We start from the raw sequence: 57671 nt of genomic DNA, 5'->3' as shown, positions 1-57671 counted from the left end.
AGCCCGCACTCCGAGCACGTGCGTGACGGTGTTCGCGTCCCACCCTTCCGTCAGCATCGATACTGAAACAACGCAGCGCACCTGCTCGCCGAGCTTCCCCTTTTTGCCTACGGTGTTCATGACCTCGCGGAGAAGTTCGACATCGTCCATCTCCTCAGCTCGAACCTGTTCACCGCTGCGTTCGATCTTCTCCCGTCGGAACTGCTCAATCTCGACCGCCGCCGCCTTGCGGAAGCCTTCGTCGAGCGCCTCGCCGGACTCCAACTGCTCGCTGTCGATAAGTAGAGTGCGGGGTCGTGCCAGCGGTTGGTCGTACTCATCAAAGTTGCGGAAGAGAGGAAGATGCCCAGGCACCAACCTGGATTCAGTGTCGGAATCACGGAAGAACCCTGACACGAAATCGTAGACAAGCTTCGAAGTGGAGGTGTTGTTGCAAACGAAGATGAAGCAGGGCGGCACATCCATCTCTGCCCGCTCCCAGGCCTCGAATGTCTTCACGTAGTGGCCGTAGAGGGCATGGATGGCGCTAACCAGGGTAGCCGGGATGTTTTGTGGATCAAGTACGCCCGCCTTGCCGCGACCCTTCTTCGAGAGATCCTTCCCAACGTGCTGCCAGAGGTTCCGGAACTTCGGCATCTCGCCGCCCGGCACGTTGTCAGCCACGGGAACGCGGGGGAGCTTGACGATGCCGGATTCAATCGCGTCCATGAGGGAGAAGTCACTCATGGTCCAGGGAAAGAGCGTGCCCTCTCGATATCCAGAGCCGTGCAGAAAGAACGGCGTCGCGGACAGGTCGATGACTTTCGAGATGCCGAGCTGACGCTTCACCGCTTCAAGCCCGGAGATCCAGACGCGAGCGGCCTCAGCGTTCTTCTTGGCTTCCTCCTCCTCGTCTCTGCTGAGCTCTTCGTCGACCCGATTCTTGACCCTTTCTCTGTAGCAGTGGTGGGCCTCGTCGTTGATGACGAGGATATTCTTGATGCCCATTAGGCTTTGCGCCACCCGCTGGACCATCTGCCCCTCGGTCTCGGTAGTCTTCAATTCGGGTCCATATCGCCCCCGTAAGAGCGCCTTGCCCCCCTTCGAGACGTCGAGACGCTCTTGCAGTTTGAACTTGTGAAAGTTCTCCACCACGATCTCAGCCCGTTGGATGTCCAGCAGCATGTCGGTCGGCACCAACTCGCGGTTCGCGTAATAGTTGTCCGGATCGTTGGGTTGGAGTACCCGGAGGCGGTCTTTGATCGTAAGACCAGGTGCAACGACAAGGAATCCGCGCGTGAACTGACTGTTTGGGTGCCGGACGGCATTGACCGTCTGCCAGGCGATGATCATCGCCATGACCGTCGTCTTACCCGCGCCGGTCGCCAACTTCAGGGCTATACGTAGGAGTTCGGGGTTAGCTTCCTGGTTTACGAGCTTCAGGTGTTCCAGGTATTTCTTGCCACGCTTGGGGGCGACCTCGGTGAGCCAGATGATCGTCTCGGCAGCCTCGACCTGGCAAAAGAACGGGCGAACCCCGTTGAACTGATAGTGCCGCCAATGCTGGAGAAGCCGCCTCGTCTCCGGGTTGACCAGCCAGTCATCAGGGTTAGGTAATCCACGCCAAGCGTCGACGTCGGCCCTGAGTTCGTCAATAAACGGGATCGGGGCGTACCGCTGATCCGGTGTGGAGAGCCCCCCGCCTTCATCGAAGACGATGTCCTCCTGCGTCCCCTCACCCTTACGCTTCTTGGGCTTCGGAATGGGCGTAATGAACTCAGCGCGGCGACGGGTTTGAATGACCCGCTGACTCGGCTGTCCGGAAGCATCTAGCTCCCAGTGGCAGGCGGGCTGCGCATAGGGACTGTTCAGTATGGGGTGTTCGAAGAAGGGGTTCTCGACTTGCACGCTTCCTCTTTGGGTTGATTCAGGCTCCACACTATTGTGGCACACCGAGGAGACGATCCAGTGAGCGCAATCGTCCCCCCAGATTGCCTACACACACGGGAAGTAGTCGGAGACGCATTCGGAGATTCTATAGACGGATCCGGGCGATTCACACGACGTTGTATATCGGGGCTGGAGGAGGGGGTCGGCGAATGCGGAGGTGTTAAACGTTAAGCCCCCAGCGGGTGCTGTCGGGGGCTTCCGCTACTGATGATAACGATGATGACGGGGGCGACGCTGGTGGCGGTGGTGGAGGCGGTCAGCCGATGATGACGATGATGATGACGTCGACGACGGCGGCGGTCAGCCGAAGAACACCGCCGGGGAGACGTGGAACCGTTCGCTGAGCCGAGCGATGTGATCCTTATTGAGGTCCCTTTTGCCGGAGAGCACTTGTGAGACGTTGCCCTCACCGGCGAAGACATCGCTGAGGTCCTTCTGCCGGAGGTTGTGACTCTCCATGAGGTAGCGGAGGACGGTGACGGGGTCAGCGGGCGGTACAGGGTACTGTTCAGCCTCGTAGCTCTCGATGAGGAGGGTGAGCAGGTCAATGGCCTCGTCCTCCTCCGGGGTGGTGTCGGCCTTGGAGGTGAGCTCGAAGAGGGCTTCGGTGTAAGTGGCCAGCTCCTCATCGCTGTGAATGAGGTGGGGTGCACCGCGATGAATCATCTCTGCCGGGTTTGCAAGTACTGTGCTCATCTTCCGAACTCCTTATCCCAGTTAGCGGGGTTATCGTACTGCCTGTGTGTCAGAAACGACCGGATGTAAACGTGTCCCATGGTTGGTTTACCATTCCGCTCTCTGGCGTAATGAATGATCGTGACCAGACGGTAGCGGTTGTGGCGAATGTTGAAGATGACGTAACCGTCCACCGCATCCGCATCAGTGAACGTTTGTTTGACTTCCTCGAAGCTGGCCCAACGAGCTGCCCTGACGACTTGGTACCATGCGGCGATCTCCTTTGAGGCATCTGGATATTCGGTGGCCGCTTCGTTCAGGTGCTTCTGGGTCACCACATGCATGAGAACGATTATCTTTTCAAATTGAAAACTTGTCAAGTTGAAAAGTTTTGATGACCGCCGATTCTGTTTTCGGCTCCTCCTCCTCCTCCGGCACTTCGAGGAGGAGTCGGTCTTCATCTCCTAATCAAGGGAGCAGGAGTAGGTAGGCGGTGTTACGATTATCCTTATTGCTGTCAACAACTTAGCATAAGTGGGTGCAGGAGTAGGTAGGATTAGGTCGAGTAGGCCTACTTCTACTGCATCAGCTAAGTATATGATTATAATATACTTAGCTTCTTCAATGCTGCCTTACTCACTATAAGTAGGTAGAGATAGAGGGGGCTAAAGAAATATATATGCGGAACCTTAAAGCAATGTTCTCTCTGCCCCATAAGAGGAAATGGCCAACTCCTTGGCTAAACAATTCAAAATAAAGCAAATTGTGCAGAGCGCAACAACCTACTTCTGCACCTACTCCCGCAACTACTCAATATCCTGGTCATCGACTGTATACGGATCAGTAGATGGCAACGCTGAAACGGTTGGTCGCTGAGTTGAGCCTGGACAAGCTTGTGTTGAAGGACATCGCCTCGGGAATTACAGTAATCGCGCAGCGTATCGTGTTGTGCATGCGGCAGGCTCTCCCGCAAATGTTGATAAAGCCATCAAGTTGCGACCAGAACTGAATGAGGCGTCGAATAACATTATTGGCGGTTACAGATTCTTTCATTCACAACTGTCATCTTGGCTAAACGGCACTTTAGATGACGATCAAGATGCTAAATTGCTGTCGTCAAAGTCTGCCGGAGACCGCTTCGATTCACTGTGGCAGGTAGTCAAAGATTGTCTCCAAGTCGTCGTAATCGATCTAGACAAAGATGACGAAACTCAGGTAATTTTTGAGACCCTCAATGCTCGAGGGCAAGATTTGCTGCCCGCCGACCTTATAAAAAACTTCTTGTTTCGACGCGCGGCTGCCGAAGGAGTCGATGTTGAGAAACTTTATGTTGATCACTGGCAGAGATTTGAGACGGCTTGGTGGCGCAGCGAAGTAAAACAGGGACGGATAACCCGCCCCCGTATTGATGTCTTCATCAATCATTATCTCGCTATGATGATTCGTGACGAAGTTAAATCGTCGCATTTGTTTAATGAATTCAAAGCGTTCGTAGACCAGTCGGAATCGATCACTGGTTCACTCCTTACCATCCCGAAGAATCCTGCGGAACATATCGCTCAATTGTCCCGTTATGCAGATGTATTCAGGAGATTCTATGAGCCTGGAAAACACAAACGCTTGGCAACGTTCCTGATGAGGCTGGATGCCGTGGATACGACAACTGTATTCCCCTTCTTGCTTTATACCCACGCTGAGCTCGTACCAGAACAGACTACCGAATTCGATAAAGTCCTGGAACTCGTGGAGTCGTACTTAATAAGGCGCATGATCTGCAACTTGACCAGTAAGAACTACAATCGCTACTTCATTGACCTTATCCGAGTACTCGATAACAGTGGAACGATCACGGCTGCTTCAGTTGCGGAACAAATGGCCAGGAACTCCGGAGATAGCACTCGTTTCCCAGATGACAAGACCTTCCGAGCTGCCGTCACTGATCTTCCGTTGTACGGGCGGTTGTCCCAGGCCAAAGTTCGGGCCGTTCTTGAAGCCCTCGATTCGGTCGCTCTAACATCAAAGAGTGAAGCTCAGCCACTCCCGCCTGGACTAACAATCGAGCACATCATGCCACAGGCATGGACCACGCACTGGTCGCTTGTTGAAGAAGCCATTATTGATCCAGCAACGAAGAATCCTGATCCTCTCAGGAAGCAGAAAGCTGTTCAACGTCGCGATCGTTTGATCAACACCTTGGGCAATCTGACGCTAATCACAGGTAGCCTGAACCCTGCCCTGTCAAATTCATCCTGGGATATCAAGCGCCCTGAGCTTCTGAAATTCAGCAAGCTTAACTTGACTCAGTATTTTCATAGTAAAGACGCCGAAACGTGGGACGAGAGCGCGATAGAGAAACGAACGGAAAATCTCTTTGAACTACTTGGAATCGTATGGCCCGCACTTCCCGAAGTGACGGAGAATCCAGTAATCGAGGAACCAGCCGCCCTATCTGCCTGAGGTTTCGCGCTGAACTTTACGTTGGATATCTTCTGTTTTTACGGCTGTCTAGCGGACCAAGGCCATGGCGGAACAGAAGCGTATGACGGATCGGTTCGCATCAACCCTAGTGATTGCAGCCTCAATCATTGCGGCTGTGCGAGTCTTCACGCCTTCACGGTTCGGTGAGTCTCCGCGGTTCAGCGTGTCGGAGATTGCTTGTAGCGGCAGACCTTCTTTCCTCAACGTCTTGATTCGCTCAATAACAGTCTGCTCTCCTGCTCGGAATCCATATGCTTTGCGCCCTTCGCAACGGCCTTCCTTGGCTCTCATACGCTGCCGCGCACCTTTCAACTTCGCAACAATCATCGCCTTCTCATACTGGTTGATTGCGCCAAATATCTGCCGCATCCCCTGAGCTTCTCACACCCTTAATTGACGATGCCCTTGACGATCACAGCGACCAGCGGAACTCTCCAACACACCACGAGCGCAACACTTAACAGAAAAAGGCCCGGACTCGAAAGAGTCCGGGCCTTTTTCTGTTAAGGGGTGGTTAGAAGTGGTACTTGACGGAGAGCTGCATCTGACGCGGGTTGGACCGGATCGGATTGCTCTGATTGATGATGTTGCCGAATTGCTTGTCGAGGATGTTGTTCTGCGGATTGCCGAGAAACGCGCTGTTGAACAAGTTGTCGGCATCCGCGCGGAAGTTGATCTGGTGCTCGTGCCAGATGGTGAAGTCCTTGGTGACCGAAGCTCCATACGTCTGGAAGCTCGGCGCACGTTCGGAGTCGGGAGGAGCAGTGCCAAAGGTTCCAAGCGCGGGCTGACCGTAGGCGCAGATGCCGTTGTCAACGCCAGGCGTGGTGCAAGGAACTGCGGATGGGTCCGTACCGAACCAGTTGTTGATGGAGCGATTGACAACCTTCAGCGGACGATAATGATTCGCGCGCTGAGAGTTGCCGTTAACAGCCGCGTTATTATTTGAGGTGCTGATGTTGACGGGGAAGCCGGAGTAGGCGACGCCGGTCAAGCCGATCTTCCATCCGCCCACCACTTCGTCCAGAGCGAACGGCATGTTCGCACCGAACCTGCGGCCGCGGCCGAGGGGAAGATCGTAGACAAGGTTGAAGTTGATGGCGTTGCGGACGTCCTGTCCGGTGGGGCCGTATTCGTTGTGGAGGTTATAGACGTTCTCGGCGTAGGCGCTGGCTCCGCTGACGCTGGGGGCGCCGTAGAAGCCGATGCTGTTGGTCATGGCGCGGCTATAGGTGTAGTTTGCGGTGTACTGCAGACCGTGGGCCAGGCGCTGACGGAAGCTCGCCTGCAGAGCGTTGTAGTTCATCATGGCGTTGGAGTCGGTGTAGCGGATGACTCCGGTGTAGCCTACGCCGGGAGTGTCCTGGAAGGGGGACTTGGGGCACCCCGCGGGTTGTGGCTGTCCGGCGCTCGGGAACGCCTGAACGACCCCATTGAGGACGCACGGAACCTGGAGCTGGTTTCTCTGGTTGGCGGTGATGAGGTGCTGTCCGGACTCGCCCAGATAGCCGATCTGGAAGGAGGCGGTGTTGCTGATTTGGTACTCGAGGGTCAAGCTGTACTCGCCGATGAAGGCCGGCTTGATCTTCTTGTTCCAGACGTTATAGACGACACCGCTGGCTCCGCCGGTGGGGTTCGGGATTCCGAATCCACTCTGGACGTCGAAGAACTGACCGGGGGTTCCAGTCATGGCATTGGCCTGAACACCGGTGGCCTGATAGGAGCCCTGGAAGGGAAGGTTGGTGGTCATGCGGAGGTTGGCTCCGGTGCCTTCCATGAAGTTCTGGATGCCGTATCCGCCGCGGACGACCAGGCGAGGTTGTGCCTGCCAGGAGAAGCCGATACGGGGCATCACGCTGCCGTAGTAGGGATCGACGAGGGCGCGGTTGTAGCCCGCGGCCCGAGCCTGCTCCGAACCAGCGAGCAGAATGACCGAGGGGTTGTTGGGATCGATGGTCGACATCTTGTTGTTGACCTCGTAGATGGGCTGGATGTACTCGTAACGGACGCCGAGGTTGAGGGTGAGGGTTGGGGAGATCTTCCAGTCGTCCTGAGCGAAGTAAGCGTCCCGCCAGGAGCGCATTCCGACCGGTCCGGAGACGCCGCCCTTGCTGACGAAGCCGGCGCGGTTCAGGACGAAGTCGGCTCCGGTGTATCCGCCGCTAGCTCCATTCGATGTGCCGGCGCCAAGGAAGTAAAAGCCTCCGAGGGAGCCGTCGTTTCCGGGGTAGAAGTTGTTCTGTTGTTGACGCAGGAACTGGGCACCGAACTTGAAGGTGTGCCGGTTCTTGGACCACGTGAGGTTGTCTCCGTAGAGGAAGGTGTTGAGGGTGTAGTTGGTTCCAGCGTTGGAGTTGCCGATGGTGGTGAAGTCGCTCGATCCGTTGCCGGCGTTAAAGCCCTGGGGGCTGGCCGAGTTGGCCATGGTCAGGCCGGCGAATCCAGCGAACGGCTGTGCCTGAGGATTGTTGGTGCCGATGCCGAGGATGCTGTTGCCGTTCAGGCCGAACTGGCCGCTGGGATCGAGCAGGACCGCGCCGTTGTTCTGGATGCGGGTGTAGCCGGCCCGGAACTCATTGACGAGCGAGGAGCTGAACTGGTGGACTTCGTTGATGGCCACACCCCGGAAGGGAAAGGTGGGGGCGCTGTTAAAGCTGGTGATTAGAGCGCTTTGGGTTGTCTGGCCGCTGTCATCCTGCGAGTAGCGGACAAACATGTTGTCCTTCTCACTGATCTTCCAGTCGACCTTCGCATCGAACTGGTCGCCGTAGTTCCGCTGCTTCTGGAGACCGTGGTAGTTGTTCTGGGTCGGCGAACCGGGGTTTGGAGCGGCGTTGGGAAGCGGATAGAGCTCCGGGTGAGCGAAGAGGTACTGTGCTGAGGGGTTGGTGACTTGGATCTGGTTATTGGCGTAGGCGGGAAGGCCAGGCTGGGTCGCATTGTAGAGCTGAACGGTCTTGCCTGCGCCCATGATGGCCGGGTTCAGGAGCTCGGAGAAGTCGCCATTGCGCATCTTCTGGGTATAGACGCTGGCCAAGGACTCACCGCCAGAGTGGAAGCGGCCGCCCTGATAGTCGACGAAGAAGAAGAGCTTGTCCTTCAGGATGGGGCCGCCGAAGGTTCCGCCGAAGAGGTTGCGGGTGTAGGAGTTCTTCGCAACGCCGGTGAAGTTGTTTACCCAGCTATTGGCGTCGAGGTTGTAATTTCCGAGGAAGTAGAACATGCTTCCGTGCCAGTTGTTGGTTCCGCTCTTGGTCTGGTAGAGGATGTCGCCGCCGTTGACGTTGCCATACTCGGCGTTGGCGTTGGCGGAGATGACCTGGACCTGGCCGATGGCGTCGACGCTCGGGTTATAGCCGATCTGGTCGTCGAGGGTCTGGTTGATGTTCATACCGTCGAGCAGGTACTGGTTGGCCTGCTGGCGGTTGCCGTTGACGGAGACGGAGGCGTTGCTGCTGCCGCCGTTGGGGTTGTTTCCGCTAAGCGGACCGGAGACGGCCGCGTTGCTGACGAAGCTGTTGGGCTGGGTGCTGACCGAGCCGGGAAGAAACATCGTGATCGCGGTCAGGTTGCGGCTGACGAGGGGAACGTTCTCGATCGCCCGGTTATCGAGCGTGGTGGCGAGGGTAGGGTTCTCGGTGTTGAGCAGGGGAGCGATCTCGGCATCGACCGAGACCTTCTGCTCCTGGCCGGCGATGGTCAGGTGGCCGTCGATCTTGGCGTTCTGGCCGGTCTCGAGGGTGAACGGGCCATAGGTCGAGTCTCCGAAGCCGGGGGCGCTGACCGTGACCTTGTAACGGCCGATCTGCAGGAAGCGGATGTTGTAGATGCCGTCGCCGTTGGTCGTGGTGTCGGTGTTGACGCCGGTGTCCACATTGCTGGCGGTGACCTTGGCGTTGGGGACGATGGCGCCCGACGAATCGGTGACTGTACCGTTCACACTTCCGGTAATTGTTTGTGCCCAGGAGATAGCGGAACAGGCCACTAGGAGAAAGGCGGTCAGAATACTGAGAGTGATAGATCTTCGTTGCATCGGTGACTCCTCAAAATTGGTGCTTCGCAAGTATTTGCTCTACGGCTGCGCGGTTGGGCAAAGCAGCGTGCGGTGCATCTTTCCATGGCCTGTCTTCCCGGGGAGACAGGCCCAGATCCATTCGGGACTTCCGCGAAACGCTCATGAGAGCGGGCCGAAGGGAAAAGCACGAGCTCGGCAGAACCGAACTTCGCTGTATACCAACCTTTTGTTTTCTGTCTTTGACCGTAGAGGGGAATGAGTTACGCTGGGGCGGCTTTCGCTGACCCTTCCAGCGGTGCTGTTTTTACTGTGGGGGTTCCTCCTTGCAGGGGATGGCGCTGCTTTTAGCCGCGACGGCATCGGATGACGCCGACCGTGGATAAATTCGAGACCGGACTGTGAGCTTCGTTGCGATGGTCTGTCCATCGGGAACGCAAGGCCGGAGTGGATGGCATTGCGGCTGCTCCGTCGGTGGGGAAGGGATTTTAGAGAGGTACGTGCCCTTAGGCAGGACCGGCCGGGACGACGGCCTTGTACGCCTGTCAGGGGAGCCTGCCCGAACCCCATCAGGGAAGCTCGACCTGGCAGGCCGTGTAGTTGTCTGTACAACGGTACATCCAAACGTGGAACCAAAGACGTCTCCGGGCCGAACATCAGAGTCTTGAATCTAAGGCAAAACCAGGTTCTTCAAATCGAAACCGCTGTATCGACCGGCGCTGTCAGGCGCGGACCGACATGGAATGGTAGGTGGACTTGCACTTCCGCAGAGTATGAAAACGGGGGCCCTGCCGCAAAACGGCGGTCGACATGCTTCTCCTGGCTTGAGCTACCCGGGCGGGGTGAACTGGGCCAAAGCGAATCCGAACAACAAGCGGGCGAGTCGATCGCATAAGGAAATCAATTTTCATTAAAAAAACGATTGCTTCTTGAGTGATCGATTTCAAATCATCGGAAATGTTCTGTCAATGAGACGGTTGTCTCCTCTTTTGGTAGGTCAAATAACCTATATTTATCTCAATGTTTTCAATGAGATTCAATATTAATGAATGTTTGAAGGTTTATGGCGTGGAAGAGCGCCGATTTCCCACCATTTTTGCCACCAGATAGAGCGGGAAATCCCAGGGCAGCGATGAGTAGGGAGAAGGCTAGGGCTCGGCCGGGATCCCCGGCCCAGGCGACGGCCGCGATGGGGACGATGTAGGTAAGCATGGCTTTTGCCGCGCTTCTGCAGATGCTTGGGATCAATCGGTAGAAAGGCCTCGAATTTCGGTTCGAGGCTTTCGGCTTCTGACTTTATTTTAGCAACGTGCAGCAAACTGATCGGCAACTATATCTCCTTTGTATTTAGCCACTTAAGGCGTTAAGCGACTTGACAGCTTTCTTAGAAGGGCGGAGTGCCTGACGCACCTCTATTTTCTGGAGAAGGTGACGCGGAGGCCGCCGAAGATATTGAATGGAGCGCCGGGGGCGAGGAAGGTGGTGTTGCGGAGAGGGTAGTCGCCTCCCGATCCGGGAGCGGGAGGGAAGGGGCGAGCGATGAAGTGGCCGCTGTCGTCGTAGGGGGTGGTTCCGAGCTGAGCAGCGGTGGAGTAGTGGGAGTCGAACAGATTGTTCATCTGGAGGAAGGCTTCGAAGTGGGAGTTGAAGGTGTAGCGTGCTCCCAGGTTGGCTACACCGTACGCGGGGGAGCTTCCGGAGCCGAGATAGTAGACGCCGTCGGGCTGGTCCTGATTGTTCTCGTTGCCGCGGGCGAAGGAGCTGGAGACCGCGATGATGTTGAGGTCGATGAGCCATTTCGAAGTCGGCTTGTAGTCGGCGAAGACCTTGAGGACGTGCTGCGGCGTCTGGGGAATGCGGTCGCCGGGCGTTATGGTGATATCCCCATCGGTTCCGGGAAAGCCGTCAAGGCTGCTGTCGTTGGAGCTGTTGCTTCCACCATTCACGACCTGGGGAGATTGATAGGTTGCGTCGAGGAAGGTGTATCCGCCGCCGAGGGCGAGATGGGGGAGCTGTCCACTGAGGTTGAGCTCGACTCCCTGTCTGCGGGTCTTGCCGAAGTTGAGGAAGTAGCCGAAGCCGGTTTGCTCGGACGCGACGAAGAGGAGGTCGTTGGAGTTTTCGCCGCGGAAGTAGCCCGCGCTCCAGGAGAGATGACTTTGTGAGCTGCTGCGGATGCCAGCCTCTACGGTTCGGCTGACGACCTGGTGGAGCGGGGGATCGTCGACGAGCGCGTTGGGCAGGTTGCAGGGGAAGTCGGGATTGGCGCAGCCGAGCTCGATGGAGGTGGGAGCGCGACTGGCTTCGCTGTAGTTGGCGTAGAGGCTGATGAGAGAGGAGGCGCGCCAGGTAGCGCCGATGGCTGGGTTGAAACGCTGAAAGACGTAGCTGCCGTTGAGCGAGCCTCGGCCGGGCGTATCGGGAGGCAGGCGGTCGATGTTTTCGACGGCGGTGCGGTTGTAGCGGCCTGAGGCGGTGATGGACCAGCGGTCGAGGGTGAGGGTATCGGTGAGATAGAAGGCAGGAGTGTTTACGGTGCCGTGGAGCTGGACGCGGGTGTCGTAGGGCTCGTCGTCCTGCATGGTGGAGCCATCCGCGAAGGCGTCTACCGGGGTGATGGAGACGCCGTCGCTGCTGAGGTAGCCGAGCTGGGATGCCTGCTGGTAGCTGAGGCCGCTGTGATCCCAGGCGGCTCCGACGGAGAGAAGGTTGCGAGCGGTGCGCCAGGAGAGCAGGCCGGTGAGGCCGTAGTTGTTCTGCTGGGTGCGGGTGTTGGTGATGATGCCGGTGCAGCTTTCGGAGGGCTCATCTTTTTCCAGTGCCCGGGCGATGCACTTCCAGTAGGGATAGGGCTCGGTGGCGGGATTGCCGGTGGCGGGAAAGCCGCTGTATCCGGCGGCCTGGAGCGCGGTGATGTCGGAGGCGTTGAGATTGTAGAGGGACTGATCGAAGGACTCGTCGTTGATATCGCCGTTGGTGGTGTCGGAGCGGACGTGGCGGAAGTAGAGATTTCCGGAGAGCGACCAGTGGTCGCTGATCTGGCGATTGGCGTTGAGGGTGAGGGAAGGGGAGTGATCCCAGAGGGTGTCGGGGACGGAGTAGACGCTGGTGTAGTCCTTCTTGAGGAAACGGAAGTCCTGAAGGCCGTTGCCGGTGAGCCAGTTGATGGCGTAGGCCCCGGAGAGGGAGATGCTGGTCTTTTCGCGATTCCAGCGAAGTTTTGCGAAGGACTGCCTGACTTCGGAGGGCGAGAACTGCCGCCAGCCATCTTCACGAAAGTAGTTTCCCGCGGCAAACCAGTCGAGGTCTCTGCCGTTGGAGCCACCGTATTCGCCTTCGACGGAGCGACGGCCGAAGGCGCCACCGACGGCCTGTACGGTGAGGCCTCGATTGCTGGAGCCGTCCTTGGTTCTGACGGCGATGGCTCCGCCGAGCGTGTTGAGGCCAAAGACGGGGTTGGAGCCGGGGATCAGCTCCATGTCCTGAATGGCGACTTTCGGGATGAGATCCCACGAGACGACGTCTCCGAAGGGCTGATTTTGCCGGACGCCGTCGAGATAGACGGAGAGACCCTGGGGCGTACCGAGGAGCGGGGAGGCGGTGTAGCCGCGATAGTTGATGTCGGGCTCGAAGGGATTGCCGGCGTTCTCGTTGACGTAGACGCCGTTGAGGCGCTTGTTGATAGCGTCGGAGAGGTCGAGCGCGTTGGTGTTGCGCATATCTTCGGCGGTGAGGGACTGCACGGGGAGTGGCGTCTGTTCGCGAGAGAGGCTCTCATTGCCGATGGGAGTGGGAGTGATGACGGCGACGGCGGTGGTGACGCTCTGCAGCTTGAGCGCGACCTGGCGGGTAAGGGGGGCGGTGCTTTGGATGTCGAGCTCGATGCGTTCGGTGGCGAAGCCGTTGCGGGAGATCTCGAGACGATAGCTGCCGAAGGGGAGGTCGTGTGCGGTCCATAGGCCTTGCGCGTTGGTCTGGGTGGAGATGTTTACGGAGGTGGAGAGGCCGGAGAGGATGCAGCGGGCGCGAAGGGCGGCTCCGGAGGGATCGGTGATCTGAAGGCGGATCTCTCCGCGACCTGAAGCCGTGGGCGCTGGCTGGTTGAGTTGCGCGTGGGCAAAGATGTTGACGAACAAGAGCAGCGAAGCAAGGGTACGGAGAGCCATGTCACCTTCGGCAGTGGAATATTGAGCTTGTTGGTTGAAGCGAGAGGAACGTCTCTGATGGAATATTCCCCCTGCAGCAGTTTTGTTCAGGCTTTTTTTGAGGGGCATGTGTGTGACGGTGCCGCGGGACGGTTGACAGAGCAGGAGACAGATTCCTAGGATGAGGCGGTGAGACGGCTCAGAGAGATTCGATATGTCCGGTAGGCCCGGTAGTCCCGCAAGTCCCGCTCAGGATTTTGGCGTATTAGAGAGGGCGGACTGCGTAGCGGATGCGGCGGTTCTGGAGGAGGAGGTTCTTCATCTCCACGACCTGTTTCGGGTTCGTCTGTTTCGCTATGCGATCTCGCTTGGTCTGAAGGTGCATGATGCGGAGGACGTGATCCAGGAGGTCTTTCTGGCCTTGTATCGGCACCTGCAGGATGGGAGGTCGCGCAGCAATCTTCCGGGATGGGTGTTTCGCGTGACGCATCATCTTGCGCTGAAGCGAAGGACCCGATATCGAATGGAGGATCGCGCCGATGAGAGTGGGCGATACAGCCTGGAATCGGGATCGGCGCCGAATCCTGAAGAAGAGGTGATCTTCAATGAGCGGCAGGTGAGGCTGCGCCGGGCGTTCGAGGCGCTTCCGGAGACGGACCGGCTGTGCCTGCAACTGCGCGCGGAGGGCCTGAAGTACAGGGAGATCTCGGAGGTGCTGGGGATCTCGCTGGGGCACGTGGCGAATTGCCTGGGACGGTCGCTGACCCGGCTGCGAAGAAGTGAAGGAGGTGGCCCGTGCGAAGCGGCGTCGATCACCTGTCGGAGGTAGAGCTGATTCGCTATCTGGATGGCGAGATGAGCTCGAGCGAGAGAGAGCTTGCGAGTCATCACCTGGAAGGGTGCGAGGAGTGCCGCGCCGGTCTGGCGGAGACTCTGGAGATTGGCGAGGAGCTGAAGGCCAGCGACATGGGGAACTCGCGCGCGGCTGCGAATGGGGAGCAGGCTCACATGTTGTTGCGAGCGAAGCTGGCGGAGGCGAGGGGAGCAGAGGTGGGGTCGCTGGGGGATCGGGTTCGAAGTTTTGTAAGAACGAGGCTGTCGCTGAGCTACATCTACGGAGTCGCTGCTTTTGCGGGGGTGGTTGCTGTGATCTTCGGGCTGCCGGGGCTGCATCGCTCGGTCGCGGATATCGCGGTTTCGCTGCCGAATCGCGCTTTGACGCCGGGAATGACGCACACCGTGAGCTTGCAGGATATTTGTGCCGCGGGAGACGAGGATCTGGATCCCGCGGTTCCTTACTCGCGGCAGGAGGCGGTGTTTCGTGAGTACGGAATCTCGATCGATCATTCCGCGAAGGACTTCCAGGTGGACTATCTGATCAGCCCGCAGCTGGGCGGAACGGATGATGTTCGCAACCTGTGGCCGCAGTCCTACAGCGAGACGAGGTGGAACGCTCGCGCGAAGGACGCGCTGGAGCGCCACCTATCCCGGATGGTGTGCGAGAAGAAGATCGATCTGGCCGAGGCGCAGCGCGAGATTGCGACGAACTGGATCGCAGCGTACCAGAAATATCTTGGGACGAGCAGACCTGGCTGATGGTTATTTCAGCACGACGATTCCCCATGGACCTTGCCCGGCGTTGACCTTTTTTACGACGGCGTTGGTTGCGAGATCGACGGCACTGACGTCGTTGGATGGACCGTTGGCGGAGTAGAGAGTCTTGCCGTCGGGGGAGAGAGCGATTCCCCAGGGACGGCGGCCGACCTCGATCGATCCAAGGACCTTGTTGGTCGCGGTGTCGACGGTAAAGACCATGCGGCCACGGCCGGTGCTGACGTAGAGTTTGTCCCCGTCGGGCGAGAGCAGAACCGACATAGGCTTGACCAGGCCGGGTTTTCCAAGCTGGATGGTTTTGACGACTTTGTGCAGCTTCGTGTCGACCAGCACGACGGTGCCGTCGTTCTCGGCGTTGATGTAGGCGTGTTTGCCGTCGGGCATGAAGGCAATGGAGCGGGGGCGGTGCCCGACCTTGAAGGTGGCGACGATCTTTCCGGCTGCGGGATCGAGCACGGCGATCTCGCTGGTCTCTTCGGAGGTGACGTAGACCTGCTTACCGTCGGGGGTGGCCTTTACGCCTTCGGGCTGGGCGCCGATCGTGAGGGTTTTGACGATGGTGCCGGAGGCGATGTCGATGATGCTGACGGCCGAGATGTCTTCGTTGGAGATGTAGAGCTGCTTGCCGTCCTGGCTGACGTCGAAGTTCTCGGGATCAGAGCCGCCGGGGATGATCTTGACGAGCTTTCGCTGCGCGACGTCGAAGATTCCGATGCCGTCGGCGCTCTTGTCGGGCGGCGGCAGGGTGCTCTCGTCGACGTCGGGACCGGCGATGGGGGTTCCGCTCAAAGCGACATAGAGAGTCTTTTCGTCGGGGCTCGAGTGAATTCCGCGCGGACGTTTTCCGAGCGGCACGGTGGCGAGAAGGTTGAAGTTGCCGCTGTCGATGACGCTGAGATCGCCGGAGACCTCGTTGGTGACGTAGATCTTTGGGGCGCCGGATTCGGCGGGGGCTGCTGCTGCGGGAGCTTCGGCCTGCGGGGCCGGCTGCGTTTTGCAGGCGATCAGTGAAAACGTGGAGAGCGTGCAGCCCAGCATCAACGCGAAGCTCAGTGTGTTGCGCATTCGTTACTTCCCCTTGTAGTTGAAATCGACAACCGCGTGCTGCTGCGGGCTAATGGTGATCTGCTGTTGCTGCGTTCCCAGTTTCTCCTGCCATACGGTGAGGGTATAGGTTCCGGGAGGAAGATTGGGGATGGTGAAGACTCCGGCGTCGTTGGAGACCGAGAAGAAAGGATGGTCGAGGACTCCAATGTAAGCGTGCATCCAGCCATGGATGTTGCACTTTACCGGGATCATGATCTCGGGCTTGAGGAACTTGCGGTGAAGCGGAGGGTCTCCTGGACCCTGGCTGTGATTCCATGCGCGATTGAGTTCGGCCATGGGATGGATGTTGTGCGTGACGGGGTCGGAGTTGACGATGTCGACCGGTTGGTTGACCTGGACTCCAAGGATGCGAGGGTGAAACCAGCAACCCTTCTGATCGATGACGACGGCCTGGGAGGGGACGGGGAAGTTTTTCCCTTCGAGGCCCTGGCTGATGTAGACGAACGCATTGGCGAGCAGGCCGCCGCGAGCCCCCATCAGGGATTCGTCGTAGGCCTTGACGTGGTGAGCGGCGCCGCAGGCGGGATCTTCACTCATGTCGATCAGTTGGCGAGGCGGAAGCTTTCCGGTGAAGCGCACGGTTCCGGTGATGGCGCCCGCGGTGGCGGGATCGACCTTGAAGAGCGGAGCTGCGGGCTTTTGCTCGGCGGTTGTCGCAGGCGGCGACGTGGGCTTTTGCGAGCAGCCGGTCGCAAGGACGATGGATCCGAGAGAGAGAAGCGCGAGGGTTCGAAGGCTCGAGGTCATAGCGTGTCTATTCATTGGCGGCAGGGTCCTTGGCAGCAGTGTCCTTGGCGGGAGGGCCGACATTCGGAGGTATATCACCCGTAAGGGATTTGAGGAACTCGACAAGGTCTGCACGGTCCTGGCCGGAGAGATGAATGGTTTTGATCTCTTTATCGAGATAGGGGTTGGAGTTTCCGCCGCCGGCGTAGAAGTCGACTACCTCGCGCAGGGTGCGAAGACTTCCGTCGTGCATGTAGGGAGCGGTGTTCGCGATGTTTCGCAGCGTAGGGGTTTTGAAGGCGCCTCGGTCAGTATCAATTTGAGTTTGATGATAGCGGCCGGGATCGGCGAAGGTGCTGCCATCTTCGCCTACGCCCTGGCCGAGGTTGTGGAATTTGCCGTCGGTGAAGAGAGCGTATTGCGGGCTGACGGTGTGGCAGGCGGCGCAGTTGCCCTTGCCGGGATTGATAAAGATCGCGAAGCCTCTGACCTGTTGCGGAGTGAGAGCGGTCTTGTCGCCTCCGTACTGATAACGGTCGAACGCCGAGTTGCCGGACAGGATGGTTCGCTCAAAGCTGGCGAGCGCCTTCTCGATTCTTTTGAGGGTGATGTCTTCGGTGCCGAAGGCCTTGCGGAACATGGCGGGGTAGACGGGATCGCGGTTGAGCTTGGAGACCGAGACCTCGTGCGACTGGTTCATCTCGATGGGGTCGGCGATGGGGCTGGCTGCCTGTTCCTCGAGGGTCAATGCGCGTCCGTCCCAGAACTGAAACGTCTGATAGGCGACGTTGAGCAGGGTTGGGGCGTTGCGGATTCCAGTCTCTCCTCCGACGCCCCTGGAGAATTTGAGGCCATCGGTGAAATGGAACCTGGGGTTGTGACAGCTCGCGCAGGCAAGCGTGTCGTCTTTTGACAGGCTGGGGTCGTAGAACAGGCGCTGCCCGAGGGCGATGGTCTCCGCAGTGGGGGGATTGTCTGGCGGGATCGGGACGGGAGGCAGTCCAAGGGGAGCCTGGATGTGGACCGAAGCTCCGATGGGCCTGTCGGGGATGGATTTTTTGCAGCCCGCCGGCAGCAGTAGAGAAGCGAGAGCCGGAAGGAAGAGGAGGAGAGAGCTAGCCGGTATGGCGCGAAGAGAGAACAGGGAGGGGGCCTGTGTCTCGATTCTTCTCATAAGCGCCGCATACCGGGTCATAGACCTCTCCAGCTTAGCCGGTATGGCGCGAGTCTGCAGGAGACGGTGGTGGTGGGACATCGGTGCAGTAAGCCGAGGACGTTGGTGAGGACTTCCTGGAAGGAGGGGACTCGATTGGCGGCAGGAGTCTTGTCCTCGGGAAGATTGTCCGGAGCGGAATTAAAGTTGACAGCTTCGAAGCTGCGTCGGTAGGATGCTCTCGAAATGAGACGTCTCATAATTAGCCGGTCCAGCTCGGAACTCCGCCCGCTTTCTCGACATAGCTGCAGTGGTTCACTCGATTTAATACCAGATTCCATGAGGATCGCTTCCATGAAGGCAGGCAGGCACCCTGTATCTCCCGCCCTGTTGCGCAAGGCTGTTCTATCGTTTGCCGGTGTTCTGAGCTGCGGGCTGTTGGCGACGGGCTTTGCCGTTGGGCAGTCGACGCAATCGCCGGAGTGGACGACGAGCAGCTATAGCCCGTCGCGTGACGCCTGGCAGAGGGATGAGACGAAGATCACATCCCGGAATGCGGGCAAGATCCAGATGCTGTGGAAGCTGAAGACCGATAACAAGACGATGGGAATGCAGTCGTTCCGCGAGCCGCTGATCGTCTCTGGGGTGAAGACCGCGAAGGGGTCGGAGACGGTTGCGATCTTTGCGGGAAGCTCGAACGATGTGTATGGGATCGACGCGGATACCGGGACGCTGGTATGGCAGAAGAAATTGAAATGGGCATCGAGCCAGCCGCAGGAAGCCGGCGAAGGCCAGGGCTTCATCTGCACGAATGCGCTGAGTGCAACGCCTGTAATCAGTCCGCCTGACGCGAAGGAGCGGGTGCTCTACGTCATGACGACCGATGGTTATCTGCGATTGATGGACCCCGCCACCGGAGAGGAGAAGGAAGCCCCGGTGCAGATGCTGCCCAACGTCTATGGGAAGCCCTACGGTCTGAACCTGGTGAACGGCGTGGTTTATACGATTACCGGGCAGGGATGCGGCGGCGTACCGAACGTCCTTTATGCCTACAACACCGTCACGAAGAAGGTGACATTGTCTTCGCCTCCGCAGGGCGGGTTGTGGGGAACGGCGGGTCCGGCGATCGGAACAGACGGCACGATCTACTTCGAGTCCGGCGATCACCCGTACGATGCAAAGGCGGGGCTGCTCTCGACAAGCTTTCAGGCCTACACGTTTTCGAACGACACCCTGACGCTGAAGGATTACTTCACGCCATCGAATTACGAATGGCTGACCAAGCGCGATCTCGATATGAATACGACGCCGGTGGTCTTTCCTTACAAGGGACGCGATCTTCTGGTGGGCGGAGGAAAAGAAGGACGGTTTTATCTTCTCGACAGCAAATCGATCGGTGGAGCCGATCATCAGACACCGCTTTTCCGTTCGGAGTTGATCGCGAACGCGAATGTGAACTTCCAGACGGAGGGGACGTGGGGAAGTTTTGCGGCCTGGAAGGATGAAGGCGGCACTCAATGGGTGCTGGCCCCCAACGGCGGACCGACGACGGTGAAGTTCCCGATCAATTATGGGGAGACACCGAATGGCGGAATCATTGCGTTCAAGGTGGAAGAGAAAGATGGGAAGACCGTACTGGCGAATGCATGGCAGTCGCGCGACATGTTGACGGCTGAGCCTCCCGTAGTTGCGAATGGCCTGGTGTTTGTGCTGGCTGGAGGAGAGTTTACGGGCCAGACGAACGAGGTCGAGGGCGGTCTTTATTCGGCAGAGGACAGGATCAAGCGCTCCGTTCCTGCGAAGCTGTACGTGCTTGATGCAAAGACAGGCAAAGAGCTTTATTCAAGCGGGAACGAGATCGCCTCTTTTCTTCACCAGGCTGGCCTTTCTGTCGCAGGGGGACGCATTCTGTTTGGAACCTTCGACGGAACGGTCTACTGCTTCGGCACTAAATAACGCTGCATCGGGATCACTTTGAGGAAGTCTGCAGATGAAGAGATGGCTTGGCCTTTCAATCGGTTTTTCGTTTGCCGCGGCATTAGGCTGCGTCACGTCGGCAGGTGCACAGGCGCTGGGCAACTGGAGTTCGCCGCGGAATGATATGGCGCACAGCGGCTGGCAGAAGTCCGAGAACATTATGACCAAGGAGAATCTCTCGGGAAAGTTCAAGCTGCTTTGGAAGATCAAGCTTGGAACGACGCCGGGCAAGGATTCCATGTCGTACAGTGAGCCGCTTCTGGTTCCTCGCCTGATCAATGCACGGGGCTTCAAGGATTTCGCGCTCTGGGCAGGCCCGGAGGATCTCTTTGCGGTGGACTCGGAGCTGGGAACGCTGCTGTGGACGAAGCACTTCGACGTGAAGCCTTCGCCGTGCGGCGCGACGAACCTGACCGCGGTTGCGGAAGCTCCGGTGGTCATCAACTTCAGGGCGCGACGTGCGCCGGGTACGCCTCCGCCTGTTCCTCGGCCGCCGACGAAGGCTTCCGAGCGTCACATAGGCGTATCGCCGGGAGGCGGAGGGTTCGGGATAAAGGGTATTTATGTTCTTACGGGCGACGGCTATCTCCACGAGCAGGTGGTTGCGACGGGGGCGGATTTCGCGCCCGCGGTCAAATTTCTTCCGGGGCCGACGGGAGTTTCAGGCGGATTGAGTCTGGACGGAAAGACCATGTACACGGCAAGTCGCGCGGGTTGCGCTGGAGTCGAGAACGCTGTCTGGGCTTTGAATATGGGCGCAACCGATTATCCGGTGGCGAGCTACAAGACGGGCTCGGTCGCTCCTTTGATTGCGATGGGACCGACAGTATCTGACGGTGTAGCCTATGCTGTGACGGGCGCTGGCAAAGCAGATGCGGCAGGAGAGGTGCACGCCAACAGCATTGTGGCGCTCGATGCGACTGCGAAGGTGAAGGACTGGTACACGCCGGCCGGGGCCGGGAGCCTTGAGAACGTGACTCCGGTGGCGTTTACGTATAACCAGAAGAAGGTGCTTGTCGCTCCAGGAAAAGACGGCAGCTATGTTCTGCTGGATGCGGCATCGCTCGGCGGTGCGGATCATCAGACGGCGCTGGCTTGCACCCCGCCAGTATCGAAGGCAAAGGCGGGTTCGATTGCCGCTCTCGCGAGCTGGCAGGATGGGGAAGCGACATGGGTGCTGGCCTCGGTGCCTGGACCGCTGAAGGACGCGGCGAAGTTTGCCAACAGCAATCGAGCGGCGCCGCACGGAAGCATCGTTGCCTTCAAGGTGGAAGAGAGCGCAGGGAAGACGACGCTGGTTCCGGCGTGGGTTTCGCGGGACCTCGTCAATCCTGCTCCGCCGGTGGTTGCGAACGGGATGGTAATTGCGCTTTCGCAGGGAGATGCGTCCACGCATGCGACGTTGTACGTGCTGGATGCGACGAGCGGCAAGGAGCTGTATTCAAGCGGCGATGCGGTGAGCACGTATGCGCATGGGGCCGGAGTCGCAGTGGGCGATGGTCATGCGTTCTTTGTCACCCACGACAATACGATGTACTCCTTCGGAATAGGAATGGAGCACTAACAGAAAGAGTTGCGGCAGAAACGTTGTCCGGGTCCTACGACTGTGATGGTGGGATGGGTGCAGGCGTGGATTTCGGGAGAGCCACCGAAGTTTTTACAGATAAGGAAAGTGTCTGAGATGCTTAATCGATCGCGCGTAGAAGAGGTAGTCAACGCAACTGGTGGAGTTTTAAGGCTGGCGCCGTGCTGGGTTCCCCGCTCCTTTATGATTCCCGGCAGGCGTCTGAAGCTTCACCCCGACGATCTATATGCCTTTGGAGGCCATCGGGGGGGCATCAACGAGCGTTGGTTCTCGTCGACGACGAAGGCATCCAACGGAGCCGCGACCCTTCCCGACGAGGGACTGAGCTATATCAATCCGGGCAAGGGCGAGAAGTTTCTGCTGAAGGATGCGGTGGAGGCTGCCGGAGACGTGATCCTCGGCGGCAAGGTGATGGAGCGTGAAGGCGGATGGAACCTGTTGTGCAAGTTCTTCGACAACATGGGCCCGATTCCGCATCACATGCACCAGACCGATGAGTTTGCGAAGCTGGTTGGCCAGAAGGGTAAGCCGGAGGCGTATTACTTCCCGCCACAGTACAACCAGATTCAGAATAATTTTCCGCATACGTATATGGGGTTGGAGCCCGGAACGACGAAGGATGATATTCGTCGGTGTCTCAAGCGGTGGAATCAGGGTGACAACGGAATTCTTGCGTACGCGCGCGCATATCGATTGATTCCGGGCGAGGGGTGGCAGATCGATCCGGGCATTCTTCATGCTCCGGGATCGCTGGTGACCTATGAGCCGCAGGTGAACAGCGATGTGTTCGCGATGTTCCAGTCTGAGGTGGAAGGACGCATCGTTGATTGGGAGCTACTGGTTAAGGATGTGAAGCCGGAGTTCAGCAAGGACATCGATTACCTGATCAGCATGCTCGATTGGGATGCCAATATTAATCCCGAGTTTGCGAAGAGCAACAAGACCTTCCCGAAGGCGGTGCGGCCGGAGGAGGAGATGAAGGACCAGGGTTACCGCGAGGTGTGGGTAACCTATGGCACGCCGTTCTACTCCGCCAAAGAGCTGACCGTGCTGCCGAATCGGAGTGTGACGATTAAAGACGGCGAGGCTTATGGCGTGATTGTGACGCAGGGGCATGGACGTTTGGGCGGGCAGACGGTTTCCACGCCGTCGATGATTCGCTTTGGCGAGATGACGGAAGATGAGGTCTTCGTTACGGCTGCGACTGCGCAGGGAGGCATCGTGGTGGAGAACCTCAGCTCGACCGATCCTCTGGTTATGCTGAAGCACTTTGGCCCGGGGAATCCAGACGCCGCTCCTCTGGTGAAGAAGTAAGGAATTTTTATGACGGTGACAGCACAGCACAACAAGCCGGCGATTCACAATGCAATGTGGCCCGGACTCGTAGGCAAGGGTCCGGACTCGGAACCGCCGATCGATCTCGATACCATGCTGGACCTGACGGCGGGTGCCGAGGTGGACGGCGTAAAGTTCGACGGGGTGGATCTGTTTGCCTCGCTGCCGCATATCGACATCGACTCGACGAAAGACGATCTTACGCGTGTTGCAGAGGGAATCTCCGGGCGCAACCTGGTCGTTGGCTCGCTGGTCGCGCCGGTGTGGCCACCGACGGGTGGTGGCTCTGCGATGGGCTCCGAGGAAGAGCGGGCGAGATTTCTCACTCAGGTGAGAAAGACCTGCGCGATGGCAAAGACGTTTCGTGAACTTGGTATCCGGCGATATGGTGTCATCCGGATCGATTCGGCTACAGGCCCGGCGGAGTGGGCGAAAGACCCCGCCGGCAGTACGAAGAAGATCGCCGAGACGTTTCGCGAGGCGGCGACGATTGCCGAAGGATACGGCGAGCGACTCGCGGCAGAGGGAGAGATCTGCTGGGGAGGCATGCATGGCTGGAGACATATGCTTGAACTCCTGGAGCAGGTAGACCGTCCGCAGACCGTGGGCTTTCAGGCAGACATGGCGCACTCCCTGCTGTACACGCTGGGGTATAACGCTCCCGAAGATCGGTTGCTACCCGAAGGCTTCGACTGGATGGATCAGAATGTTTTGATGGCCGCTCTGACGAAGCTGACCGATGCGCTTCGGCCGTGGACCGTCGACTTCCATGTCGCGCAGAACGATGGAACGGTTCATGGAACGGGCTCACACGACAAGACGGGCCGGCATTGTCCAGCGAACGATCCGAACGGGAAGATGGATATCGTCAAGGTGGCCGGTCTGTGGATGAGAGAGAAAGACGGGACGCCGACGCGGGCTTTTGAGCATATCTGCTGGGACGGCTGCATGTTCCCGAACAAGACGATGACATCGCCGGATACGTGGCGCGATGTCCTGGGAACACTGATCTCGGTTCGCAACGCACATGGGTGGGATTAGGCCAATGGCAAAGAAGGCACTCAACGTAGGTTTAGTCGGATACGGCTTTATGGGCCGGACTCATTCGAACGCCTTTCTGCAGGCGCCGCGATTTTTCGATCTTCCGTATCAGCCTGTACTGAAGGCGGTGTGCGCGCGGAATGCGGATCGTGTAAAGGGCTTCGCTGAGAACTGGGGGTACCAATCGATTGAGACGGACTGGCGTGCGCTGGTTCAACGGAGCGATATCGACCTGATCGACATTGCCAGCCCGAACGATACCCACGCCGAGATTGCGGTGGCAGCGGCGAAGGCAGGGAAGATGGTTCTCTGCGAAAAGCCTCTGGGGCGGACGGCAGCGGAAGGAAAGACGATGGTGGACGCCGTCGAGTCGGCGAAGAGCCCCAACATGGTCTGGTACAACTACCGCCGTGTTCCGGCGCTGGCGTTGCTGAAGGATCTGCTGGAGGAAGGGCGCTTCGGTCGAATCTTCCACTATCGCTCGCAGTTTCTGCAGGACTGGACTATCTCAGAGGATCTTCCGCAGGGCGGCGAGGGCTTGTGGCGGCTTGATTCTTCGGTCGCGGGCAGCGGTGTCACCGGTGATCTGCTGGCACACAACATCGACATGGCGCTTTGGCTGAATGGCTCCCTTACGGAAGTCGCGGCGATGACGGAGACCTTCATCAAGGAGCGGAAGCATAGCCTGACCAACAAGGTTGAGCCTGTAGGCATCGATGATGCGAGCTCTTTTATCGGGCGCTTTCAAAATGGTTCGATGGCTTTGTTCGAAGCCACGCGGTATGCCCGCGGACACAAGGCGCTCTTCACGCTGGAGATCAATGGAGAGCGGGCCTCGGCGCGATGGGACCTGCACGATCTGCACCGGCTGGAGTTCTTCGATCATCGCGATGAGAGCAGGCTGCGGGGATGGAAGAGCATTCACATCACCGATGGAGACCACCCCTACATGAAGCAGTGGTGGGTTCCGGGGCTGCAGATCGGGTACGAGCATACGTTTATCCACCAGGTTGCTGATTTTCTCCAGGCCGTCGGAGAGAAGCGCGAAGCCGCGCCGACCTTCAAGGAAGGACTGGCGGTGGATTATGTTACGGATGCTGTTTTGAAGTCAGCGAAGACGAAGCAGTGGGAGACGATTCCACTCGTCTGATCCCAGGGGTTTCGTTTTCAAGGAGAACACTATGTTGAGCCGAACCGGAGCGCGGTTGTTTGCGCCAGCGATGCTAACCCTCACCTCTCTTGCAGCACTTGGTGTTTCGAGTGTCGGTGGCCAACAGCCTGCGCCACCTGCGGCGGGTGGAAGCCGCTTTGTGCAGCCCGAACCGATCGACTTCAACGATCACAAAGGGTGGACGCAGATCTTCGATGGCAAGAGCCTGGCGGGGTGGGATGGTCCCTCCGAGGTATGGCATGTGGAAGATGGCGCGATTGTAGGCGTATCGAGTGACGCGCATCCCTCCGGAACGACAAACATCATCTGGCGAGGCGGAGAGGTGGGGAACTTCAGGCTGCGGGTGGAGATGAAGCTGGAAGGGAAGGGAGCCAATGGCGGCATCCAGTACCGCAGCGAAAGCATTGCGCCCCAACCGCACCAGCCTTCGCCTGAGCGTCTCGCCCAGATGACCGACGAGCAGAAGCAAAGAATGAAGAAGAGTGAAGCACTGTTGCAGCAGCACGCGAAGTGGAATCTGACCGGGTACCAGGGCGACTTCGATTACAACAATCGCTACACCGGCCAGCTTTATGAGCAGGACAGCCCTCGCGGGATTATTGCGTGGCGCGGCCAGGTGGTGGCTACCGAACCTGGTGTAAAGCCTCGCCTGCTGGCGACACTGGGAAGCTCCGACGAGCTGAAGGCGTATATCAAGCCGGGCGAATGGAACCAGGTGGAGATTATCGCCGATGGCCACACGCTGACCCACATCGTGAACGGGCACGTGATGGCAGTCCTGGTGGACACGGATCCGAAGTTCTACAGGGCGAAGGGGCTGCTTGCTTTAGAGATCGAGGGAGGCGGCGACCTGAAGATCTCTCATCGCAACATCTGGCTGAAGAAACTGCCGTAAACGGCGGCTGCTGGGACATGAAATACTCACGGTTGCTGATTTGCATTTCGAAAGCACGCCGGCCGTGCGTGGAAGGTGTGCCGCAACCAGGAGAGTAGCGATGCCATCATGGAATTCGCGTGAAGAACTGCTGGGTCAGGTAGGACGGCTGTCGCAGGTGGGAGGGATCTCGCCCTTTGTTCATGCGGATGGCAAAGCGAAGGGAACCGGCACACTGCGGGTCCGCACGGCACGAGGCCTCGAGTTCTGGGTGGTCCCTGATAAAGGGATGGACATTTATGAAGCTAGCTACCAGGGGCGCTCGTTATGCTGGCATTCGCCTACAGGAATGGTGCATCCGTCGTACTTCTCCAGCCGCGGCCTTGAGTGGCTGAAGGGATTCACTGGCGGACTTCTGACCACATGCGGGCTGGCAGCAGCAGGTGCCCCTTCGCGGGATGAGGGCGAAGACCTGGGTCTGCATGGCTCCATCTCGAATACGCCTGCGGAGAACGTCAGTTGGTCGGAGACCTGGGAGAAGGATGATTGCATCCTCCAGGTTTCGGGCAGCGTGCGGGAGACTTCAGTCCACGGGCCGAACCTGGTCTTGCAGCGAACCGTCACGACTTCCTTGAACCGTGCATCGTTCGCGATCCATGATGTCGTCGAAAACCAGGGAGTGAGGACGACGCCTCTGATGGTTCTCTACCACTTCAACTTCGGCTACCCGTTGCTTACTCCAAAGGCAAGGGTCTATGCACCTTCGAAGAAGGTCGAGCCCATCGATGATTTTTCGGCCGCAAGCGTGAACGAGTGGGACCTCTTCGATTCTCCGCGGATGGGACAGGGAGAGAGAGTCTATTTTCACGAGATGGAGAGCGGCACAGCGGATCGAGTGACCGTGGTGCTGGTGAGCGATGGGAACGACCCGAGCTTTGGTGTCGAGCTGAGTTACGATCCGACGACATTGCCGAAGTTCAATCAGTGGAAGATGACGGGCGTCAATCATTTCGTGCTTGGGCTCGAACCCGCGAACTGCAACACGCGGGGAAGAGAGCACGAACGCAAGCAGGGGACGCTCCAGTTTCTGGCTCCGGGAGAGCGGAGAGAGTTCCATCTGGAGATTCGAGTTCTTGAAGATGCGAAGAGCGTAGACGAGGCGATCCAGGCAGCCGGGGCGCGTCCCTGAAGGCGCACTAGAAGTTAAGACGGTCGATATTTGTTTTATCGATGATCATGGGCTTGCCGAGGATGATCTCACTTCCGTGCACATCGAGAGGGCCAAGTCTCCCCGCCTGGATGGAAGTCGCGTCCGCTGCAATTTTCTTCTGGGATGCGAGCCACCCGGCATATACGGTGAGATAGCCGAGGTCTCTCGTGTTCCATAAGACGATGGTCTGGACGACTCCCTTGTGGATGTAAGGGCGGCAGATGGTGGGCAGCGAAAGGCCGATGACGTCTACGTCGCGTCCTGACTGCTGAACGGCTTCGGCTGCTCCAGGAACGGCGGGAGCGGAGATGGCGATAACGAGCTTTACCTCGCGATACACCTTAAGAATATTCTGCGTCTGCGTGAAGGCCTTATCGCGGTCATCGTCGCTTGGCAGCACAGTCATCAGCTTCAACTGCGGATACTTTTCGGCGACCCTGGATTTGATGAAGGCGATCCACTGGTTTTGATTCTCGGCGCTGAGTGCGCCGGTAATGATGGCGAACTGTCCCTTGCCGGAGAGGAGGCGTGCGCCTTCGTCGGTAAGGGTGTTCGCGATGGCTTCGGGCGTGGCCTGGTTGAGGAAGTAGTCCCGTGCATCGGGCTCAGCATCGGCGTCCCAGGTGAGCACGGCGATATGATGCTGACGCGCCTTCCGCAAAACGGTCGAGATGCTGCCTTTGTTCTCCACGGCGACGACGACGGCATCGACTCCGCGCGTGATCCAGCTTTCGACCAGCTCGTTTTGCAGGGAGGCATCGAGACTTGTGGGGCCGTCCCAGATGAGATCGACTCCAAGCTTTTGGGCGGCCTCTTCCGCTCCTGCGCGGGCGCTGAGGAAATACGGATCTCCTTTTGCCTTGGGCATGACGGCAATGACGGGGCGGTGATGTTGCCCTGAAACGCTGGTGCGGGAAGAACGGAGATGATGGATGACCAGGACGACTGCGAAGAGAGTACAGGCGCTCGCTGCGAGGAGAATTGTTTTTCTGTGGCGAAGTGCGTGTTCGGAGAAGGTGCGAATGTTTTCGTGGAGAAGATCGATTGCGACAACAGATATCAGGAGCACTCCCGTGAGGACACCCGTCGCTTCAGAGGGAGCCGCCAGGAGATGCAGGCCATTTTGAAGAACGCAGAGAAAGAGAAGCCCGAGGACCGTTCCGAAGAGATTGCCGCGTCCACCAAAGACCGAGGTTCCGCCGATGACGATGGCAGTGATTGCCTGAAGTTCGAAGCCGGTGCCGAGATCGGATTTAGCCAGCCCAAGATGGGCTACATAGATGATTGCGGCGAGACCGGCGATTGCTCCCGACAGGAGATAGACGAGGGACAGATACCTGCGGACGGGGATGCCGGCGTAGTGTGCACCCTCGGAGTTCAGCCCAATGGCGTAGAGTCCCCGCCCTATGACAGACCGGTGGAGAAGAATGCCGTAGACAAGAATGAAAAAAGCGAAGAGGAAGACCTGGACAGGAATCTTCCAGAGATATCCCTGGCCTAGCAGGAGAAAATCATGCGGATAGCCGGTAAAGCTTTCGGAGGCGCGAGTAATCCCTTCAGCGATTCCTCGATATAAGGAGTAGGTGCCAAGCGTGATGATGAGGGCGGGGAGATGGAGACCGGCAATCAGAACCGCATTGATGGCGCCGCATAAGCAGCCGATCAGCAGAGCCAGTGCGATGGCGAGAAGAATCGGCAGGTGGAGGGTGTGCCATGCCAGGCCAAAGGTCACGGCGACCAGACCGATCGTCGATCCAACGGAGAGATCGATGCCTCCGGTGATCAGGATGGGAGTGAGCGCGATGGCCAGCAGACCCAGCTCAACACTGAAACGCAGGATCTCCAACAGATTCCCCCAGGTGAGGAAGGCCGGCGAGCCCAGGGAAAAGATAACTCCTTCGATGAGGAGCGCTCCGACCAGGATCCATTGCATGCCTGAGAGTTTGAGCTTAGGTCGGAAGAGTGTATTCATTGTCTCTGCTGCGAAGCTGAAGTGTGTCGCCGGCGACGGCAATCAGGATGATGCCACCCTGAATCGCTTTTTCCCAATATGCGTTGATTCCAAGAAATGTGAGAGCAGAACCGATACAACCTAACAAGACAACTCCAAGTACAGTTCCGGTTATTGTCGCGGAACCTCCCGTGATTGCTGCTCCGCCGACTGCGACGGCGGCGATAACTTTCAGCTCGAGCCCCAGGCCGGAGTTGCTGGGAACCTGGTTGAAACGAACGGAATTAAGAACGGCAGCAAGCCCGGTGAATGCGCCGGTCAACAGGAAGACGCTGAAGACAACGCGGCTTGTGTCGATTCCTGCCATATGGGCAGCGGCTTTGTTCGAGCCCGTCGCTATCACGTCCCTGCCTATGCGAAGGTGGTGCAGACCTAAAGCGGTGACGACGGTGATGAAGACAACAATCAATAGGCATAGAACAGTGTAGGTTCGTTGCGATTGTCCGAACCATTGGAACTGGCGTGGGAGACCCTGTATCCATGAGCCCTGCGTATACCAGCGAAGACCGTCGCGGAGCGCGACCATGGTTGCCAGGGTGGCCACGATGGAGGGGATTCGAAGATATGCGATGAGAGCGCCGTTGAGGGCGCCGCAGATCGCGCCGACCGCACAGGCGAAGAAGGCGCAGAGAGGAATGGGGAGGCCCCGGTTGGCGCAGAGTCCCATGACAACGCTGCAGATTGCGAAGATGGAGCCGACGGAGATGTCGATCTGGCCGGTCAGAATCACCATCGTCATGCCAACGGCGATCATCATGACCGGCATGTTTGCCAGAAACAGATCGATGAGATTGGCGCCATTGAAGTAGCCGGTGGTTCGCCACGCCAGCACTAGCATGAGCGCAACGATGGTGAGGAAGACACCGATCTCCCTGGTGCGCATGTTCATTGCTGGAGCGCCTCTCCGCAGAGCGCGTTCGGATGTCCGAAGGCCAGTGCCATGATCTTCGCCTGCGTCGCTTCGCCACGAGTGAGCGTGCCGACGATCGTTCTCCCACGAAACACGGCGATGCGGTCGCACATTCCGAGGATCTCGGGAAGCTCGGAGGAGATCAGAATGACTGCGACCCCCCGCTCGGCCATTTGTACGATCAGCTCGTGAATCTCAGCCTTCGAGCCGACGTCGACACCCTGAGTCGGTTCGTCGAGAATCATGAGTCGAGGATGGATCGCCAGCCATCGTGCGAGCGCGACCTTCTGCTGATTTCCACCGGAGAGAGTGCGCGCGGCGACGGAAGGACCTGACGCTTTGATATGCAGATCGCGAATATAGCTCTGCCCCTGGTCCTCTTCTTTCGACCTCTCGATCAACCCCCGGTGAGACACCTCCCTGAGGTTGGCCATACTGATGTTTTCCGAGATTGCCATCTCCTGAATGAGTCCGTGCTGCCTTCGATCTTCGGGAAGGTAGCCGATGCCCAGGCGTATCGCCTGTGCCGGAGAGGTGATGCGCACCGGTGTCTCGAAGAGCTCAATTGTGGAAGCGGCCGGCGAGAGTCCGAAGAGAGTCCGGGCGACCTCTGTCCGTCCTGAGCCGACGAGGCCGGCGAAGCCAAGAATCTCCCCTCGTTTCACCGCGAAGGATACATTCTGCAAGCCCAGCGCTGGATTGGACAGACCCTCAACCTTGAGCGCAGTCTCGCGAACGGGCACGTCACGCTTGGGAAAGATGGACGCAAGGGAGCGGCCGACCATCAACTCGATGAGATCCCTTCGATCCACGCTCGCAGCCTCTCTGCAGGTGATCGTACTGCCGTCACGCAGCACGGTAATGCGATCTGCGATTGCCTGAATCTCTTCGAGCCGGTGGGATATATAGACGATTCCGACGCCCTCGCCGCGCAGCTGCCGAACCAGCCGGAAGAGGTTCTCGACCTCACGTTCGCCGAGCAAGGCGGTGGGTTCGTCCATGAACAGGATGGTGGCGTTTGAGCCGATGGCCTTGGCGATCTCTACGATCTGCTGCTCGGCCATGCTCAGGGAGGAAGCGAGCCTGCGAGGATCGAGGTTCGTTCCCAGGCGAAGAAGCAGCTCGCGAGCCTGGGAGTAGCGGCTCTTCCAGTTGACTCGCCATGTGGCACTGCTCTCCAAAAACATCGCGATGTTCTCCGCGACGGTCAGATGAGGGAAGAGGAGAGGCTGCTGGTAGATGGCGGCGACTCCAAGCGAGCGTGCATGTTCGGGAGTGTTGCGGGTGACGAGGTGGCCGCGAATCCTCAGCTCGCCTGAGTCAGGACTGAGGGCACCGGTTACGATCCTGGTGAAGGTCGATTTGCCAGCACCGTTCTCTCCGATGAGCGCATGGACCTCGCCCTCGACCAGGTCGAAGGAGACGCCTTTGAGGGCGTGAACTCCGGCAAAACTTTTTGTGATCGAGGCGGCGCGGAGGAGTGTTCTTGTTGTCATGAGCGAGTAGGAGGCCGCGAGATCCGACATCGGTCCGATTCAATGAGACGTCTCACATTAGTGCGGAGGCTGAATCCTTGTCAACGGGTTCGCGCGGCGCGCCGCCTGGGTGGGTTTCCAGAGGCGCTGGCCTGAAGCTGGAAGTTGCTGGAGGATTCACGGACGGTAAGGGTGGCGGGCAGACGAACTCTCTCGCGTCGTCCCTCGTTCTGACCTTTCTCAATCCGATCCAGAAGCACCTCGATTGCCTTGTATCCCATGTCGAAGGTGGGCTGCACGACGGAGGTGATCGCCGGCCGAAAGAAATCTTCGGCAGTGATCTCATCGAAGGTGACGAACGCAAAGTCCCTGGGGGTGCTCAACCCTATGCTATAGAGACTCCTCAAGGCTGCCAGGCCGGTCACTCCATTTGTGGCGAAGAGGGCAGTGGGTCTCCCGCCCGGGCGAAGCATTCCGTTTTGACAGAGCCTGGCAACCTCATCCTGTTCGAAGCTGCCGTTCCAGATAAGGGAACGCTGGAGAGGGATGGAGCTTTTTTGCAGAGCCTGACGATATCCCCGTACTCGCTCCTGCTCGTTACGAAGGGTGAGGGGACCGGTTATGATTGCGATCTCTTTGTGGCCGCAGCTCATCAGGTGCGAGATTGCCATCTCGGCCGCGCCACAGTCATCCACGCATACGGAATCCACGTCAAGATCCACGGGCAGGCGATCGAGACATACCACAGGAAATGCGGAGCTGATCGCGTTCCATCGCTCCGGTGTCAACTCTTCTCCGCTGGCGGTGACCAGCAGCATGCCCTCGATTCTCTGAGCCCGGAGGAGAGCGAACATCTCCGACTCGCGCTCGGGGCTGCCTTCGGAGTCGAGTACGATCAAAAAATATCCGCGCTCCCGCGCCGCGCATTCCGCGCCCCGAATGATCTTGGGAAAGAATGGAATGGTGATGTCGGGAACAACGATTCCGAGCGTGCGGGTTCTGTTTGTCTTCAGGCTGCGAGCAATCAGGTTGGGCTGGTAGTTCAGCACCCGGATTGCCTCAAGAACCTTCTGCCGGGATCGTTCGCTCACACGCGTCGACCCACTGATCACGTTGGAAACAGTGCCTGAAGAAACACCAGCGAGCTTTGCCAGTTCCTTTTGTGTTGGCAGCATAATGGACAAATCCTACATGAAGGCCTGTTCGAGACCGGTCTCGGCAGCTTGACAGAAAGCAATCTTTTTTGGAGCGTCTCAGTCAAACTTAGTCGTCGGCCAGAACTAACTTTGAGTATTCACACCTAACTATAGAGCGGGCGCCACTTAGTACACTTCCGGCCTGGAGAAATCTCTTGACAGTCGTCGGGCCGCCCGCATAGCATCCCCAATTAAAATGAGACGTCTCATTAAAATTTCCCTACCTTCGAGGAGAAACGGCATCCAAAGGGAAGAAGGGCGTCTAAGACTTCAGCCCGTACATCCGGTTGAAGAAATCAGGTGGATCGGAACTCGATTAGCTCCTCAAAATCGCTGACAAATTCATGACAGGTGCAGTTCAATAGAGATCATGGTCAAAAAAGTTAAATCGGCAGGCAATACCTCACGCGCGGTCTGGATCGGAACTCTTGCGTTGGGGGGCGGACTCGTCATCGCGTCTTCGGCGGCGCTCGCTTCGACTGCATTCCAGCAGGGCGCTCAGCCGCAGGCCGCCCAGTCGCAAGCTAAGGGTGAATCGCAATACCCGCAGCTTCCGGAAGGACCTGGAAAGCAGACGCTGGTCCGGGTCTGCAGCAGGTGTCATTCGCCGACCAACGTGATTGCGAACGGGCAGAGTCGACAAGGCTGGGAAGATACCATCACGAAGATGGTGGGCCTTGGCGCTACCGGATCGGATGAGGACTACACCGAGATTCTCGACTACCTCGTTAAGAGTTTTCCGCAGGTGACGTCGAAGATCAATATGAATAAGGCGACGGCGGCCGATATTGAAAAGCAGCTTGGCTTCTCGGCCAAGCAGGCCGAGGATATCGTTGCTTACCGGCAGAAGAACGGCAACTTCAAATCCCTGGAAGATCTCCAGAAGGTACCGCAGATGAACGTGATGGAGATTACCGCGCGAAAGAATCGCATGACGTTCGAGTAGAGGCGAAGGGGCACAAAAGGCGGGACTCCCGATAAGGCTCCTTCGCCCAGATCACCACCCCAGGCGAACCAGCCCCGCGTCTACCAGTTCGGAGCCTTCATCCGGTTCTGACCGTTCCCAACCGCGCAGAAAATGCGCCAGAAAAAAAGCAGGACTCCGACTGGCTCGAAGATCCCAGGCGCAACCAGTGCGCTGATCGGCTCACTCTCGTCCTTGTGCTCGCAGGTCAGCCTGAATCTGCCCTTCGGCAGGTCGATAATTAGAGATCGTGAAGACCTTCGGTTCGGTAATACTCCGCCAGCTTCTGACGAAGCCTTCCCACCTGGATCCGGACGGTTGAGTTTTGCTGGGGATCGTAGGACGCTGGCTTGCCCAGACCTTCAATCGCGACGACATATTCCTTGAGTTGGTCTGCTTCGCCTCCCGCCACTTTTTCAGCGAGGTAGGTCAGCAATTTACGAAGAACTTCTATTGTCAATGATTCCGTCAGAAATCAAGTTTGCGACGTCGGCTGCGCAGGTCGTCACACCACTTGGGCGAGGTGCTCGATTTGCTGAAGGTGATGGAGGTCATGCCCCGCGATGGTCTCGACGATGGTCCACAGGATCATGGTGCCGCGTTCGGGGTGGGTCGTCGGATGGTGACGATCGTCTTCGGTAACCGTTGTAAGGAACTTGAGGTTCCAGTTTCGCGCGGCAGCAAAAAGGTCGAAGGCTGATTTCAGGTCGTAGGAGGCGTAGCGCTTCGCCCAGATGCTCTGGTCGAACGGCTGGATGATATGGTGCCCTTCAGCGAGGGTCTGACGCAGACGAAAGGCGAAGACCATCTCGCAGTCCGCCAGGTGAGCGATGCTCTCGCGGATGCTCCATTTGTCGGGCTCAGGATTGCGGTCGGCCTGGGCCGGCGAGAGAGGATCAATGAGGGCATGGAGCCGCTCGACTGTCGCGGTAATGACCGGGATCGGATCCTGGTCCCCGAGAGACTTCGCGTATGGATTAAGCTCCATGGCCTGACGGTATCACGGAGCGGAACCGATGTCGTCGGCGATGTGTCACAGTATCGTAAGGTTTATGCTTCGTGATGCCATGGGTCATAGGTTCCGATGCTCCAGAGGTGACCTTCGAGATCGCGACAGGTAAAACTCCGACCGCCATAGTCCATGTCGCGGATGTCGAGGACCATCTCGGCACCTGCGTTTTTCGCCGCAGAATAGGTCGCGTCGGCATCGGGGACGAGGAGATAGATGCCGGTGGTCTCGCGAAGACCGATCTCATCGGGCTGCACCATGAGCTTGCCGTACTCGCTGGCTCCGTCGACTGAGCCGAGCATCACCATGCCGCCTTCCCCAAGAGTGAGTTGTGCGTGGGCGACTGTGTTATCGGCGTTGGTGTAAACCGCGTTCTTTTGAAATCCGAAGGCGCGGATGAGCCAGTCGATTGCGGCATGGGCATCGCGATAACGAACACTGGGAATGGCTGTTGAACGGGTCGGCGTCGTCATGGTCTTTTAGGATGCTCTCTCACCGCGATAAGGTATCGTGAAATCGGACCGCCCGCGGAAAACGTCAGGAATCGAATGCGAGAAGGCTCACATGTGTTTGATCCTCCTCGCAATGGATCGAACGCATGGCGCGACGCCGATTGCGTTACCGTGGTCACGTGCTGAGACCCACGACTTGACGGATGTACTGCGGGGCTACCGCCTCCCGCAGCATGAAACCGGCTACATCGGCCCGAGGGATGCTGAAGCCGCCTTTCGGCAGATGACCCGCGACGACACGCGGTTTGCCGGTAGCAGGAGCATCGAGAAGGCGCGGAGGCCGGAGGATGGTCCAGGCAAGATCGGACTGGATCATCTCCTGCTCGCTTTCGCGATGGTCGATCGTGACGTTGCGGAAGAGCGTATTCGACATGACCGAGAAGACAAGCCCCCCTTCCCCGAAGAGGAAGGCCGTGGAGACGTGGATGAAGCGGTCCACTCCGGTCGAGCGCATGGCCTTGACCAGAACGCGGCCGAAGTCGCGTCGCAGGTGGGTGCGGCGCAGCGTGGTAGGGCCGAAGGCGGAGAGGACCGCATCGCTGCCCTCGATGGCGGCGGCCATCTCGTCCGCGTTAAAGAGGTCGCCACCGATGACCCGCAGGCGCGAGCTGGTCTGGGCGACCTTTTTAGGGGCGCGGGCAAAGGCTGTGACCTCGTGGCCCTGTTCGAGGGCGAGAGGAAGAAGGAGGCGGCCGATGCCGCCGGTTACTCCGAGGATCGTGAGTCGCATGTCTGTTTGTCTCCCTTACCGGTGAAAGAGGTTTTGGTGGTTACCGAGCTGGCTGGGCTCCGGGGATCTGGACGCCGATCTGACGAAGCACGCCGATCTGGTCCAGCTGCAGCCATAACTCGGCGATCTTGCCGTCTTCGAAGCGATAAAAGACGTTTGCGCGCTGGGTAATGGGCTTGCCCGTGGGCGGAATGCCCCCGATCGGCGCGGTGTTGGTGGCCGTCATGGTCCACCGGGCAGCGGCCTTGTCGCCGTTGACGATGATGTCGTCAATCGTGAAGTGGTGATCGGGGAACATGGCGTGAACGCGCTCGACGGTCTGCTGGACGTCGGCGAGTCCGGTGGAGTCGCCGTTCGGGGTATGGGCGACTGCATCGGCGGTGAAGAGCTCTGGCAGAAGGCCGGACTGGCGCTGGTTGAGGCATTGGTCGTAGAAGGAGTGGATGGTGGTGGCCTGATCGGTGATGACGGACATGAGGGAACTCCTTTGTTTCGTTTAGGTGGTGGTTCGAAATGCGCGAGGTAGCTTCATGTGTCCAGATATTCAATATATGAACATGTATCAAATATGTCTTTATACTGTCAATATGGCGAAAGGCTTTAAGGCTGACGAGAAGCGGGTCTATGAATCGCCGGCACGGCAGCGCCAGGCCGATGAGACCCGCAGGAGGGTTGCGGCTGCGGCGCGGACGCTTCTGAAAGAGACCGGATATGCGGGGATGACGATCCCGGCAGTGGCGAAGGCCGCTGGGGTGGCGGTGCCTACGGTGTATGCGATCTTCGGGTCGAAGAAGGGGATTGTGTCGGAGCTGCTGGACGCGGCGCGATTCGGGGAGGCGTTCCAGGCGCTCATCGCTGAGGTGGTGAAGGTGACCGATCCGCTGGCGCGGCTGGGGTATCCGCCGCGTATCGCCCGGCAGATCTACGAGTCGGAGATTCCGGTCGAAAATCTTCTGCGAGGAGCGGGTATGGTGGCTCCGGAGCTGGCGGCCGTGGAGGACGAGCGCAACTGCCAGCGATATGACTCGCAGGAGATGATTATCGACGGTCTGGAAAGGGCGAAGCTGCTGAGACCGGGATTGAGTCGTGATGCAGCACGAGCAGTCCTGTGGACGCTGACGAGTCGCGAGGTTTTCCGGATGCTCGTGAGAGAGCGGGGATGGACGGGCGATGCGTATGAGGCGTGGCTGAGGAACGCGTTGCGGCGAGAGCTGGTGGGGCAATGATGGACGTGATCTTACATCTTTTCCTGCACGATCTCCCTGCGAAGGTTGAATCCCTCTTCTAACAGAGGTGGCTGGAAGTACTTGGAAATGGCTCGGAACTCTGGTTCGGTGGTGGTGGCATAGTAGAGTCCTTCAGGTTTGCCCTCATTTCGTTTTCTTAGCCGGACGAGGCAGGTTTCTTCGGGGATGTCGAGGTAGTGCAGGAGATGGTTGGAGCCTGCCGCTTCGAAGAGAGAGCGCACCCAGGCTCGTTCTCTTGGCGTATTTCCAGCGAAGTCAAGGACAACTGAGGTTCTGGCTTGAGAATCTCGATAATCAGAGGCGCCATGACGGACCGGCAGCGTCGCGACCACTTGAGATAGTCATCGAAGGTTCGGATACCGTCGCTGAGGCGGGAGAGCCAGAGATCTTCAGACAGAAAGACGGCTCGTTGCTCGTCGGCGATCTGTCGGGCAAGAGTGGTCTTGCCGGCGGCAAGTCTTCCGCAGAAAAAGTGCAGTGTGGGTGAATGTCGATTCACGTTCGATCTCCATTCTGTAATCGAGAAAGGTTGGCGAAGCCACCGGGTGACGCGATTGTAGGACAATAAGAGAAGCAATAGAGGACTCTTGATGGCTGATGAACGCGTGGTAGGGATTGACCTGGGGACGACGAACTCCCTGGTGGCGTACATGCAGGGGGAGACGCCGACGGTGATTCCGGGTGAGGACGGGGTGCCGCTGGTTCCGTCGGTGGTGGCGTGGACCGATGATGGTGTGAGGGTGGGGAATGCGGCGCGAGCGACGCTGATGTCGGATTCGGCGAGCGCGGTCTATTCAGCGAAGCGTTTGATGGGACGCGATATCGCGGATGTGCAGGACGAGTTGAAGCTGTTTCCGTTCAAGCTGGCAGACGGGCTGAAGCCCGGCGAGGTTCTGAAGGTGAGCGTCGGCGGGTTGATGCTGACGCCTCCCGAGATTTCAGCGTATGTGCTGATGCAGTTGAAGAAGAATGCGGAGAGGTTCTTTCAGGCTCCCGTGACGAAGGCTGTGATCACGGTTCCCGCATACTTCAACGACGCGCAGCGGCAGGCGACGAAGGACGCGGGCAGGATCGCGGGGCTTGAGGTGTTGCGGCTGGTGAATGAGCCGACGGCGGCGGCGCTGGCGTATGGGCTCGACAAGAACAAGGACGGGCTGATTGCCGTTTACGACTTTGGTGGTGGAACCTTCGATATCTCGATCCTGAAGCTGCATGAAGGGATCTTCGAGGTGATCGCGACAGGCGGCGATACTCACCTGGGTGGCGACGATATAGACAACCTGCTGATTGCGATTGCCCTGGACGATATTGCGGGAGATCTTGGCGAGGATGTTCGCGGCAATGGGGAGGCGGTGCAGGCGATCCGCAAGGCGGTGATCGAGGCGAAGATTCGCTTGTCGGATGCCGAGAGCGCGAAGCTGGATGTGGTGTTGCCGAGCGGCAAGCAATATCTGCGCGAGATCACGCGGGAGCAGTTTGAGAACTTGATTGCGGGCGTTATTGCACGCACGGCTGGACCTTGCCGGCAGGCGCTGAAGGACTCGGGGCTGGACGCTTCGGCGATCGACGAGGTGGTCCTGGTCGGCGGATCGACGCGAATTCCTGCGGTGCGACGGCTGGTGGATGAGGTCTTCGGGCTGGGTGCGCGGGGCAGGAAGCCGCACACGGAGCTCAATCCGGATGAGGTAGTGGCGCTTGGAGCGGCAGTACAGGCGGAGATTCTGAGCGGCAGTGATTCAAAAGCCATTGAAGATCTGCTGCTGCTGGATGTGACTCCGCTGTCGCTGGGGATTGAGGCGCTCGGCGGTGTGGTGGCAAAGATCATTCAGAGGAATTCGACGATTCCGGCGAGTGCGACGGAGCACTTCACGACTGGAGTGGATGGACAGACGAATGTAGCGATCCATGTGGTGCAGGGAGAGCGTGAACTGGCGAAGGATTGCCGGTCGCTGGCTCGTTTCGACCTGAAGGGGATTCCTCCGATGACAGCGGGGCTGCCGCGCATCGAGGTGAAGTTCCTGATCGATGCGAATGGGATTCTGCATGTGAGCGCGCGGGAGCAGAGGAGCGGCAAGGAGGCCGAGGTCGAGGTGAAGCCGACCTACGGGCTGACGGATGAGCAGGTGGAGGAGATGATCCTGTCCTCGTTCGATAACGCCGAGGAGGACATTCACGCGCGTCAGGTGATTGAGGCGAAGAATGAAGCGGAGACGATTCTGGCGGCGGTGGAGAAGGGCAGGAAGCATGAGGCCTGGCAGCAGCTGACGTCGGATGAGATCGAAAAGATCAACGCCGAAGAGAATGAGCTGAAGGCCTCAGTGATGGGGGGCGATTACAAGTTGATTCGCACTGCCATTGAGAGATTGGATAAGGCGACGCGGAGGTTCGCGGAGCTGATGATGGATTCGGCGGTGACCGGCGCACTGGGCGGCAAGACGATGGCGGCCGCAGGTGAGAGCATAGGAGAGGGACCAACGGCTCCGCATCCGTTTGCGAAGGCACAGGTAATGAGTGCCGAAGAAGAGACTGCTGCGATTGAAGGTTCGATAAAGGAAGAGGCTACGGCCGGAGAGTCGACGGAAGATTAAGAGATGAGTGAGATCAACAAGGACCAGGTTGTGGATTTGTCGAAGCCTGCTGGCGAGGGAATGGTTCGGGTGACGTTCGAGCCCGAGGGCCGGACAGTGGAGTTTGCGTTTGATTCGCTGCCCTACGACGGGCATGGGGAGCCGATGTCGTTTCTGGACGTGGCGGAGAACTTTGGGATCTTTCTGGATCACGCATGTGGTGGGGTTTGCGCTTGCACTACCTGCCATCTCTGGGTGAAGGACGGCGCCAAAGGAATCAGCGAGCCTGAGGACAAGGAATTGGACCGGATGGACACAGCAGCCGATCTGCAATTGAACTCACGGCTGGGCTGTCAGGCTGTGATTGAAAAGCCGGGGACCTATGTGGTGGAGATTCCGAAGTGGAATCGGAACTACGTGCAAGAGGGCAAGCCGGCCATGGTGAAGCAGGACTAACGATTTGCGTTGCGTGAGGAGACGAAGATATGCCGCGTGAGATTGACTGGACCGATTCCGAAGAGATCGGCATTCAACTGCAGGAGAAGTTTCCGGATCTCGATCCCTATACGGTGCGGTTCACAGATCTGCACCAGTATGTGACTGAACTGCCGGGATTTGTGGGTGATCCAGCGAAGTCGAACGAAGGGATTCTGGAGGCGATCCAGACGGCCTGGCATGAAGAGTACGAGGACGCGAAGTAGAAGACAGCGGCCACGGAACGGTCTAATGTAGTTTCCATGTTTAAGGCACTGTTCTGCTTTGCGCTGCTGGCGGTGGGGGCGGGATCTGCGCAGCAAGCTGCCACTGGCGACTCAACGGTTCTCGTTCTCAACCGCGTCGAAAAGACCCGTCCTCTGCCCAACGGCTTGAGCGCGACCATCAGCGGGGTGATGGTGGAGATTACTGCGCTGCGTCCGGATGTAATTCGCGTGCGCGTGGGGCGCAACAAGACTCTTCCGGAGGATGCTTCGTGGGCGGTTCTCCCAGAGGCGCGAAGGGCTGCGAGTTCGGTTGAGGCGGATTCAAGTGCCGAGGCTGTGGGCTTTCATACGGCGGCGCTGCGAGTCTCGCTCGATCGCCGCAGTGGGATGCTGCGCGTGACCGATACCGCAGGACATCTGCTGCAGCAGGATATGCGGCCAGTGGAGTTTCACGGCTCGTCGTTCCGGCTGTACAAGACGATGCAACCCGACGAACACTTCTTTGGGCTTGGGGATAAGACCGGGCCGCTCGACCGGCGCAATCAGGCGTTTACGGACTGGAACACGGACGCGTTTGGATTTCAGGAATCGACGGATCCGATCTACAAGAGCATTCCTTTCTTCATCAGCTTTAACGAAGGGCGGGCGGTGGGAGTGTTGTTTGACAACACCTTCCGCTCGAGCTTCGACTTCGGCAAGGAGATGGCGAACGCGTACTCGTTTGGAGCTCCGGATGGTCCGCTGGACTACTACGTCTTCTATGGACCGACGCCGAGGAAGGTGGTCGAGACATATGCGTGGCTGACGGGGCCGAGTCCGCTGCCTCCGCTGTGGTCGCTGGGGTTTCAGCAGTCGAGGTACAGCTATTACCCGGAGTCACGATTGATGGCTGTCGCAGACCGTTTGCGCGAGGACAGGATACCGGCAGACGCGCTCTATCTCGATATCGACTACCAGAAGGAGAACCGGCCTTTTACGGTGGATGAAGTTCGGTTTCCTCATTTTTCATCGATGATCGAGGAGCTGGCGAAGAAACACTTTCACGTAGTGGTCATTACCGATCTGCATATTGCAAATCTTCCGGGTTCGGGATATGCGCCTTACGATACGGGCGCCGCGGGGGACCACTTCGTGAAGAACGCGGACGGTTCAACCTACGTTGCACCAGTGTGGCCGGGGCCTGCGGTCTTTCCGGACTTTACGCAGGCGCAGAGTCGCGCGTGGTGGGGAACGCTGTACGATGGCTTCTACAAGGAGGGTGTTGCAGGCTTCTGGAATGACATGAACGAGCCTGCCGTGTTCAAGACGCCGACGAAGACGATGCCCGATACGGTGCAGCACCGGATCGACGAGCCTGGTTTCAAGCCGCGTACGGCGACGCACCTGGAGATTCACAATGTCTTCGGGATGCAGAACACGCGCGGCACGTACGAGGGGCTGCTGAAGCTGAAGCCGGATCAGAGGCCGTTCGTGCTGACGCGAGCGAGCTATGCGGGTGGACAGCGTTATGCGGCGACGTGGACAGGAGATAACTCCTCGACGTGGAACCACCTTCGCATGACGACGCCGATGCTGCTGAACCTTGGATTATCCGGGTTCGGGATGAGCGGCGCGGATGTAGGAGGATTCGCGGGGACTCCGCAGCCGGACCTGCTGACGAAGTGGCTGGAGATGGGGACTTTTCAACCGATCGATCGCGATCACACCGCGAAGGGAACGGGGGACCAGGAGCCGTGGGTGCATGGCATCGTACAGGAGGCGATCCGGCGGAGATACATCGAAGAGCGGTATCGACTGATGCCTTACCTCTACACGATGGCGGAGGAGATGTCGCGAACGGGGATGCCGATCGTGCGGCCGCTCTTTCTGGATTTTCCGAATGCGACGCCGGATGGCCATCCCCTGGATCTCGATGCGGGGGGAGAGTTTTTGTTCGGTCCCGATCTTCTGGTGGCTCCGTCGCCTTATCCCGACGAGCTTGATCCTTACGAGCTGAAGCTGCCCCCTGGCGATTGGTACGACTACTGGACTGGCAAGCTGACGGCGCGGGTGACGAGCACGTCCACGCGGGATGCGGAGCAACCGCTGGCCGTGACGCCGGCAGACTCACAGCGCACCCAGGCGGCCAAGGAGATGACTGCGCCGCCCGCATCGGAAGCACATCCCCTGATGATCACGCCCTCTCTCGAGACGCTTCCCGTTTACGTGCGCGGCGGAGCGATCCTGCCAGTGCAGCCACTGGTTCAAAGTACAGAGGAGAAGCCGGAGGGACCGTTGACGCTGCGCGTTTATGTTCCCGGGCCTGCGCGGACTGGTACTCCTGATTGCCACGGCAGTGTCTACCTGGATGACGGCATCTCCTTCGCCTTCCGAACCGGACAGTTTCTCAGGATGGATTCAACCTGTGCGCTGGTCGGCAATGAGCTGCACATACGAGTGGGTGCGCACCAGGGAAGCTTTCGGCCGTGGTGGCAAAGTCTTCGCATTGAAGTCTATGGCTGGCGCACATCGGTCTCGATCGCGACAGCCGACAATCAGCCTGTGCAACAGACCTCTGGAGGTGGCGATGCGCTTGCTTTCACTCTGCCGGACCCCGGCACGGGAGTTGAGCTTGTATTGAAGTAGGATCTTTCAACAGAAAAGCCCCGGCGAGGATGCCGGGGCTTCTCTGTGTTTGCTTCAGTCTAGGAGGGTTGAACTGCGAGGGTGTCGGCGAGTTTGAAGTGAATGACGGACTCCGAGGGGATATCGATATCGCCATTACCGGTGAGACCTGCCGCTGCCGTTCCGGCTCCTGCGCCGGCGAGGCCGCCGATCAGCAGGCCGGTTCCTCCAGTTGCGACGCCTCCGATGAGCATTCCGAGTCCACTGCCTCCACCGATGAAGGCCGCGGAGCGTTTGCCCTTGCCCTTCTTCGTGCGGGTGAGACTGCTCGTCTGAAGGGGATAGTTCGTTCCGTTCAGCGTCATCGAGGTGAGCCGAAGCTGCAGGATGGAAGCACCTTTGAAGTGACCGCGCTTGTGTGAGGCTGCCACGACGCCTCCGACAGCAGTTCCCCTGGGCACGATGAGACGGCCATTGTCTCCGATGACAGGCTCAGCGATTTCGCCGTCGAAGCGATCGCCGGCGTGATTCGTCTTCACGCTGATGTGCTGATTGATGCGGATTGCCAGTGTCGTTCCGGCAGGTATCTGCACATCGGCAGGAACAATGACCGGATTGCCAGGAGTTGGAGCCGACGCTGGAGCTTGAGCCTGGCCAACTGCTGCCATGCCGTTCTGGGAGGGGTCACTGACTGCGGGTTGACCACCTGCCACTGCGGGCGTGTTTGCCGCAACAGCGGAGGCCGGGGTTACAGTGGTCGTGATCTGCTGGCCGGTCTGGCCTGGGATAGGTGGCTGGACGGTGGTGGTTACGGTATCGCCGTTCTTGTTGACGGAGACGACCTGCTGAGCCTGGCCGGTGGATGCAGCCTGCTTCTTTGCCTGTTCGATGGCCTGATCCTGTTTTGACTTACTGCATCCGGTAAAGATTGCGGCGGACAGAATAACCGCTGTCATCCATTTCAGTGCTGGGGAGGGATTCATCGTGCCTTTCATCGTTTTTGCGGGCCTCGTTTCGTTCAGAGTCGCTAATTTTAAGAAACACACTGGAACTCGCGCTGAAACCGGCTGAACTCCAGTGTGTCCAACAGGTTGGATGCCCAGGAACCGCCGAACGACTGCCTGTACCGTGAAGGTTTAGGATGGACGTCATGAGCACTGGCGCCCCGATACGACCGCAACTCGCTTATCTGACGGAGCAGTTGAACGATCTTAAGCAGCGTGGAACCTATTTTAAACTGCGCGTCCTCGATGACGAGCAGGGACCAGTCTGCACCTACGACGGTAAGCGGGTCATCAACCTGGCGTCCAATAATTATCTGGGACTTTGCGATCATCCCAAGCTGCGCGAAGCGGCGATTGCCGCGACCGAAAAGTTCGGCGTAGGCTCGGGCGCGGTTCGCACCATCGCCGGAACCATGCACATCCACATGGAGCTTGAAGAGAAGATCGCGTCCTTCAAGGGCGTGGAGGCCTGTGTCGTCTTCCAGTCCGGCTTCACGGCGAACGCAGGCACGGTATCGAGCATTCTGGGCAAGGAAGACTTCATCATCTCCGACGAGTTGAATCACGCCAGCATCATCGATGGGGCACGGCTTTCGCGCGCGAAGATCAAGGTCTTCCGGCACAAGGATATTGCGCACTGCGAGGAGCTGCTCAAGGAGATTCAGCACGAGGCTGGCCGCAAACTCATCATTACCGATGGCGTCTTTTCGATGGATGGCGATATCGGCCCGGTCGATAAGTTGTGTGACCTTGCGGACAAATATGGCGCGATGATGATGGTCGACGATGCTCATGCCTCTGGAGTGCTGGGCAGGAACGGACGCGGTTCGGTCGATCATTTCCACTGCACACAGCGGGTGGATGTGCAGGTAGGAACGCTGTCGAAGGCTATTGGTGCACTGGGCGGATATGTCTGCGGATCGCGTGATTTGATCGACTATCTCTACCATCGGGCGCGGCCGTTTCTCTTCTCAACCTCTCATCCACCCTCGGTAGCGGCTACCTGCATCGCCGCTTTTGACATTCTTGAGAGTGAGCCGGAGCGCATCGAACGCCTTTGGGCGAACACACATTATTTCAAAGAGCAGCTCACTGCAGCAGGCTTCGATGTTGGCGGAAGAACGACTCCGGCGAGCGAAACTCCAATTACCCCGATTATCATCGGCGATGGCAGAAAGACCATGGAGTTCTCGCGCGCGCTCTTCGATGCCGGACTGATGGCCACGGGCATTGCGTTTCCCACCGTTCCTGACGGCAAAGCTCGAATTCGTACCATCATGACCAGCGAACACAGCCGCGAGCAGATCGATCAGGCACTTGAGATTCTTACGACAGTGGCCCGGAAGATGGGGATTGGCGCAGGATAAATTCGTAAAGAAATCGCGAAAGGATCGTGTGTCCATTTGCATATCGCTGCGTCTTACCTCACTATGCCCCTAAAGACCGGACGACCTCCCGCTCTCCTCGCGGCCTGTGTCTTTTCCCTCATGTCATTCTCTGCGTCGCAGAGCGTGGCTCAGGCCGGCCAAAGCAGTGCAGCCTTTGACATTGCCCTCCTTCCCGAGGCTCCTCAGGCGAGCTTCCAGCAGCCTGTGCCGGAACCACAGGATACCTCGCCAACTGCAACACCACAGCCGGCGAGTCAGCAGGGAACTGCAAGTCCAAAACAGACCAAGCGCATCCTGGGCATTATGCCGAACTTCAGCGCGGTCTCGGCAGATACGAAGCTTCCCCCACAGAGCCCCAAAGAAAAGTTCATCATCGCGGCAAAAAACAGCTTCGATTATTCATCGTTTCTCATTGCTGCGATTCAGTCAGGCGTCTCCATGGCGGGCAACTCCTATCCGGAGTTTCATCAGGGAGCGGCGGGGTATGGGCGCTACTACTATCACACGCTGCTGGACACAGCGGATGCAAACTTCATGGTCAGCGGTTTGTGGCCGGTGATCTTTCGTCAGGACAATCGGTTTTATACGAAGGGACACGGCGGCTTTGGGAAGCGGGCTCTTTATGCCGCCACTCGCGTGCTGATTACGCGAACCGACAAAGGCACCCAGGCCTTCAATGCATCGGAGATCATCGGCACCGGATCGGCTGCCGGTCTCTCGATGGTTTACTATCCCGACCAATACCGCACGTGGACCAAAGTTGGGCAGAGATGGCTCACGAGCTGCATCATCGATTCCGCGAACTTTACCTTCAAAGAGTTCTGGCCCGATATCAATCGCAAGATCTTCCATACAAAGTAGGCAGCCGGAACGGCTAAAAATGAAGCTTGCCTGCCACCTGGACAACACGTGGATCTGAAGTGGTAGCCGTGATGGACCCGAAGGTAGCGACTCCTACCGTGGCCGCCGGCTGTGCGAAGGCCGGAGTGTTGGTGACGTTGAACACCTCGCCGCGCAGCTCCAGCGTGAGCCGCTCGCTGAAACGAGTGTTTTTCACCAGACCGAGGTCGAGATCGCGATACGCGGGCCCGCGCGCAGGATCGCGAGAGGCATTGCCCAGTTTGAACTGCGGTGTGACGGAGAAGGCGTCCGTGTTGATGAAGCGGGCAACGGTTCTCTTTCCGGCAGGCAGGTTCGCCGGGCCATGGATGCTCGGGCGCTGCGTTCCAAAGCCTGCGAAGGCGTTGAAGTTGGTGGCCTGCGTGATTGCGAAGGGCATCCCGCTCTGCAGCGTGATCAGACCATTGACGTTCCATCCTCCCAGCAGCCATGACAGAGCGCCGGAAGAGGCATACTGATGACCTCTGCCCAGTGGAATGGCATACACAGCAGAACCCACCGTAACGTTCGGCATGTCGCCCAGCGAGGCATCGCGCTCAAGGGAAGGGTTGAAGCTGTCGGCCACGGGATAGTTGGCCACCGGGCCGGTAAGGATGGAGGAATCGAAGACGGAAGAGGCATCGTCCATCAGCTTCGAGTGGGTGTAGCTCAGCATGGCCGTCAGACCGTAGCTGGTCCGCTTCTCCAGCTTCAGTTCTGCCGCGTTGTAGTTGGTTCGTCCGGTGTTGTTGCGGAAGGCGGAGACGGTGAGGAAGCGCGGATAGGGCTTCATGAGCTGCGCAACGGAGATCGTTCTTCCACCGATAGAGGACGAGACGGGGATCTGTCCAAAGTAGGGATTGGCTGTCGTTGCGGTAAGCGAAGCCCCTTGTGCGAGCTGGTCAACGGTGAGCTGGTTCAGGTTGGTGTCGGGGATGCCGACGCGAGTGATGACGGAACCGGTATAGGCGATCTCAATCGTTAGATCGCGCGCCAGCTCATGTTGCGCCGCGAGGTTCCATTGCTGCACATAACCGGAGCCCAGCTTTCTGTTGACGGTAAAGACGCCCTGCCCCAGGCCGGCATCGGCGGTCAGTGGAATCGGCGCAACCGACGGACCGTTGGAGAGTACAAATGCCGGATGAATGCTGTCGAGCGTGGCTTGCTGAACGGTCTGGAGGAACGGAAACTGCGGGGTCGTAAAGGGAGTCGTGATTCCGGTCTGTTCAATGAAGATCAATCCATAGCTGGAACGCAGGACTGTCTTCGGCGTGGCCATGTAGCTGAAGCCCAGACGAGGACCGAAGTTTCCGTAATGCAGTTCACGCGCCGAGCGGGAGAACCCGTCCTTCCCGAGATATTGATACTGCTGCGTCGCGAGATTGAAGACCGCGCCCTGATCGTGTGCCTCGGTCGACGGAAAATTCAGTGTCCATCGCAGGCCGGCATTCACCGTGAGGCGGGGAGTCGCCTTCCAGTCGTCCTGCAGGAAAAACTCGGCAATATGGGCGCGCGGGCGAATCGTGCTGTTCTGAAGATCGATGGAGAAGGTATTTACCTGGCCCAGCAGAAAGCTGGCGAGAGCGTTTCCTGAGTTGGTGACACCGCCCTGATTCGTGAACAGTGTGGAGAAAGCGAAATTACCCGTAGGGTTAGGAGGCTGAACTGCGTCAAGGTGCTCCCATCGAAGGTCGATGCCGGCCTTGAATGCATGTTTGCCCTGTACCCGGGAGACCATGTCGAAGATCTGCGTTACGTTGGTCGAAAAGCTCGAGAAGGTGCTGGGCGAAGAGCCGAGTTGTGTGATGCCTGCGATGGAGAACACGGGAAGCGCGCTGTTGAAGGCAGCGTTCGATGGGATGCCGGGAATTCCCAGAGTCTGGGATGCGGTTCCAGGAAGCGCGGCCCCGGTGCGGCCAAGGGCGCGTCGCGTGTAGCCGAAGCGGGCCTCATTGAGTGTGCGAGCGTTGAAGCTGTGCGTCTCGTTGGCGACATACTGCTGGCCCAGAGTACGCGAGAGGCCGGTTACGTTTCCGGTAGAGAGGATCGTTCCGCTGATGACACCGCTTCCGTCGGGCAGGGGCGTTACTGGCTGCTCCACGTCGTGGAAGTAAGTGTATCGGGCAAAGCCATGATCGTTCGCACTTAGTTGCGCGTCCAGCCGGATGTCGAACTGGTTCTGGTGGTCGATATCGTTGGCCACGCGCACATAGTTGTTCGTCGCTGCCGAACTGGTTGGCAGAGGATAGCGTGCAAGCAGCGCCCGCGTCACCGGATCGATGCGGTTGATTGGAATGGTGTCGTTCGGGAACTCGGTGCGGAGGAAGCTCGATCCGTTTTGCACTGTGGTCGCAGGATCATAGATCTTTGTGGGGCCGAAGTTGAATCCAGTGGTGGGATTCCCGTTTGCGTCAGGATACCCACGCTGGGCAACGGTCGGTACCGTGCTTGTTCGCACAACACCCACGGCCTGGTTGGTGCCCTGGTAGTCGGTGAAGAAGAACAGGCGGCGGGGAAGCACCGGCCCGCCGAGCGCAGCGCCGTACTGATTACGCCGGAAGATCGGTTTGGGAGATGTCGTGGGTGTGAAGTAGTTGCGTGCGTTCAGGGCTTCGTTGCGGAGAAACTCGTAGACCTCTCCGTGAAAGTTGCTCGTGCCCGCCTTCGTCGTCAGGTTGACGACACCGCCGTTGAAACGGCCAAACTCCGCCGAGACGCCGTTTGACATGATGGCGAACTCATCGATGTCGTCGATGATAGGAAAGAAGGCGACCTGGCCGGGTTCGGGCTGCAGCGCCGAGACGCCATCGTAGAGGTACTCGTTGGTGCGTGGGCGGCCCCCGTTGATGCGGGGCAGCAGCGTGCCAGGAGGAAGCGAAACACCGGGAGCAAGGGTCGTGAGGGAGATTACATTGCGCCCGTTCAGCGGGAGGGCAGTAATGCTTTCACGTCCGATCACTGTCGTAAGGGCGCCGGACTCGCTGACGAGCGGTGAGGCATCGGCGGTGACGTTTACGACCTGGTCGGCAGCACCCGCCTGCAGTCGAATGTCCACACGCTCCCGCTGGCCGGTTCTGATGGTTACTCCCACGCGAACGAGAGTTACAAAGCCCGGCGCAGTGGCATGCATCGTGTAGATGCCCGGGCGCAGCGAAGCGATCGCGTAATCTCCCGATCGAGAGCTCTCGGTGCTGCGGCCGACACCGACTGCGGTCTGCGACGAGATCGTAACCTTCGCGCCGCTGACGATGGCTCCGCCGGCGTCGGTAATGCTGCCGGCAAGATCTCCGCTTCCACTCTGCGCCAGGACATTCGGTCCGATGACAGCGATGAGAAGCGCGGCACACTTCACCCGGAAAGAATAGAATCGCATGTCGAAACTATACGATATTGAATAGGTGAAATTGTACGAATAAAGGATCCCACTTCGTCTCGATGGTGAAAAGGCTTCGCCTGGAGTTATTCTTGAGAAAGGATTCCACTGCTCGATGTGAGGTGCCTTATTCCAACCTCTGACTCTCTGCTGAAGCCGCGGGAAGCCGCCGCAGAACTCGGCCTCAGCTATCCGACCATCAAGCAATGGATTCTTTCCGGCAAGCTGGCCAGTGTAAAGACGCCTGGCGGACACCACCTGATCTCTCGCAGCACGTTGGCACCGTTTCTGAAATCGACGGCAGGATCGAAGGAGAAGCGCGAGCGCTTTCAGAAGGTCAGCGGCCGAAACCAGTTGATTGGAACGATCGTCGAGATCAAGATCGACGGCCTGCTGGCGAAGGTCGTTCTCTCGATAGGCGACCAGTGCATCACGTCGATCATCACTGCCGATGCGGTGCGCGAGATGCAGCTTCGCAAAGGCCAAACCGCCGCGGCGCTGATGAAATCGACCGAGGTCATGATTGCGCGGGTCTGAGAATTCTGGTCTGAGGAATTCCAGAGATTCTAAAGACTCGCGTCCTGGGTTCGCAGCTCAGGCTCGATAGACAATGCGCCCTTCGAAGATGGTGTATCGCACCTGGCCGAGCATAGGCGCGCCATCGAAGGGCGTGTTCCGGGACTTCGACCGCGACTGGCTTGCATCAAAGGTCCACTCGGCGTCCGCCTCGAAGAGAACGACGTCCGCGAAGTGGCCGGCACCGAGCGCGCCGCGGCCTGCCAGAGACGCGATCGCCGCAGGCGATGTGCTCATCAGCTCGAAGATTCGCGGCAGCGGCAAGCCGTGGTCACGATGCAGCACACGCAGTGCGAGTCCGAGCGCCGTCTCGAGTCCGGTGATGCCATTCGGCGCGCGCTCAAACTCCTGTCGCTTCTCAAACGCTGCATGAGGAGCGTGATCGGTCGCGATGCAGTCGGCGGTTCCATCGAGCAGCGCCTCAACCATCTTCGCCCTGTCCGCCTCCGCTCGTAGAGGCGGATTCATCTTGGCGTGCGTGTCGTAGTCGCCGACAGCCTCTTCGTTCAGAGCGAAGTGGTGCGGCGCAATCTCGCAGGTCACGTGCAGGCCCTCTCGCTTGGCTTTGCGAATGGCGTCGATAGCACGGGCGGTCGAGACATGCTGCACATGCAGATGCGGTCGCAGCCCCTCTGTACGTTCAATCTCCCGCAGCAGCTGAATGTCCCGCTCGACGATGCGGGCTTCGGCCTCCACCGGCATGCCCCGCAGACCCAGGCGAAAAGCCAGCGGCCCGGCATTCATGCTGCATCCGCCTGTCAGCCGTGTATCTTCCGCATGCTGCGAGACAGGAACCTCCGCCCGCGCTGCCGCAACCAGGGCCGCCCGCATGACGCGATCTTCGAGCACCGGCTTGCCGTCGTCGGTAAATCCAACGGCGCCCGCGGCACGCAGCGCTTCGAAGTCAGTCAGATCTTCTCCCATGCTGCCTACGGTTGCAGCAGGCATCGCGAACAACTTGACGAGCGATCCTCGCTGCGCGTCCAGCATCCATTCCAGCTTTGCGACGGTGTCGTTCACCGGCACCGTGTTCGGCATCGCGACGACCGTGGTGTATCCCCCGGCTGCGGCAGCGGCAGTTCCGGTCGCGATCGTCTCCTTGTAGGTCTGGCCCGGCTCGCGAAGATGGACATGAACATCGATCAGACCCGGCGCCACGACCAGGCCGGTTGCGTCGATGGTCTCGGCTGCCTGCACTCCGCCGAATGCTCCTGGTGTTTCGATGGCGGCAACACGGCCATCGCGCAGCAGAAGATCACGGGGCGCATCCACACGGTTTGCGGGATCGATCAGACGTCCATTGAGAATCAGGATCTCGCTCATACAGTTATCCCTTTGAAGGCGCCTGAGCCGAGGGCCCTGGCCAGAAGCGCCGAGCGGACGGCGAGACCATGCCGCACCTGCTCTTCGATCGTCGATTGCGACCCGTCGGCAACCTCGTCTGTAATCTCCATGCCCCGAATCATCGGGCCAGGATGCATCACCAGGGCGGAGGGAGCCAATGCCGCGAGTTTTTCGCCGGTCAGCTGATAGCGCGCAATGTAATCGCTCAGGTCAAGCTCCAGGCCTGCGAGACGCTCTCTCTGAATACGGAGCATCATCACCACCTGAGACTGTGCCAGGGCGCGGTTGAAGTCGCGCTCAATCTCGACGCCGGGACCAAGACTGGCTGCTACCTCGGGCAGCAGCTTCGTGGGCCCGCAGAGAAGGACGCGCGCGCCAAGCCGCGGCAGAAGCATTGCATTGGAGCGGGCCACGCGGCTGTGCAGAATGTCTCCGGTAATCGCGACGGTCACGCCATCGAGCGAACGCTCGCCAACGGAGGCGGCACCCTCCGCTCCATGCAGTCGAGTCATGATCGTCCGCAGATCCAGCAGTGCCTGGGAGGGATGTTCGTGCATGCCGTCGCCGGCATTGAGGACCGGCAGACCCGTCTCCCGGACCAGCACGAACGGCGCTCCTGACGCGGAGTGGCGGAGGATGATGCACTCGGCTCCCAACGCCCGCAAGGTCAGGCCCGTATCCTTCAGGCTCTCGCCTTTTTCAATGGAGGAGGACTTGTCGCTGACCAGCGTCGTGGTCGCTCCCAGCGATTTGGCGGCCAGCTCGAAGGAGGTTCGTGTGCGCGTGCTGGATTCGTAAAACAGCAGCGCTACGGTACGGCCTCGCAGCAGAGCGCTGCGCTCTGCCGGGGCCAGTGTTGCAAGTCGCGCCGTCTCTGTAAGGATCTTCGAGACGTCTGACACCGACAGGTGAGCCACGCTCAACAGGGAGCCTGGAGCGTATTCGGATCGACGTGCCGCAACCTCACTTGCCTTTTGCATCGTGTCGATCAGTCCACCCGCTCGACCAGCAGCACCTGTTCCTGCCCGTCGATCTCGTTCAGTTTCACTTCGATGATCTCGCGGCTCGAGGTGGGGATGGAACGGCCGGTATAAGTGGCCTCGATCGGAAGCTCGCGATGCCCACGGTCGATCAGGGCCAGCAGCTGCACACTCTTGGGGCGGCCGTGGTCAAACAGCGCGTCGAGCGCGGCGCGTATGGTTCGGCCGGTGTACAGGACATCGTCGATCAGGATGATATCGCGCCCGGTTACATCGAAACCAATGGTTCCGGGGGCGACCGTAGGCCGCACGCCGCTCGTCGACAGATCGTCGCGATAGAAACTGATATCGAGCACGCCTGTATCGATGGGGTGCTTCTCAATCTTTTCGATCATGGCGGCAAGGCGTTGTGCAATCGGGACGCCCCGACGCTTGATCCCTACCAGCCCAAGATTCTCGCCGCCATTGTTCTTTTCGACGATTTCGTGCGCCAGCCGCACCAGGGTTCGTTCGATCTCAGAGGCCGACATCAGACGGCCCTTCTCGCGAATCTTCGGTTTCTGAACTACCGCTTCTTCACTCATAGCCACTGCTGATGATACCAGCAGGGACCCGTCATTTGATGCTTCGGTTGGCTAGCTTCTTCTCGTCCGCATCAGGCCGCCGATCGCTCCCCCGACGGTAGACATCAGCATAATCAGACCGGCCAGCATCGAAAAGCCGGCAAGCATCATTCCGGCCTTGAACTCCGGGGAGTAGATGTATCGCATCACCTCGGCGGGCTGTGGATTTGCAGATGCGGCCTTATTGATCTGCGCGAGGAGCTCCGTATCGAAGTTCGCCATATTGTGCAGGCCAAATCGCGCTACCAGGCCAGCGATTGCCATGGTGAGTCCAATCGAGGTGATCAGCGTGAGTCCAACAACGATTCCTATCCGTGCCCCGACGACGGCGTCCATTCGAGCCTCTGGCTTTCGTCGTTGATAGATTCCGAGCGCAACCACCGAGGCGCTCACAGTCCACAGCCAGCTTACAAACGAAAACGTGGGAATTTTCGTCGAAAGGACACTGAGAGCCGCTCCGATCACTGCAACCAGGATCGCGCACAGAATCGCCGTCCGCCATTCCACCAGCTGAGGTGGAGGGGGTGGCAGAATCCCGGTCGACGATTCGGCTGCGGAATCGGCCTCGGCCGTCTCGGATAGGTAAATCTGGGGCGCACCGCAATGCGGGCAAAACGGTGACGCGCCGTCGGCGGAGACCAGTTCGCCGTCACATCGGTGACAAAACTCTTGCATAAGTCAAAGCTATCCCAGCCTCAAGCGGGGGGCAAGCAACTGGGGCCTCTACTGGCGCTCGTCCGGATCGGATCCGCCAACGGACAGATTTCCGGGCAGATCGAGCACGACAAGGCCAAACTTTGTTCCTGAGTTTTCAGGGTCGATGGCCACAATATGCTGATGCTGTTTCGATCCAGCCTTGAATTCTCTCTTGCCGCTCGCGTCGGCATTCGCCTCGGCGTGCTTTCCGTTTCCGTCTCCGTCCGAACAGGTCAGTCCCTGATCGGTCTGGGTCGGGGTTCCAACGGGCTTGTCGTGATTGCACTCGATGACGGTGCCGTAGCGCTTCATGGCGTTGCGGTAGAAATCGGCAACCTTCTCCGGAGTATCCGGGGTTCTGTAGCTGGCTGCCTTTACCCGCAGCTGGAAGCGCCCGAAGCTCAGATTCACGTCAGCCGATCCGTTGTTTTTGTCCTTCTTCACCAGCTCCGCGCCTGGATAGACCGGAAGGCCGAGCCCGGTGATGCTGTCCCTATCGTTGGTCTTCACCTCGACGCCACCGAAAGGCGTTGCGACTTTGACGTTCTTGTTGTCGCCGTGCTCGTCCGTAGCGATGCGGCAACCGCACGTCATCGCCACCGTAAGAATCGCCACTGTAAGAACCGCCCGCTTTGCGCTCATTCCTTCTTTGCCTTTCTCAAGAACCATACGCTGCTGACCACCACGAAGTTCATTCCTGCTCGAACGGCCACTCTCGACCGGACCTGAGTTAAGCAGCAGGGTTTTTCTGTTGGATTTTTCGCTGCCATTTCATCACGAACCACTCCCGGTGGGAAGTGACAAACCAGCCCGCTCAGAGACTCCGCCCTGATTCGTAAGAAGAAAATGCACTATTTTCCTCGTTCCGTGCTGTCCTATACTGAGGAAAGGGCAATGGGCGCCCTCTGGAGCCTTGGCATGGCGCACCACCAGCCAATTCGCAGGAACCCGCCGAGTGGCGCAGAAATTCCGGACAAGCTTTACTTTCGCATCGGCGAAGTCTCTCGCCTGTGCGATGTCCCGGCCTATGTTCTGCGCTTCTGGGAGAGCGAGTTCCCCCAGTTGAAGCCGCACAAGGGCGGAACTGGTCAGAGGCTGTATCGCCGTCGGGACGTTGAGACCGCCCTGCAGATCAAATCCCTGCTCTACGACGAAGGCTATACCATCCCCGGCGCCCGTCAGGTCTTCAAGGCCGAGCAGCGGCAGAAAGCTCCGCAACTCGCGTTGGATATCGAGATGGGAGCAGCCTCCGGTTCGTCCGGGCAGCTGCGCAAGCTTCAGAAGGAGCTGCGAGAGCTGCTGGCATTTCTCTCCCGCCCGCCAGAGCGCTCTGGAGTGCAGAGCATTCGTGCGTCTCGCGCCTCCGCATCTCCCAAGCGCCCCTCGACGGAACAGCTCTTCACCCCAAAGCCGGAGCTTTAGAACAGACTGTCGGTTCGTGGCTGGTTGACTGCTTCCCTTCTGTAGTCCTTTGACTCTAAAGATCGATCTGGGCAATCGACACACCTGCGTCCGGAAAGCCAGCGAATGAACGCATCCTCTCGCAGGAATTTCCTGTCCAGACGTTAAAGTCCAAAGCAAGCAGGTTCATGGGATTTTAAGTTGCCTGTCTTCTCCATCTGGAGGTGTTCCTGCACAGCCGGTGATTCAGTGGAGGCCGTTGACGCGCCGGTTGCCGTGTGTGATAGCATCCGTGTCTCGCCGGTGAGCCAGCGGGCCGGTGTGATGAAAACGATGTGCTCTGCCAGAGCCATTTTTATCCCGGGAAGGGACATCGCAGTGATGGCGGCATGGATGTTCGCCCCTTACTTTCGACCGAAAGCTGGTGCCCCCTTGGTGAAAAAGGATGGCAGAACGACTTCGTCAGCCAATGTTCCATGGCTGATCTCAGCGGCGCGGTTCAGCTGTGACGAGATCCCTGCATTTCCAGAATCAATACTCGCTTCCAATCAACGAAAGCACGATTTAAGTCACCTGCTTCCTACGGCTGTTGATGGGTACGGAGGGTTTCCATGAGGGTCTATGGGGGAAAAGAAATTCGGAATGTCGCGGTGGTGGGACACGCTCATTGCGGAAAGACATCGCTGATTGCCGCCATGCTGCACACGGCGAAGATGACTCCGGAGCTGGGACGCGTCGAAGACGGATCTGCTGTTACGGCCTATGACGACGAAGAAGTGGCCCGGCAGACGACGATGGCGAACGCGGTGGCCTTCGCTGAATGGAACGGGGTGAAGGTGAACCTGATCGATACGCCCGGCTTTCACATGTTCGTCCACGAGGCCCGGGCGGCGATGATGCCCGTGGAGTCGGCCCTGGTCGTCGTAAATGCCTGCACCGGCGTGGAGACGATGACAGACCGCGTCTGGCGGTACGCGATGGAGGTCGCGTTGCCTCGCGCGATTGTCGTGAACCAGGTGGACCATCCCAAGGCCGACAGCCGCCTCGGCCGAAAGCAGATGATTGAAACGATGCAGGCAAAGTGGGGCCGCCAGGTTGTCCCGTTGGAGCTGCCGATTGTGGATGAGAAGGGCTTTCATGGCGTCGTGGATCTCGTGACGATGAAGTCTTACCTCTATGAGCCGGGAGGAAGCGGAAGGGGAGAGCCGGGAGCGATTCCTCACGCCCTGGAGGCAGACGCGCGGCTGGCACACGAGCAACTGGTGGAGTTAGTCGCGGAAGGCAAAGACGAGTTGATGGAAGAGTTCTTTCGTGAGGGCACCATCCCGGAAGAACATCTGATCTCCGCATTGCACGAGGCCATACGCGAGGATAGGATCTTCCCCGTCCTCTATACAAGCGGATTGAGGAACGTCGGAACCGATCATCTCCTGGACTATCTGAAGATCTATGCGCCGACCGCCGTGGAGCGGGAACCGATTGCAGCTCGCGCGATGAGCTCGATCGTTGTCGCGCACGGAAATGGAGAGGGCAAGGCTGCAAACGGCTACACACAGGAAGAGATGGTGATGCGCCCGATCGACGATAAGGAGCCCCTGGCACTCTACGTCTACAAAACCATGAGCGATCCCTTCGCCGGGAGGATCTCCTTCTTCAAGGTGGTGAGCGGGATAGCGAGAAATGACACGGCGGTGCAGAACTTCACCCGGCACGAGATGGAGCGGCTGATGCACCTGTCCGTAATGCAGGGCCGCAAGCCGATGGAGATTCAGGAGCTTCATGCCGGCGACCTTGGCGCCGTGCCTAAGCTGCGCTCGACTCTAAGCGGCGACACCCTGGGCGACAAGGCCCACGAGATCTTTCTGGAGCCTGTATCTACGCCAGAACCCGTGATGACGTATGCGATTGAACCCAAATCGCGGGCCGATGAGGATAAGCTGGCGCCCGCGCTGCACCGGTTGATGGAAGAAGATCTCATGGTTCGCTTCTACCGCGATCCCTATACGGGCGAGTTTCTTGTTGCCGGATCGGGCCAGACACACATCGAAGCGACCGTCTCGAAGCTGAAGAAGCGGTATCACACCGAGGTCACGCTGAAGGCACCCAAGGTGCCGTATCGAGAGACCATTCGAGGCCACGCCGAGGCGCAAGGCAAGCATAAGAAGCAGACCGGCGGGCATGGACAGTTTGGGGACTGCCGCATTCGTATGGAGCCACTTCCCCGCGGCAGTGGAATCGTGTTCGAAAACAATATCTACGGCGGTGCGATTCCAAGGCAGTTCGTGCCTGCCGTGGAAAAGGGAATTCACGAGTCGGCCGCTCGGGGCTTCCTCGCCGGATATCCGGTGGTGGATTTCAAGGCAACGGTAATCGACGGAAGCTATCACGAGGTCGATTCCAGCGAAATGTCGTTCAAACTGGCGGCAAGGCTGGCGTTTCGTAAGTGCAT

The 57671-nt window shown here is 58.8% G+C and carries 48 protein-coding genes (2 of these 48 cut by a window edge); 21 read left to right on the top strand and 27 right to left on the bottom strand.

The genetic code is table 11. From position 1 onward, the window contains the following. The 3 genes from BDD14_RS12300 to BDD14_RS12290 all read right to left on the bottom strand — a co-directional run. Positions 1-1887: the 5' portion of a BPTD_3080 family restriction endonuclease gene (locus BDD14_RS12300; RefSeq protein WP_130419062.1), read on the bottom strand. Its footprint begins 1206 nt before the window's first position; the window shows 1887 of its 3093 coding nt (coding positions 1-1887); its start codon is at positions 1885-1887; its stop codon lies off the left edge, out of view. Between the two features lie 342 nt (positions 1888-2229). Then, the gene (locus BDD14_RS12295; RefSeq protein ID WP_130419061.1) at positions 2230-2625 is read right to left on the bottom strand and encodes a helix-turn-helix domain-containing protein; all 396 of its coding nucleotides are present in this window, start codon (positions 2623-2625) and stop codon (positions 2230-2232) included. Further along, positions 2622-2948, bottom strand: a complete 327-nt coding sequence (locus BDD14_RS12290) for a type II toxin-antitoxin system HigB family toxin (RefSeq protein ID WP_165420046.1) — start codon at positions 2946-2948, stop codon at positions 2622-2624. The genes BDD14_RS12295 and BDD14_RS12290 overlap by 4 nt, the downstream gene beginning before the upstream one ends. A gap of 604 nt (positions 2949-3552) precedes the next feature. On the opposite strand from BDD14_RS12290, the gene BDD14_RS12285 reads away from it, so the two are divergent. Further along, positions 3553-5061, top strand: a complete 1509-nt coding sequence (locus BDD14_RS12285; RefSeq protein ID WP_130419059.1) for a DUF262 domain-containing protein — start codon at positions 3553-3555, stop codon at positions 5059-5061. 48 nt (positions 5062-5109) lie between these two features. Here BDD14_RS12285 and BDD14_RS12280 read toward each other — a convergent pair whose 3' ends face one another. The 3 genes from BDD14_RS12280 to BDD14_RS12270 form a co-directional block, all read right to left on the bottom strand. Next, complete coding sequence (locus BDD14_RS12280) at positions 5110-5451, bottom strand: serine integrase family protein (protein WP_130419058.1); 342 nt, start codon at positions 5449-5451, stop codon at positions 5110-5112. A gap of 145 nt (positions 5452-5596) precedes the next feature. Then, positions 5597-9115: a TonB-dependent receptor gene (locus BDD14_RS12275; protein WP_130419057.1), complete on the bottom strand. Its 3519-nt coding sequence runs from the start codon at positions 9113-9115 to the stop codon at positions 5597-5599. Positions 9116-10506: 1391 nt separating this feature from the next. Beyond that, a complete protein-coding gene (locus tag BDD14_RS12270; RefSeq protein WP_130419056.1) occupies positions 10507-13260 on the bottom strand; it encodes a TonB-dependent receptor in 2754 nt (917 codons plus the stop codon). Between the two features lie 193 nt (positions 13261-13453). On the opposite strand from BDD14_RS12270, the gene BDD14_RS12265 reads away from it, so the two are divergent. Both BDD14_RS12265 and BDD14_RS12260 read left to right on the top strand, forming a co-directional pair. Beyond that, positions 13454-14068: an RNA polymerase sigma factor gene (locus BDD14_RS12265; RefSeq protein ID WP_130419055.1), complete on the top strand. Its 615-nt coding sequence runs from the start codon at positions 13454-13456 to the stop codon at positions 14066-14068. Beyond that, complete coding sequence (locus BDD14_RS12260) at positions 14035-14835, top strand: anti-sigma factor family protein (protein ID WP_130419054.1); 801 nt, start codon at positions 14035-14037, stop codon at positions 14833-14835. The genes BDD14_RS12265 and BDD14_RS12260 overlap by 34 nt, the downstream gene beginning before the upstream one ends. Positions 14836-14838: 3 nt before the next feature. Here the strand turns inward: BDD14_RS12260 and BDD14_RS12255 are convergent, their stop codons facing one another. Genes BDD14_RS12255 through BDD14_RS12245 form a run of 3 tightly spaced genes read right to left on the bottom strand, consistent with a single transcriptional unit; the run spans position 14839 to position 17881 of the window. Further along, positions 14839-15918, bottom strand: a complete 1080-nt coding sequence (locus BDD14_RS12255) for a YVTN family beta-propeller repeat protein (protein WP_130419053.1) — start codon at positions 15916-15918, stop codon at positions 14839-14841. Positions 15919-15921: 3 nt separating this feature from the next. After that, positions 15922-16722, bottom strand: a complete 801-nt coding sequence (locus BDD14_RS12250; protein WP_242617907.1) for a carboxypeptidase regulatory-like domain-containing protein — start codon at positions 16720-16722, stop codon at positions 15922-15924. Then, positions 16715-17881 carry a cytochrome-c peroxidase gene (locus BDD14_RS12245; protein WP_242617906.1) on the bottom strand — a complete coding sequence of 389 codons (1167 nt, stop codon included), beginning with the start codon at positions 17879-17881 and terminating at the stop codon, positions 16715-16717. Before BDD14_RS12245 ends, BDD14_RS12250 begins: the two co-directional genes overlap by 8 nt. A gap of 312 nt (positions 17882-18193) precedes the next feature. On the opposite strand from BDD14_RS12245, the gene BDD14_RS12240 reads away from it, so the two are divergent. From BDD14_RS12240 to BDD14_RS12210, 7 genes are all read left to right on the top strand, one after another. Then, entirely contained in the window at positions 18194-19795 is a 1602-nt protein-coding gene (locus BDD14_RS12240) for an outer membrane protein assembly factor BamB family protein (RefSeq protein ID WP_165420043.1), read from the top strand. Positions 19796-19829: 34 nt separating this feature from the next. Next, the gene (locus BDD14_RS12235; protein ID WP_130419051.1) at positions 19830-21380 is read left to right on the top strand and encodes a hypothetical protein; all 1551 of its coding nucleotides are present in this window, start codon (positions 19830-19832) and stop codon (positions 21378-21380) included. Positions 21381-21497: 117 nt separating this feature from the next. After that, complete coding sequence (locus tag BDD14_RS12230; RefSeq protein ID WP_130419050.1) at positions 21498-22715, top strand: cupin domain-containing protein; 1218 nt, start codon at positions 21498-21500, stop codon at positions 22713-22715. A gap of 9 nt (positions 22716-22724) precedes the next feature. Then, on the top strand, positions 22725-23777 hold the full coding sequence (locus BDD14_RS12225; RefSeq protein ID WP_130419049.1) for a TIM barrel protein: 1053 nt from the start codon (positions 22725-22727) through the stop codon (positions 23775-23777). Positions 23778-23781: 4 nt separating this feature from the next. Next, positions 23782-24927 (top strand): Gfo/Idh/MocA family protein, encoded by a 1146-nt coding sequence (locus tag BDD14_RS12220; RefSeq protein WP_130419048.1) that lies wholly within the window; start codon positions 23782-23784, stop codon positions 24925-24927. 31 nt (positions 24928-24958) lie between these two features. Continuing rightward, the gene (locus BDD14_RS12215; protein ID WP_130419047.1) at positions 24959-25843 is read left to right on the top strand and encodes a 3-keto-disaccharide hydrolase; all 885 of its coding nucleotides are present in this window, start codon (positions 24959-24961) and stop codon (positions 25841-25843) included. 100 nt (positions 25844-25943) lie between these two features. Further along, positions 25944-27011, top strand: coding sequence for an aldose 1-epimerase family protein (locus tag BDD14_RS12210; protein ID WP_130419046.1), 1068 nt, complete (start codon positions 25944-25946; stop codon positions 27009-27011). Positions 27012-27018: 7 nt separating this feature from the next. Here BDD14_RS12210 and BDD14_RS12205 read toward each other — a convergent pair whose 3' ends face one another. Genes BDD14_RS12205 through BDD14_RS12190 form a run of 4 tightly spaced genes read right to left on the bottom strand, consistent with a single transcriptional unit; the run spans position 27019 to position 32603 of the window. Beyond that, positions 27019-29004, bottom strand: a complete 1986-nt coding sequence (locus BDD14_RS12205; protein WP_130419045.1) for a substrate-binding domain-containing protein — start codon at positions 29002-29004, stop codon at positions 27019-27021. Continuing rightward, on the bottom strand, positions 28982-29932 hold the full coding sequence (locus BDD14_RS12200) for an ABC transporter permease (RefSeq protein WP_130419044.1): 951 nt from the start codon (positions 29930-29932) through the stop codon (positions 28982-28984). The genes BDD14_RS12205 and BDD14_RS12200 overlap by 23 nt, the downstream gene beginning before the upstream one ends. Then, positions 29929-31479, bottom strand: coding sequence for a sugar ABC transporter ATP-binding protein (locus BDD14_RS12195; RefSeq protein ID WP_207231726.1), 1551 nt, complete (start codon positions 31477-31479; stop codon positions 29929-29931). Before BDD14_RS12195 ends, BDD14_RS12200 begins: the two co-directional genes overlap by 4 nt. Positions 31480-31529: 50 nt before the next feature. After that, on the bottom strand, positions 31530-32603 hold the full coding sequence (locus BDD14_RS12190) for a LacI family DNA-binding transcriptional regulator (RefSeq protein WP_130419043.1): 1074 nt from the start codon (positions 32601-32603) through the stop codon (positions 31530-31532). Between the two features lie 391 nt (positions 32604-32994). Between BDD14_RS12190 and BDD14_RS12185 the strand changes: the two genes are divergently transcribed. Then, positions 32995-33570, top strand: a complete 576-nt coding sequence (locus BDD14_RS12185; RefSeq protein WP_130419042.1) for a helix-hairpin-helix domain-containing protein — start codon at positions 32995-32997, stop codon at positions 33568-33570. Positions 33571-33829: 259 nt separating this feature from the next. On the opposite strand, the gene BDD14_RS12180 is transcribed toward BDD14_RS12185, so the two are convergent. The 5 genes from BDD14_RS12180 to BDD14_RS12160 all read right to left on the bottom strand — a co-directional run bounded on the left by BDD14_RS12180 (position 33830) and on the right by BDD14_RS12160 (position 36314). Further along, positions 33830-34024 carry a hypothetical protein gene (locus tag BDD14_RS12180; RefSeq protein WP_165420042.1) on the bottom strand — a complete coding sequence of 65 codons (195 nt, stop codon included), beginning with the start codon at positions 34022-34024 and terminating at the stop codon, positions 33830-33832. A 69-nt stretch (positions 34025-34093) separates the two neighbouring features. Beyond that, complete coding sequence (locus tag BDD14_RS12175) at positions 34094-34576, bottom strand: DinB family protein (RefSeq protein WP_130419040.1); 483 nt, start codon at positions 34574-34576, stop codon at positions 34094-34096. A 62-nt stretch (positions 34577-34638) separates the two neighbouring features. Further along, positions 34639-35070: a VOC family protein gene (locus BDD14_RS12170; RefSeq protein ID WP_130419039.1), complete on the bottom strand. Its 432-nt coding sequence runs from the start codon at positions 35068-35070 to the stop codon at positions 34639-34641. 154 nt (positions 35071-35224) lie between these two features. Beyond that, complete coding sequence (locus tag BDD14_RS12165) at positions 35225-35839, bottom strand: NAD(P)-dependent oxidoreductase (RefSeq protein ID WP_130419038.1); 615 nt, start codon at positions 35837-35839, stop codon at positions 35225-35227. Positions 35840-35879: 40 nt separating this feature from the next. After that, positions 35880-36314, bottom strand: coding sequence for an ester cyclase (locus BDD14_RS12160; RefSeq protein ID WP_130419037.1), 435 nt, complete (start codon positions 36312-36314; stop codon positions 35880-35882). A 112-nt stretch (positions 36315-36426) separates the two neighbouring features. Here BDD14_RS12160 and BDD14_RS12155 point away from each other — a divergent pair, with 112 nt between their 5' ends. Further along, on the top strand, positions 36427-37065 hold the full coding sequence (locus BDD14_RS12155; protein WP_207231725.1) for a TetR family transcriptional regulator: 639 nt from the start codon (positions 36427-36429) through the stop codon (positions 37063-37065). Between the two features lie 11 nt (positions 37066-37076). On the opposite strand, the gene BDD14_RS34450 is transcribed toward BDD14_RS12155, so the two are convergent. Beyond that, positions 37077-37307 carry a P-loop nucleotide/nucleoside kinase family protein gene (locus tag BDD14_RS34450; RefSeq protein WP_423201752.1) on the bottom strand — a complete coding sequence of 77 codons (231 nt, stop codon included), beginning with the start codon at positions 37305-37307 and terminating at the stop codon, positions 37077-37079. Further along, positions 37223-37585 (bottom strand): P-loop nucleotide/nucleoside kinase family protein, encoded by a 363-nt coding sequence (locus tag BDD14_RS32400; protein ID WP_207231724.1) that lies wholly within the window; start codon positions 37583-37585, stop codon positions 37223-37225. Before BDD14_RS32400 ends, BDD14_RS34450 begins: the two co-directional genes overlap by 85 nt. 91 nt (positions 37586-37676) lie before the next feature. Here BDD14_RS32400 and hscA point away from each other — a divergent pair, with 91 nt between their 5' ends. Genes hscA through BDD14_RS12130 form a run of 4 tightly spaced genes read left to right on the top strand, consistent with a single transcriptional unit; the run spans position 37677 to position 42979 of the window. Then, positions 37677-39674, top strand: coding sequence for a Fe-S protein assembly chaperone HscA (gene hscA / locus BDD14_RS12145; protein WP_130419036.1), 1998 nt, complete (start codon positions 37677-37679; stop codon positions 39672-39674). A 3-nt stretch (positions 39675-39677) separates the two neighbouring features. Then, positions 39678-40109: a 2Fe-2S iron-sulfur cluster-binding family protein gene (locus BDD14_RS12140; RefSeq protein WP_130419035.1), complete on the top strand. Its 432-nt coding sequence runs from the start codon at positions 39678-39680 to the stop codon at positions 40107-40109. A gap of 29 nt (positions 40110-40138) precedes the next feature. Continuing rightward, positions 40139-40354, top strand: coding sequence for a Fe-S cluster assembly protein IscX (gene iscX, locus BDD14_RS12135; RefSeq protein WP_130419034.1), 216 nt, complete (start codon positions 40139-40141; stop codon positions 40352-40354). Positions 40355-40390: 36 nt separating this feature from the next. Beyond that, positions 40391-42979 (top strand): glycoside hydrolase family 31 protein, encoded by a 2589-nt coding sequence (locus tag BDD14_RS12130; RefSeq protein ID WP_130419033.1) that lies wholly within the window; start codon positions 40391-40393, stop codon positions 42977-42979. A 59-nt stretch (positions 42980-43038) separates the two neighbouring features. Here the strand turns inward: BDD14_RS12130 and BDD14_RS12125 are convergent, their stop codons facing one another. Then, a complete protein-coding gene (locus BDD14_RS12125; protein WP_130419032.1) occupies positions 43039-43941 on the bottom strand; it encodes a RodZ family helix-turn-helix domain-containing protein in 903 nt (300 codons plus the stop codon). 167 nt (positions 43942-44108) lie between these two features. On the opposite strand from BDD14_RS12125, the gene BDD14_RS12120 reads away from it, so the two are divergent. Beyond that, entirely contained in the window at positions 44109-45329 is a 1221-nt protein-coding gene (locus BDD14_RS12120) for a glycine C-acetyltransferase (RefSeq protein WP_130419031.1), read from the top strand. 36 nt (positions 45330-45365) lie between these two features. After that, positions 45366-46211 (top strand): hypothetical protein, encoded by an 846-nt coding sequence (locus BDD14_RS12115; protein WP_207231723.1) that lies wholly within the window; start codon positions 45366-45368, stop codon positions 46209-46211. Positions 46212-46224: 13 nt separating this feature from the next. On the opposite strand, the gene BDD14_RS12110 is transcribed toward BDD14_RS12115, so the two are convergent. After that, complete coding sequence (locus BDD14_RS12110) at positions 46225-49602, bottom strand: TonB-dependent receptor (protein ID WP_130419030.1); 3378 nt, start codon at positions 49600-49602, stop codon at positions 46225-46227. Between the two features lie 117 nt (positions 49603-49719). Here BDD14_RS12110 and BDD14_RS12105 point away from each other — a divergent pair, with 117 nt between their 5' ends. Continuing rightward, a complete protein-coding gene (locus tag BDD14_RS12105; RefSeq protein WP_242617905.1) occupies positions 49720-50139 on the top strand; it encodes a TOBE domain-containing protein in 420 nt (139 codons plus the stop codon). Positions 50140-50196: 57 nt separating this feature from the next. Here the strand turns inward: BDD14_RS12105 and BDD14_RS12100 are convergent, their stop codons facing one another. From BDD14_RS12100 to BDD14_RS12080, 5 genes are read right to left on the bottom strand one after another with little or no spacing between them, the layout of a single operon-like run. Beyond that, positions 50197-51501, bottom strand: a complete 1305-nt coding sequence (locus BDD14_RS12100; protein ID WP_130419029.1) for a dihydroorotase — start codon at positions 51499-51501, stop codon at positions 50197-50199. Continuing rightward, the gene (locus tag BDD14_RS12095) at positions 51498-52502 is read right to left on the bottom strand and encodes an aspartate carbamoyltransferase catalytic subunit (protein WP_130419028.1); all 1005 of its coding nucleotides are present in this window, start codon (positions 52500-52502) and stop codon (positions 51498-51500) included. Before BDD14_RS12095 ends, BDD14_RS12100 begins: the two co-directional genes overlap by 4 nt. Positions 52503-52510: 8 nt before the next feature. Beyond that, complete coding sequence (gene pyrR / locus BDD14_RS12090; protein WP_278045479.1) at positions 52511-53086, bottom strand: bifunctional pyr operon transcriptional regulator/uracil phosphoribosyltransferase PyrR; 576 nt, start codon at positions 53084-53086, stop codon at positions 52511-52513. A 51-nt stretch (positions 53087-53137) separates the two neighbouring features. After that, positions 53138-53800 carry a zinc ribbon domain-containing protein gene (locus BDD14_RS12085; protein ID WP_130419027.1) on the bottom strand — a complete coding sequence of 221 codons (663 nt, stop codon included), beginning with the start codon at positions 53798-53800 and terminating at the stop codon, positions 53138-53140. Positions 53801-53848: 48 nt separating this feature from the next. Then, complete coding sequence (locus BDD14_RS12080) at positions 53849-54490, bottom strand: hypothetical protein (RefSeq protein WP_242617904.1); 642 nt, start codon at positions 54488-54490, stop codon at positions 53849-53851. Positions 54491-54715: 225 nt separating this feature from the next. Between BDD14_RS12080 and BDD14_RS12075 the strand changes: the two genes are divergently transcribed. Next, entirely contained in the window at positions 54716-55243 is a 528-nt protein-coding gene (locus tag BDD14_RS12075; protein WP_242617903.1) for a MerR family transcriptional regulator, read from the top strand. 590 nt (positions 55244-55833) lie between these two features. Continuing rightward, positions 55834-57671, top strand: the 5' portion of a protein-coding gene (locus BDD14_RS12070; RefSeq protein WP_130419026.1) for an elongation factor G. The gene runs 325 nt beyond the window's last position; only the first 1838 of its 2163 coding nucleotides appear in the window; its start codon is at positions 55834-55836; its stop codon lies beyond the right edge, outside the window.

Source organism: Edaphobacter modestus (genome assembly GCF_004217555.1).
Lineage (GTDB): Bacteria > Acidobacteriota > Terriglobia > Terriglobales > Acidobacteriaceae > Edaphobacter > Edaphobacter modestus.
The sequence above is the reverse complement of the archived record's forward strand: the minus strand, read 5'-3'. Positions and strand labels throughout refer to the sequence as shown.

What these genes read in the sequence shown, in the direction of transcription:
- hscA (WP_130419036.1), top strand. Translation starts at nt 37,677, where the DNA reads ATGGCTGATGAACGCGTGGTAGGGATTGACCTGGGGACGACGAACTCC.
- BDD14_RS12255 (WP_130419053.1), bottom strand. Translation starts at nt 15,918, where the DNA reads ATGCGCAACACACTGAGCTTCGCGTTGATGCTGGGCTGCACGCTCTCC.
- BDD14_RS12230 (WP_130419050.1), top strand. Translation starts at nt 21,498, where the DNA reads ATGCTTAATCGATCGCGCGTAGAAGAGGTAGTCAACGCAACTGGTGGA.
- BDD14_RS12075 (WP_242617903.1), top strand. Translation starts at nt 54,716, where the DNA reads ATGGGCGCCCTCTGGAGCCTTGGCATGGCGCACCACCAGCCAATTCGC.
- BDD14_RS12160 (WP_130419037.1), bottom strand. Translation starts at nt 36,314, where the DNA reads ATGTCCGTCATCACCGATCAGGCCACCACCATCCACTCCTTCTACGAC.
- BDD14_RS12240 (WP_165420043.1), top strand. Translation starts at nt 18,194, where the DNA reads ATGAAGGCAGGCAGGCACCCTGTATCTCCCGCCCTGTTGCGCAAGGCT.
- BDD14_RS12295 (WP_130419061.1), bottom strand. Translation starts at nt 2,625, where the DNA reads ATGAGCACAGTACTTGCAAACCCGGCAGAGATGATTCATCGCGGTGCA.
- BDD14_RS12085 (WP_130419027.1), bottom strand. Translation starts at nt 53,800, where the DNA reads ATGCAAGAGTTTTGTCACCGATGTGACGGCGAACTGGTCTCCGCCGAC.
- BDD14_RS12280 (WP_130419058.1), bottom strand. Translation starts at nt 5,451, where the DNA reads ATGCGGCAGATATTTGGCGCAATCAACCAGTATGAGAAGGCGATGATT.
- BDD14_RS12250 (WP_242617907.1), bottom strand. Translation starts at nt 16,722, where the DNA reads ATGAATAGACACGCTATGACCTCGAGCCTTCGAACCCTCGCGCTTCTC.
- BDD14_RS12140 (WP_130419035.1), top strand. Translation starts at nt 39,678, where the DNA reads ATGAGTGAGATCAACAAGGACCAGGTTGTGGATTTGTCGAAGCCTGCT.
- BDD14_RS12185 (WP_130419042.1), top strand. Translation starts at nt 32,995, where the DNA reads ATGGTCAAAAAAGTTAAATCGGCAGGCAATACCTCACGCGCGGTCTGG.
- BDD14_RS12210 (WP_130419046.1), top strand. Translation starts at nt 25,944, where the DNA reads ATGCCATCATGGAATTCGCGTGAAGAACTGCTGGGTCAGGTAGGACGG.
- BDD14_RS12235 (WP_130419051.1), top strand. Translation starts at nt 19,830, where the DNA reads ATGAAGAGATGGCTTGGCCTTTCAATCGGTTTTTCGTTTGCCGCGGCA.
- BDD14_RS12120 (WP_130419031.1), top strand. Translation starts at nt 44,109, where the DNA reads ATGAGCACTGGCGCCCCGATACGACCGCAACTCGCTTATCTGACGGAG.
- BDD14_RS12290 (WP_165420046.1), bottom strand. Translation starts at nt 2,948, where the DNA reads ATGCATGTGGTGACCCAGAAGCACCTGAACGAAGCGGCCACCGAATAT.
- BDD14_RS12130 (WP_130419033.1), top strand. Translation starts at nt 40,391, where the DNA reads ATGTTTAAGGCACTGTTCTGCTTTGCGCTGCTGGCGGTGGGGGCGGGA.
- BDD14_RS12220 (WP_130419048.1), top strand. Translation starts at nt 23,782, where the DNA reads ATGGCAAAGAAGGCACTCAACGTAGGTTTAGTCGGATACGGCTTTATG.
- BDD14_RS12100 (WP_130419029.1), bottom strand. Translation starts at nt 51,501, where the DNA reads ATGAGCGAGATCCTGATTCTCAATGGACGTCTGATCGATCCCGCAAAC.
- BDD14_RS12270 (WP_130419056.1), bottom strand. Translation starts at nt 13,260, where the DNA reads ATGGCTCTCCGTACCCTTGCTTCGCTGCTCTTGTTCGTCAACATCTTT.
- BDD14_RS12200 (WP_130419044.1), bottom strand. Translation starts at nt 29,932, where the DNA reads ATGAACATGCGCACCAGGGAGATCGGTGTCTTCCTCACCATCGTTGCG.
- iscX (WP_130419034.1), top strand. Translation starts at nt 40,139, where the DNA reads ATGCCGCGTGAGATTGACTGGACCGATTCCGAAGAGATCGGCATTCAA.
- BDD14_RS12110 (WP_130419030.1), bottom strand. Translation starts at nt 49,602, where the DNA reads ATGCGATTCTATTCTTTCCGGGTGAAGTGTGCCGCGCTTCTCATCGCT.
- BDD14_RS12170 (WP_130419039.1), bottom strand. Translation starts at nt 35,070, where the DNA reads ATGACGACGCCGACCCGTTCAACAGCCATTCCCAGTGTTCGTTATCGC.
- BDD14_RS12245 (WP_242617906.1), bottom strand. Translation starts at nt 17,881, where the DNA reads ATGACCCGGTATGCGGCGCTTATGAGAAGAATCGAGACACAGGCCCCC.
- BDD14_RS12125 (WP_130419032.1), bottom strand. Translation starts at nt 43,941, where the DNA reads ATGAATCCCTCCCCAGCACTGAAATGGATGACAGCGGTTATTCTGTCC.
- BDD14_RS12155 (WP_207231725.1), top strand. Translation starts at nt 36,427, where the DNA reads ATGGCGAAAGGCTTTAAGGCTGACGAGAAGCGGGTCTATGAATCGCCG.
- pyrR (WP_278045479.1), bottom strand. Translation starts at nt 53,086, where the DNA reads ATGAGTGAAGAAGCGGTAGTTCAGAAACCGAAGATTCGCGAGAAGGGC.
- BDD14_RS12275 (WP_130419057.1), bottom strand. Translation starts at nt 9,115, where the DNA reads ATGCAACGAAGATCTATCACTCTCAGTATTCTGACCGCCTTTCTCCTA.
- BDD14_RS12195 (WP_207231726.1), bottom strand. Translation starts at nt 31,479, where the DNA reads ATGTCGGATCTCGCGGCCTCCTACTCGCTCATGACAACAAGAACACTC.
- BDD14_RS12080 (WP_242617904.1), bottom strand. Translation starts at nt 54,490, where the DNA reads ATGGTTCTTGAGAAAGGCAAAGAAGGAATGAGCGCAAAGCGGGCGGTT.
- BDD14_RS12165 (WP_130419038.1), bottom strand. Translation starts at nt 35,839, where the DNA reads ATGCGACTCACGATCCTCGGAGTAACCGGCGGCATCGGCCGCCTCCTT.
- BDD14_RS12215 (WP_130419047.1), top strand. Translation starts at nt 24,959, where the DNA reads ATGTTGAGCCGAACCGGAGCGCGGTTGTTTGCGCCAGCGATGCTAACC.
- BDD14_RS12265 (WP_130419055.1), top strand. Translation starts at nt 13,454, where the DNA reads ATGTCCGGTAGGCCCGGTAGTCCCGCAAGTCCCGCTCAGGATTTTGGC.
- BDD14_RS12225 (WP_130419049.1), top strand. Translation starts at nt 22,725, where the DNA reads ATGACGGTGACAGCACAGCACAACAAGCCGGCGATTCACAATGCAATG.
- BDD14_RS12205 (WP_130419045.1), bottom strand. Translation starts at nt 29,004, where the DNA reads ATGAATACACTCTTCCGACCTAAGCTCAAACTCTCAGGCATGCAATGG.
- BDD14_RS12175 (WP_130419040.1), bottom strand. Translation starts at nt 34,576, where the DNA reads ATGGAGCTTAATCCATACGCGAAGTCTCTCGGGGACCAGGATCCGATC.
- BDD14_RS12190 (WP_130419043.1), bottom strand. Translation starts at nt 32,603, where the DNA reads ATGCTGCCAACACAAAAGGAACTGGCAAAGCTCGCTGGTGTTTCTTCA.
- BDD14_RS12095 (WP_130419028.1), bottom strand. Translation starts at nt 52,502, where the DNA reads ATGCAAAAGGCAAGTGAGGTTGCGGCACGTCGATCCGAATACGCTCCA.